Source organism: Caballeronia sp. RCC_10 (assembly GCF_041360715.1).
GTDB classification, from domain to species: Bacteria; Pseudomonadota; Gammaproteobacteria; order Burkholderiales; family Burkholderiaceae; genus Caballeronia; species Caballeronia grimmiae.
Window position 1 is genome coordinate 56,655 of the sequence record NZ_JBFUPT010000014.1, and the last position, 56,733, is coordinate 113,387.

Below are 56,733 nucleotides of genomic sequence, written 5' to 3' on the forward strand. Positions count from 1 at the left end.
CTTTTCACCGTGTTGCCGTCCATCTGCAACGCCGCCGCGACCGATACCAGCGCGAACGCATAGCTCGCCCGGTCGCGCACCTTCAGATACTTCGAGTGCGCGGCGAAGAGCGGCGGCGGCAGATCGACGGACGTGATCAGTTCGCCCGGCAAGAGCGTCGTGTCGAGATCGGGCCGGTCACCCGGCAGCCGATGAAACTCCGCGAACGGAATCGTGCGTTCGCCATCCCGGCCGCTGACGCGCACGACGGCATCGAGCGCCGCGAGCGCCACGTTCATGTCGGATGGATTCGTCGCGATGCATTGATCGCTTGCGCCGAGAATCGCGTGAATGCGCGTGTTGCCTTCGAGCGCCGCGCATCCGCTGCCGGGCTTGCGCTTGTTGCACTGAGGAAAGGCGGTGTCGTAGAAGTAGTAGCAGCGCGTGCGCTGCATCAGATTGCCGCCGACCGTCGCCATGTTGCGCAACTGCGCCGACGCTCCCGCGAGAAACGCCTGCGACAGCAGCGGATAACGCTCGCGCACCCAGGCGTGATTCGCGGCATCGCTGTTGCGCACGAGTGCGCCGATGCGCAAGCCGCCGTCGGGCAGCGCCGTGATCGTGTCGAGCCCGCCGATATGCGTGATATCGACGAGTCTCACGGGCCGCGCGACGCCGCCCTTCATCAGGTCGAGCAGATTCGTTCCGCCGCCGATGAACACCGTGCCCGGCTGGCTGGCCGCCTGAATCGCCGAGCCGATGTCGGCCGCGCGCTGATAGGAGATTGCGTCCATGTTCGTCTCCTCAGCTACGCGTCGAAGCGACGGTCTTCACCGCCGCCACGATGTTCGGATACGCACCGCAGCGGCAGATGTTGCCGCTCATGCGCTCGCGGATTTCATCGTCGGAGAGTTGCGGCGGGCGATAGCGCACGTCGGCGGTTGCGGCGCTGGCGTCGCCGGCGCGGTATTCGTCGATGAGCGCGGTCGCCGAGCACAACTGGCCCGGCGTGCAGTAGCCGCACTGGAACGCATCCTTCTCGATGAACGCCTGCTGAAGCGGGCTCAGGGTATCGGCGGCGGGCGCGAGGCCTTCGACCGTCGTCACCGATTCGCCTTCGTGCATCACGGCAAGCGTGAGGCACGAGTTGATGCGCCGCCCGCCCACGATCACCGTGCACGCGCCGCACTGGCCGCGATCGCAGCCTTTCTTCGTGCCGGTCAGGCCGGCGTATTCGCGCAGCGCGTCGAGCAGGGTCGTGCGCGCTTCGACGTGCAGTTCGTGCGGATGACCGTTGATGGTCAGCTTGACGGGCATCGTCGGTGCGACGGAAGGCGGCATCGGCGCTGATGCGTTGGCATTCGTATCGGCCTGCTGCGCATGGGCGAGCGGCGCGGCGGTCACGGCCGCCGCCGCTGCGGCCGATTGCAGAAAGCGCCTGCGCGCGGGCTTTTGAGCCGCGTCGTCGAGGCCGGGGGATGGCTTGTTGATAGGGGACATGGCGAAAGAAGGCTCCTCGCTCGTTCGGAAGGGCGCCGTGCGGCTCGAGTCTTCATGGGGCTGTCCGCTCGCGGCCGATGCGACGTCGGTCCGCCAAGCGCCAATGCCCGAGTCCATGGGGCGAAGTGGTCCGCGCAGGAAGGCATTGTCCGGAAACTGTCAGGTTACCGAACGTTCGCCCACTCGCGACCGGAGACGGCGAGCAACTTGGATGCCAGGGTGATACGTGATCAGCGAGGAACAGCCGTGCGCGTCGGTTGCATCGACGTGGCACGTAAAAGCTGCATGAATTCGTAAATTCGCGTTCTCGCCTGGCCTGGAAGGCTTTCGATCGCCTGTCGCCGTGCCGTCCGGAATTGGCGTGCGTTCTTCAGGCGCGCGTTCGAGCCGGCAGCAAATTTACGCAGACGCGCCGCGTCAGTGGGACGCCGCGCGTCACGCCTCGCTCTCCATGATCTTGTCGATCCACTGCGCGTTCTCACCCGCTGATCCGATGCCCGCGTGCCGCGCCATCGGCACGAAGAAATGCATCGCGATCGGCAGTTTCGAGCGTTCGAGCCAGTTCGTCAGATGCGCTTCGAGCCGCCTGCCCGGCGCTTTCAGTTCTTCGCGCAGCACGGGGGGCAGCTTCTCGAAGTGACGCATGTCGATCTGATACGGCTCGGGCGCGACGCACAGCGCATTCGGACGGCCATCGACATCGACGGGAAGGCGCTCCAGCGCCTGATGCAGCAGCGCGACGCCGAGTCCTTCGCCGCGCCACGGCTTGCGCACTTCCCACATGCTGATATAGATCACGCGATGCGTGCTGTAGACGTCGCACAGACGCGCCTGCCCCAGCGCTTCCGTCGATGCCAGCGCGAGCGACAGCATCTCGCCCGAATACGTGTCGAGCGTATAGACGAGATCGGCGCTGCTCGTGAGCGGCGGCACTTTCACGAGCTTCAGTTCCACCGCCGCCGCGACCGTGTCGCTGCCCGCCTCGTGAAACACGGCGAACGCGGTGCCGAGCCGCTCGTCGTCGACCTGGGGATACTCGTGGCGATACGTCATCGTGAACAGGAACGGGCCGATCTTCTCGCGATACGCGAGCGGCCGGTCCACGTCGTAATCGTCGGTGCCGACGAGACCGTAGGGATCGTAATCGCGCTTCTCGCGGCGCTCGCCGTTTTCCATCGCCGATGCGAGCGCGGCGAGCGGGCGGCGCGACTCCGGCACGAGATCCTCGGGCAAGCCTTCCCACGACAGACGCAGGAATTCGCGGCCGCCGCGATAGTGCGTTTCGAACAGCGACAGAAGCGGCTCGCCCGCGACGGGATCGAGAATGCGTTGCGCGCATTCGAGTGCGCGGTCGAGCAGTTGATCGGCTTCGGCGGGGTCCGGCGCGAGCGGCGGCTCGTCGGCGTCGGGCACGGCGGGCAGGCCGCGCGCCGCGCGTTCCTTGTGCGCGAGTTCCAGCCATTCGTCGGCGGCGCGCTCGGCGATGAATCCCGCCGCGATGCGATAGCCCGGCAGCACGATGGACTGCCCGGTGTCGCCCAGCGGAAACACGTACTCGTCGGACATGGCTTCGTCGACGGTCGTTCCGTGGAACGTTTCGCGCGGCAACGCAGCGCCCGCCGCCGAATCGAAACGTTGATGGGCGAGCACGTGCGCGGCGAGATCGGACGCCGCGGGACCGAACTCGGAACCCGGTCCGGGAAGAAGCTTCAGAAGGGATAACGTGCTGCTGCCTGCGATGCCCGATGTCGTCATGAGTGCCGCCTCCGATCGTGAAGGGCTATCGTAGCAAACCGTGCGGCGATGCAGGGACCTCGCAAGGCAGTGCAGCGGCGCGGCGGGCGGGCGCGTGATGTGCTTGCCGCGTGTGGACGTCGACTTCCACTTCGATTGCGGAGAGCGCATGAACAACGAGATCCATGAAGGCGGCTGTGCGTGCGGAGCGTTTCGTTTCCGGGCGGGCGGCAAGCCGCGACGCGTTTCGCTGTGTCACTGCATGACATGCCGCCGTGTGCATGGCTCGGCGTTCGGCGCCTATGCGATCTTCGCGCGCGATGACGTCGAGATGAGCGGGCGGCTCGACACCTGGCGCAGCTCCGAAGACGGGCGGCGGCATTTCTGCCCGGTGTGCGGATCGGTGGCGTATATGGAATATGCGAGCCACCCCGAAGTGGACCTGCCCCTCGGCGCGTTCGACCAAACCGGCATCTTCGAGCCTGCTTACGAACTGTGGTGCACGCACCGCGAGCCGTGGCTGCCCGCCGGCGTTCGCACCGAGTATCCGGAAGACCGGCCCAAATGAGCACGGCGGGCGGACGCATCCGCATCGGCATTTCCGGCTGGCGTTATGCGGGCTGGCGCGGCGTGTTCTATCCCAAGAAACTGGCGCAGGCGCTCGAACTCGAATTCGCGTCGCGGGCCGTGCAGACGGTCGAAATCAACGGCTCGCACTATTCGCTGCAGACGCTGTCGAGCTATCGCGCGTGGCATGACGCCACGCCTGCGGACTTCGTGTTCAGCGTGAAAGGGCCGCGCTATCTGACGCACATGCTGCGCTTTCGCGACGAGACGGCGATACCCGCGAGCGCAAACTTCTTCGCCTCGGGCGTGCTCGCGCTCGGCGACAAGCTCGGGCCGTTTCTTTGGCAGTTTCCGCCCAACTTCAGCTTCAAGCCGGAATCGTTCGAACGCTTTCTCCAGCTTCTTCCGAAAGACACGCACGCGGCCGCCGCGCTCGCGCAGCAGCACGACACGCGCGTCAAGGAACCGTGGTGCGAACCGGGCCGCAAGCGGGCGCTCCGGCACGCGGTCGAGATACGCCATCACAGCTTCTGCTCCGATGCCTTCATCCGGCTCCTGCGCAAATATGGCGCGGCGCTGGTCGTCTCCGATTCGGTCGCAGACTGGCCCTACGCCGAAGACCTGACTTCCGACTTCGTCTATATGCGTCTGCACGGCACCGAGACGCTCTACGGCGGCGCTTATTCCGACGAGGCGCTCGACGGCTGGGCGCGGCGCATCGGGCGCTGGGCGGCAGGCGGGCAGATCGAGGATGCGAAGCTCATCGCATCGGCTGCGCCGCGCCGCCGCGCATCGCGCGACGTGTACTGCTACTTCGACAACGACCAGAAAGTGCAGGCGCCTTTCGATGCCCGCCGCCTGATGGAGCGCCTCGGCATCACGCTGGAGAGCGGCGCGCCAGCGTGAATCGACCGGGACACGCATTGTCTCGAGACAGCGGCATGCTTCATCACACGGTCCCGGCGATTGCATTCGCGTCAGGAAAATAAGACGATAAGCAGCGTGCGTCGCGCAACGAAGAATGCGCGAAGCGCGCGCCGGATGCGCGACAAGCGACAGGATCGGGAACCTCTGAATAGCCTGCAAGGAGCATCGATACCATGGCGAAGCAACCGGTGAGCGGCACGGACAAAATCCATCCCGAAGGTGCGAAGTGCATCGGCGATTGCGATCCCGGCGAACAGATCGAAGTCGTCGTGATGCTGCGGCGTAAGGACGCCGAAGGCTTTCGCAAGATGATGGCGCGCATCGACGCGGGCGAGGCCCCCGCGCAATCCGTCTCGCGCGAGGATTTCGACAAGCGCTTCGGCGCATCGGATGAAGACGTGAAGAAGGTCACGCAGTTCGCCGCGCAATACGGCCTCTCGGTCGTGCGCGCGGACCCCAGCACGCGCAGCGTCGTGCTGAAGGGCAGCATCGAAGCGTTTCAGAAGGCTTTCGATGTGAAACTCGAACGCTTTCAGCATCACAACATCGGCGAGTATCGCGGGCGCGCGGGTCCGGTCAACGTGCCCGACGATATCCACGACGCCGTCACCGCCGTGCTCGGACTCGACAGCAAGCCGCAGGCGCGGCCGCATTTCCGCTTCCGTCCGCCGTTCACGCCGTTGCGCGCGGTGGCGCAGACGTCGTTTTCGCCGGTCGATCTCGCGCGTCTCTACGACTTCCCCGAAAGCGACGGCGCGGGCGAATGCATCGCGATCATCGAACTGGGCGGCGGCTATCGCGAGAGCGATCTTTCGGCGTACTTCTCGAAGCTCGGCGTCAAGGCGCCGACCGTCGTCGCAATCGGCGTGGACCGCGCGAAGAATGCGCCGACCGGCAATCCCAACGGTCCGGACGGCGAAGTCACGCTCGATATCGAAATCGCGGGCGCGGTTGCGCCGGGCGCGCGCATCGCCGTGTACTTCGCGCCGAACAGCGACGCCGGTTTCGTCGACGCCGTCAATCGCGCGATCCACGACAACACGAACAAGCCGTCGGTCGTGTCCATCAGTTGGGGCGGGGCGGAATCGAACTGGTCGTCGCAGTCGATGAGCGCGTTCAACGACGTGCTGCAAAGCGCGGCTGCGCTCGGCGTGACGGTGTGCGCGGCGTCGGGCGACAGCGGCTCGTCGGACGGCGTCGGCGATGACGCCGATCACGTCGACTTCCCGGCATCCAGCCCGTACGTGCTCGGCTGCGGCGGCACGAGCGTCGCCGCCACGGCGCACGGCATCACGCGCGAAGTCGTCTGGAACGACGGCGATCAGGGCGGCGCGGGCGGCGGTGGAGTGAGCGGCGCGTTCGCGCTGCCCGTGTGGCAGAAGGGCTTGCAGGTCGCGCGGGCCGGTGGCCGAAAGGTCGCGCTGAGCAAACGCGGCGTGCCCGATGTGGCCGGCGACGCATCGCCGCTCACCGGCTACGAAGTGCTGATCGATGGCGACGATACGGTCGTCGGCGGCACGAGCGCCGTCGCGCCGCTGTGGGCCGCGCTGATCGCGCGCATCAACGCGATTCACGGCTCGCCGTCGGGCTTCGTGAATCCGAAGCTCTACAAGGCGAAGGCCGTGTGCCGCGACATCACCGAAGGCAACAACGGCGGCTTTGCCGCGGCGCCGGGATGGGACGCCTGTACGGGGCTTGGCAGTCCGGACGGCGCGAAGATCGCCGCGGCGCTTGCGCCCGCCCGGCAAGCACAAGTTGAGGCAAGTCAGTGAACAACAACCACGACGACGATTCGGGAGCGACCACGATGAACTCCGATCCACTGGAAATGAAGCGCATTCCCGCCACGGGAACTGGCGTCGCGCCCGACCCGGGCGGCATCAAGGAGCCGCCTGCGGCTGAGGAGCATGCAGCGAAGGCCCCCGCGAAAAGCGCGGGAAAGAAGCATCGGCAGGACCAGCCGTATTTCGATTCCGTCGCATACGGCAACGGCCCCGACGATTCCATCGACCCGAGCGAAGCCGACGAAAACGCCGCGATCACCCATCACACGGTGACGGTCGGCGGCGAGAAGATCGCGTACACGGCGACCGTCGGCCATCTCGTGACGGTCGATCCGAGCAGTTCGAAGCCCGACGCGAAGATGTTCTATGTCGCGTTCACGAAGGACGGCGCGAAGGAGGAAGCGCGCCCGCTCACGTTCTTCTATAACGGCGGGCCGGGCTCGTCGTCGGTATTCGTGCTGCTCGGCTCGTTCGCGCCGCGCCGCATCAAGACCTCGATGCCGGGCTTCACGCCGCCCGCGCCCTATGAGATGGAGGACAACCCGGACAGCCTGCTCGACAAGAGCGATCTGATCTTCATCAATCCGGTCGGCACGGGTTATTCGGCTGCGATCGCGCCGAACAAGAATCGCGATTTCTGGGGCGTCGATCAGGACGCGGATTCCATCAAGCAGTTCATCAAGCGGTATCTGACGAAGAACAACCGCTGGAATTCGCCGAAGTTCCTGTTCGGGGAGTCCTATGGCACGGCGCGCAGTTGCGTGCTCGCGTACCGGCTGCACGAGGACGGCGTCGATCTGAACGGCATCACGCTGCAATCGTCGATTCTCGATTACGCGCAGGCGGGCAATCCCGTCGGCGCGCTGCCGACCGCCGCCGCCGATGCGTGGTATCACAAGAAGCTCGGCGTGCATCCGACGCCGCCGAATCTGCTCAACTTCATGGAGGAAGTGGCGGAATTCGCCGGCACGGATTACCTCAACGCGCTGCGCAAGTTTCCGCAGACGGACGATGAAGTGGTGGAGAAGCTCGCGGAGTTCACGGGCATCGACAAGGTGACGCTGCTTGCGTGGAGCCTAGATATCGCCGCTTACGACAGCCGGGGCAACTCCCTTTTCCTGACGACGCTGCTGAAGTCGAAGGGCGAGGCGCTCGGTTCCTACGATGGCCGCGTGACGGCCATATCGACGGGCATCGCGGGCAAGATCGACCCGAACTCGGGCGGCAACGACCCGACCATGACGGCGGTGAGCGGCGTCTACACGTCGATGTGGAACAGCTACCTCAACGAGCAGTTGAAGTTCACGTCGACCTCGTCGTTCACGGATCTCAACGATCAGGCGTTCGTCAACTGGGATTTCAAGCACACCGATCCGACCGGCGCGCAGAAGGGTGTCGATTCGAAGGGCGACATCGTGCTCTACACGGCCGGCGATCTGGCCGCCGTGATGGCGCTCAACGTCGATCTGAAGGTGCTCGCCGCGAACGGCATGTACGACTTCGTAACGCCGTTCTACCAGACGATCCTCGACCTTCAGCAGATGCCGCTCATCGACAAGACCGTGCGGCAGAACCTCTCGGCGACGTTCTATCCGTCGGGGCACATGGTCTATCTCGACGGCGGCTCGCGCACGCAACTGAAGGCGGACCTCGCGAAGATGTACCAGGAGGCGACGTCGAATCATGCCGCGATGAACCGCATCATCATGTTGCAGAAGACGACGGCGGACAAGATCGGCGCGGCGCTTTCGCCCGCGAACGCCGAGCAGTAGCGGCGCGCGTTTCGCTGCCTGCAATAAGCCGGTGGAGCGTGCCGTCGTGCCGGATTGGCGCGCCCGTCCGTTTCTGACACACTAGCTGCACCGCCCGAACGAGGGGTGCAGCGTTGTTCAATTCGGCAAAGCCCGGATGCGTCGGGCGTCTCTCTCGCTTACTGCGCTGCCTGTCGATGTTTGCCTGGCTCTTCGTCTGCTCTGCGGTCATGGCCGCGGGCACGCAGGCGCGCGCGTCGCAGCGTCTCGTGGTCGGCGCGGTTCCCGGCATGGTCCCGCCGTTCGACATGGTGGATACCGCGACCAACCCGAACGCGGAGCCGCGCGGAATTTCGGTCGAGTTCTCGCAGGCGGTCGCGGGTTCGCTCGGCATGCAGCTCCAATGGCGGTTCTATCGCGATCGCGCGGCGCTGATCGGTGCGCTCACACTCGGCGAAATCGACTTGGCCACCGGCGCGACCGGAGAGGACGCCGGCCCTGCGCTCGCGCTTTCGCGCCCCTATATGCCAACGCAAATGGTGCTCGTCGAGCCGCTTCGAAAACGCGCGCCGACGTATCGCATCGCGTACGTGGATGCACAGACCTCGCAGGCGCGGCTTCAGGCCGCGTATCCGTCGATGGCGCCTGCTGCGTATTCCGGCACCGTCGCGGCGCTGCTGGCGGTATCGCTCGGTGAAGCCGACCTCTTCGTCGGGGACATGACCGCCGTCGCATACGCGATCGGGCACCTCGATCTTCCGGGACTCGTCATCGCCGGCGCCGCGCCCTTCGAAGAAGGCGGCTACAGCTTCGTGTTCGCGTCGGGGCGGCCCGGCGCCGGCGCCCTGCGCCAGCGTGTCGATGCCGCGCTGGCCTCGCTCCCGCCGCGTGTGATGATCGTCGCGCGGGCGCGCTGGGATGCCGCGATGACCGCGATATCCGCCGAACATCCGGTTCAACTGTCGCCCGCGGAGAAGGCGTGGGTCGCGACGCATCCGATCGTCTATTACTCGATGTTCGCGCACGCGCCGCCGCTGATCTTTCGCGACGCCCAGGGCGAGCCCGCCGGCCTCGTGCCCGATCTGCTCGCGGCGATATCGGGCGTTTCGGGGCTGCGCTTCGAAGGACGAATGCGCAAGGACGGCGCGCAGATAGACCGCGACCTTCAAAGCGGCGCGTCGGTGCTGCTGCCGTTCGGCATGGCGCGCAGTTACGCCGACCGCAACCTCGTGCCGACGGTGCCGTTCGGCGATGGGCTCATCGCCATCGTCACGCGGGCGGACGCCCCGCCGCTGCACGGCGCCGCCGCGCTCGCGGGCAAGCGCCTCGCGTTGCCATCGGAGTACCCGGCGCGGCTGCTGATGCGTCAGCTCGCGCCGACGACGCGCGTCGTCCAGACGAGCCTGCTCGAGGGGCAGTTGCAAGCCGTCGCGAACGGCCAGGCCGACGCGACGATCATGGACATGAAGCTCGCGAGCTATGCGATCGGCAATCCATATCGCGGCAAGCTTGCAATCAGCGGCGTGCTGTCGGCGAGGCCGTCCCCGCATGTGCTGCTCGTCGCCCGCGATCAGCCCGTGCTGCTCGGCATCCTGAACCGCGCGATCGCCGCGCTGCCGCCCTACGAACTGGAAGCGATCCACGCGCGCTGGAAACTCGATGAGCATCCCGAAGCATTGTGGGAGCGCCGGCTGCCTCAGATCGAGCTCGCTGCGTCGCTTGGCGGGGCGCTCGTGATCCTGCTCGCGGGATGGGCGGTGTCGCTGCGCGTGCAGATCACGCGCCGGATAGCCGCCGAAAACGCGATGCGCGCCGCGAAGGAGGAAGCCGAAACGGCGAACCGCGCCAAGTCGACTTTTCTCGCGACGATGAGCCATGAAATCCGCACGCCGATGAATGCCGTGCTGGGCCTGCTGGAACTCGAACTGCGCGCGCCGGGCGAAGCCGCCACGACGAAGCGCTCGCTCCAGACCGCGCATCACGCCGCGTGCGATCTGCTCGGCATGATCGACGATCTGCTCGATGTCGCGAAGATCGAAGCCGAGCGGCTCGTGCTCGTGGCCGCGCCGATGGATATCGAGGCGTGGATCGCGAGCGTCGCGTCGATCTACGAGCCGGCTGCGCGCGCGAAGGGCATCGCGCTCGTCGCGCAGCGTGACGGCGACGCCGGTCCCGCGTGGATATTGGCCGATGGACAGCGCTTGCGGCAGGTCGTCGGCAATTTGCTGTCGAACGCGATCAAGTTCACGGACCGCGGCGCGGTGACGCTCACCTACGCCGTCGCCCCGCCGCGCGAGGGCATGCGCGCGTTGACGCTCGCGGTGGCGGATACGGGCATCGGCATTCCGCCGGAACGGCAGGCGTCGCTCTTCACGCCGTTCGTGCAGGCCCACGACGGCGGCGCGCGGCACTTCGGCGGCACGGGGCTCGGGCTGACCATTTGCAAGCGGCTCGTCGAGATGATGGGCGGCAACATCGAGCTGTCGAGCGAGCCGGGGAAGGGCACGCGGTTCACCGTGCGCGTCGCGTTTCCGGCGGCGCAAGCGGAGCACGCCGAAACTATCGCGCCGCGCGAGGCGGTAACCGATGTGCACCGGGCGCTGGCAGGCGTGCGCGTGCTGATCGTCGACGATCATCCGGCGAACCGCATCGTCCTCGATGGACAAATCAGGCTCCTGGGCGGCGCGACGCATTGCGAAGCCGACGGGCGCAGCGCGCTGGCACGCTGGCGCAGCGAGCCGGGCGCGTTCGACGTGATCGTCACCGATTGCTCGATGCCGGGCATGAGCGGCGAAGAACTTGCGCAGGCGATCCGCACGGAAGAAGCGTCGCTTGCGCCGGAAGCGCGGAGGATGCCGATCATCGGGCTGACGGCGAATGCGCTGCCGGAGGCGGCGTCGCGGGCCGTGGCGGCGGGGATGACGATGTGCCTCGTCAAGCCGATTGCGCTCGACGAGTTGAAGGATGCGGTGTTGTCGGTCGCGGACGCGGGGGCCGGGCATGCGGTGGGGGACAGGCAAGATACGCAAGACACGCCGACACCACCGTCAACACCCCCGCACCGCGACCCCGTCTTCGATGAGGCCACGCTGGGCGCTTTCGGCGATCAGGCCGCTACGTTGATCGATACCCTGCGATCCGCCAACGCTCAGGACATCGACGACGCCCGCGCCGCGATGGACGCCTGCGACTATGCACTGCTGCGCGATATCGCGCATCGGATGAAAGGCGCGGCGGCGGTCATCGGCGCAACGCCCTTCATGCAGGCCTGCGTCGTGCTTCAGCGCAACTGCGAACGCGCCATCGACGAGGACCGCAACGGCGAAGACGACGCGAACATCGACGTGTCATTCGCAGCGTTCGCCCGCGAGGCCCGCGCACTTGAAGCAGCGCTGGATGCCGCAGTCGCACGCTTGTCGGTCTGAAGCGGGTGGCTCGCGCCTGCGCGATCGTGTGTTCTAATTGAACCACCGTTCGTCTCAAGAACTCGCGGCCGTGCGATAGCCGCGCATCCGCATGACCAATTTCATCGAGGCATGAATCGAAGCGACACATCCGTCTTTCAGCGCGGCGTTGATCGCCGCCGCCGCGCCGGTCGAGCGGCATCGTCGGCGGTCATTGCGCTTGTCGCGGTGTTCGGCGGCGGCACGGCTCGCGCGCAGCGGGCCGACTGGCTCGATGCGCGCGTCACGCAATCCACCATCGTCGATACGATCTGCGTGCCGGGCTATGTCGATCGCGTGCTGCCATCCTTCGAGGTGCAGATGCGCCAGAAGGACCGGCTGTTGAAACAGCGTGGCATCGATGCATCGTTCGGTTCGGAATATGCGCTCGATCACCGAATGCCGGTGATTCTCGGCGGCTCGCCGAACGCGGCCGCCAATCTCGATCTGCGGCGTTGGGAAGGCCGCGCCGGCCAGCGTCGCAAGGAACGGCTCGCGGTGTATCTCAAGCGCTGCGTCTGCACGGGCGACATTACGCTCAAGGCCGCCCAATCCGCGATGGCCGGGGATTGGCCGAATGCGTACCCGAATCTCTCCAGCATGTCGTGCAACGGACTCTGAGCCGCCCGCACTGCGGCGGAACGAAGCTTGCTTGAATCAGCTTCCGGTGGACGCGGCCAATGTTCATCGTTCGAAGCGGACGATCTTCGCGGTAGTCCGTCATCTGAAGGTCAAGCGGATCAATCAATGCAGCACGCAGGAAACAACAAGACGCCATTCGGCGCACGAGAAATCGGGGTTGCGGCGCTCGTGGTCTTGTGTCTGGTGACGGCGCAGGCAAAGGCGCAACAAGCGGCGCCGGCGCCGGCGACGGTCGCGCAAGGGCGCGTCGCGATGCCGCCCGCGCCTCCGCTGCCGCATGGCGCCAGCACGCCGCACGCAGCAAGCGCGCCGGCGCGCGCGCTTCCCGCGATGCCCGTGCCGATAGCGCCGCAAGCGGCTCCGGCGGCGTCGGCGGCATCGGCTGCATCGGCGGCGGAAGCTGCATCTGCTGCATCTGCCGCATCTGCGGCTTCAGCAGCCGAAGCGGCGTCGGCTGCCAGCGCCGCATCCGAAGCCGCCGCGCCGGAAGTGCCGCTTCCGCCCGAAGCGCCGGAACCTAACGCCGCGCAGCGATCGAGCCTCGCGCCCAAAGGCGCTTACGCGATGCGACAAACGTTCGCGCAGGAAGTCGATCGCCGGCTCACCATCCCGGCCGCCGATCAACAGGCCTATGGCCGCGCGCTCCAGCATGCGCTCGACGGAAACGGTCACGGCGATCTCGCGAACGAGTTCGTCGTGCTCGTCGATCGCGCGGAGAACGCGCAGGCGCTGTTCGTCTACTTCCGCGCGAAGCCGGGCGATGCGTGGTCGATGATCGGCGCATCGCCGGTATCGACGGGACGCCCCGGCTCATACGATCATTTCCTGACGCCGCTCGGCGTGTTCCAGCACGTGCCGGGCAACATGGACTTTCGCGCGGAAGGCACGCTCAACGAGTTCAAGATTCGCGGCTACGGGGCGCGCGACATGCGCATCTACGACTTCGGCTGGGCCGAGGGCGAACGCGGCTGGGGCAAGGGCGGCGTCTCGCCGATGCGCTTCCAGATGCACGCCACCGATCCCGAGAAGCTCGAGCCGGTGCTCGGCATGCGTCATTCGAAGGGTTGCGTGCGCATTCCGTCGACGCTCAACGCGTTCTTCGATCATCACGGCATCCTGGATGCGCAGTACGAAGCGCGCGCCGCCGAAGGGCAATCCATCTGGGTGCTGAAGCCCAATCGTCAGACGACGTCGTGGGCCGGCCATTATCTGGTCGTCATCGATACGGCGCGAAAGACGAGGCCGGCGTGGTCGCCCGGGCCGGGGAAAACCGCGCGCCAGCAGGTTCCGGCCGCAGCGAACAACGTGGATTGATCACTTCGATCTCGCGAGTAGCACGCCCGCCAGCGCGACGCCGAAGCCCGCAATCTGGATTGCGCCGAGCGTTTCACCGAACGCGACATAGCTTTCGATCGCCGCGAGCGGCGGCGCGAGAAACAGCAGGGCCGTCGCCCGCGATGCGTCGCCGCGCCGGACCATCCACACGAGCAGCGTCGTCGCGACGCCCGAGAGCATGACGATGCCCCACGCGAGCGAGAGCCACGTCGTCATGGAGGAAATGAAGCGGTGCTCGCCCAGCGATACGGCCAGCACCGCGGCGACGATCGCCGCGCCCGCGTTCTGCAACGCGCTCGCGCTGCGGATGTCCGCGTTCGCCAACGATGTCTTCTGATAGAGCGTGCCGGCCGTGATCGCGAAGACGGCGAAGACCGCGACCGTGATCACGAGCCATTGCGGCGCGGTATCGGCCGTATGCGCGGCGGATGAGGCGCTTCCTGCGAGCTTCGGCGCGAGCACCAGTGCGACGCCGAGCAGCCCGAGCGCGAGGCCGCTCCAGGCGCGCGCCGACAGTTTTTCGCCGAAAAGACGCGCGGCGAAAGCGGCGGTCAGAAGCGGCTGCAACGCGCCGAGCAGCGCCATCACGCCCGCGCCGAGGCCACGCGCGACGGCCCAGTAGCTCGCGCCGAGGTACACGCCTTGCAGCAGCGCACCCGCGACCATCTGGCGAAGGGCGTCGCGGCCCGTCGGCCAGCGCACTCGCGCGATGAGCGCCAGCACGACGAACAGGATGGCCGTCCCGGTAAAGCGTGCGAGCAGGTAGAGATTGGGATCGACGTAAGGCGTGATCGCCCGGGCGACGATGAAGCCGGTCGACCAGAGGAACACGAACACAGGCGCGGTGAGCAACGAGAACATGAGCGGCACTGGCGGAAAGCGGCGACGGAAACCGCGCAGTATCCGCGCTAGAGGGTCCTTCGTCTTGTTCAACCGTGCACAGCGTGTGTGCTATTCGATCGAGAAGGTGTCGAGCGGCTGATTCGCGCGGGCGTCGCTTTCGCTGGCGAAGCGCCTTGCCAGTTGCGCATGAAGGCGGCGCGCTTCGTCCAATGTGAGATCGATCCAGTACGGATCGCCGGCGGCGTCGTTGAGACGCTCGGGCGGAAATTGGATTTCGATCACCACGCCTTTCTTGTACATCGTGAGCCTCGTTCCGGTGCATGATTGCGAACCTGCGAGTCTAACGGACACTGGCTCGCGTATTGCGCACCGGGCGGAAATAGTGCGTTGCCAGCATTCAAGGCTTCGAACTTTCACACGGCTGTCATTGACGGGACATCGAGAAAAATCTATTCGGATGACGAAATAATATTTACCGATGCGCATTTGTTGCGCGCCGGGGAACCATCGCGCGTCTCGTCGTACCAAAAAAAATAAAAGTGGCGTAACCTAAGATGCAAACACTGGAGGTATCGATGACATCCGTCGACCTGGAATTCGACCAGCTCAACAGCACCGTCGATGCGCTGCGGCGCTCCATCTCGAACCGCCTGATGTACGGCGTCGGCAAAGATGCGGCGACCGCGCAGCCGCGCGACTGGCTGCATGCTGCGGAACTCGCGGTGCGTGACCGTCTGGTCGCCCGCTGGATGCGCACCACGCGGCAGCAGTACGAACAGGACGTCAAGCGCGTCTATTACCTGTCGATGGAGTTTCTCATCGGCAGGACTTTCACGAATGCGCTCCTCGCGCTCGGCATTCACGACGAAGTGCGCGATGCGCTCGCGTCGCTCGGCGTCGATCTGGCCACGCTGGAGGAACTGGAGCCCGACGCCGCGCTCGGCAATGGTGGCCTCGGGCGGCTCGCGGCCTGTTTCCTGGATTCGATGGCGACGGTCGGCGTGCCCGGCTTCGGCTATGGCATCCGTTACGAATACGGCATGTTCCGGCAGACGATCGTCGAGGGCAATCAGGTCGAAATGCCCGATTACTGGCTGCGCGCGGGCAATCCGTGGGAGTTTCCGCGGCCGGAAGTGGTCTACACCGTGCACTTCGGCGGACGCACCGTGCAACATGGCGATCGCACCGACTGGATCGATACCGAGCACGTGAACGCGATGGCCTACGACACGGTCATCCCCGGCTACGCGACGACCGCGACGAACACGCTGCGCCTCTGGTCGGCGCGCGCCACCGACGAATTCGATCTCTCCGCGTTCAATCAGGGCGACTATCGTCGCGCAGTGGAAGCGAAGAACACGTCGGAGCATGTGTCGCGTCTGCTCTATCCGGACGATTCGACTCAGGCCGGCCGCGAACTGCGGCTGCGTCAGGAATATTTCTTCGTCTCCGCGACGATGCAGGACCTGATTCGCCGCTATCAGCGCACGCATACGCATTTCGGGCGGCTCGCGGAAAAGGTCTCGGTGCATCTGAACGATACGCACCCCGTGCTTGCGATTCCCGAACTGATGCGTCTGCTCGTGGATACGCATCATGTGCCGTGGGACAAGGCATGGAAGCTCGTGCAGCAGATGTTCTCGTACACGAACCACACGCTGATGCCCGAGGCGCTCGAAACGTGGGACGTCGAAATGCTCGCGCGTCTGTTGCCGCGTCATCTCGAGATCATCTTCGAGATCAACGCGCAATTCCTCAAGCAGGTGACGGAGAAGTTCGGACGCGACGTCGAACTGATCCGCCGCATTTCGCTCGTCGATGAATTCGGCCAGCGCCGCGTGCGGATGGCGCATCTTGCGATCGTCGCGAGCCAGAAGGTGAACGGCGTCTCGAAGCTGCATTCGCAATTGATGGTGCAGAACATCTTCTCGGACTTCGCGCGCATGTATCCCGAGCGCTTCACCAACGTGACGAACGGCATCACGCCGCGCCGCTGGCTCGCGCAGGCGAGTCCGTCGTTGTCCTCGCTGATCGACAAGCGGCTCGGCACGCGCTGGCGCACCGATCTCTTCGAACTCGGCCGGCTGCGCGAATGGCGCGACGATCCCGAGTTCCGCAAGGCATTTCACGAAGCGAAGTTCGCGAACAAGCTGCGTCTCGTCGAACGCGCGAAACGCGATGCCAACGCGATCATCAATCCCGAAGCGCTTTTCGATCTTCAGGTGAAGCGCATCCACGAATACAAGCGGCAGTTGCTCAACATCCTGTATGTGATCGTGCGCTACAACCGCATCCGCGAGAATCCGGAGCAGGACTGGACGCCGCGCGTGGTGATGTTCGCGGGCAAGGCGGCGTCGGCGTACAAGATGGCGAAGAACATCATTAAGCTCATCAACGATGTCGCCAAGCGCATCAACGCGGACCCGCTCGTCGGCGACCGGCTGAAGATCGGCTTCATTCCGAACTATGGCGTGAGCGTGGCGGAACTCATCATTCCGGCGGCCGATCTGTCACAGCAAATCTCGATGGCCGGCACCGAAGCGTCCGGTACCGGCAACATGAAGCTCGCGCTGAACGGGGCGCTGACCATTGGCACGCTGGATGGCGCCAACATCGAGATATGCGACGCCGTCGGGCGCGAGAACATCTTCATCTTCGGCAACACGACGGACGAGATCGAATCGCTGCGCGCGGCGGGGTATCGGCCGCGGCAGATTTACGAGGAGAACGCGGAACTCAAGCTCGCGCTGGATCAGATCCGGCTCGGGCACTTCTCGCCGGAAGAGCCGCACCGCTTCTACGACATCTTCCACACGCTCGTGGATTGGGGCGATCACTACATGGTGCTCGCCGACTTCGCCAGCTTCGACAAGACGCAAAGCGAAGTCGACCTCAAGTTCCGCGACAAGGAAGCGTGGACGAAGAGCGCGATCGAAAACGTCGCGGGCATGGGCATATTCTCGTCCGACCGCACGATTGCGGAGTATGCGCGCGAAATCTGGCATGTCGAGCCGTTGAACCTGCGCTGACACCCGCTCGCCGCGCGCCCTGCATCACGCCTGCGGGCGCGCGGCGGCCGTCTGCGCGTGTTTCGCGACCGCTTCGCCGACGAGCGCGGCCACGCGGTCCGCGAATTCCTGATCCTTCGTGATGAGAACCTCGCGTTCTCCATCGGATGTCGACACCATCAACTGATAGATGACGTCCTGCGTGATCCACGACAAATAACCGACCACGGCGATCATCACGCCAAGGACGAGCGCCGCGCCGGCGCCGGTCGCGATACCCGCGCCGAGCGCCACGACGCCGATCACCGCGAGGCCGACCGGCAGCGGTTTTTTGCGCTCGATCTTCACGACCCGCGCGGCGCGCAGTTCGCGCAGCGGAATCATCTGGCCCGAAGCCGACAGGCCGGCGCGCGACAGGGTGACGCCGCGTTCGTTGAAGGGTGTATCCATAAGCTGATCGTTCCGAATGACGGCAGGGAAAACGCGGAGATTACCAGACGGCCGTCTTCGAGCGAATCGTCCGTTCCTTGCATATCGGAAAATCCCGATATATACTTCGCATCAAGACGATTCGGTACGCGCAGCTTCGCGTGCCGGCCGTCAGACGCACGAGCAACGAAATGGACATCGACGCAATTCACAAAGCCCTCGCCAACCCCCTTCGCCGCGAGATTCTCGAATGGCTGAAGGAGCCGGAACGGCATTTCCCTAATCAGGAAATGCCGATGTCGCACGGCGTCTGCGCGGGTCAGATCGATGGGCGCTGCGGCATGTCGCAGTCCACCGTTTCGGCGCATCTCGCGACTCTTCACAAAGCAGGGCTCGTCACCACCAAGCGCGTAGGGCAATGGGTGTTCTTCAAGCGCGACGAGGCGGTCATTCAGGCGTTCCGCGATTCCATGGAGAATCTCTGAACATCTGAAGCGCCTTCGAGGTGACAGCATCCTTACAACTTAATTAGGACACCTTCCGTTATGCCGACTCTTTTCGATCCGCTGAAAGTGGGCGCGCTGTCGCTCAAGAACCGCATCGTCATGGCGCCGCTCACGCGCCAGCGCGCAGGCGTCGAACGCGTGCCGAACGCACTCATGGCGCAGTACTACGCAGACCGCGCATCGGCGGGCCTGATCATCAGCGAGGCTACGTCGGTCACGCCGCAGGGTCTCGGTTATGCCGATACCCCCGGCATCTGGTCCGACGAACAAGTCGAAGGCTGGAAGCTCGTGACGAAGGCAGTCCACGACGCAGGCGGCCTGATCGTGCTGCAACTGTGGCACGTGGGCCGCATTTCCGATCCGGTCTTCCTCAATGGCGAGTTGCCCGTCGCGCCGAGCGCGATCGCAGCCGAAGGTCATGTGAGCCTCGTGCGTCCGCAGCGTCCTTATGCCACGCCGCGCGCACTCGAACTGGATGAAATCCCGGGCATCGTGGCCGCGTATCGCAAGGGCGCGGAAAACGCGAAGCGCGCGGGCTTCGATGGCGTCGAAGTGCACGGCGCGAACGGCTATCTGCTCGACCAGTTCCTGCAGGACAGCACCAACAAGCGCACCGATGCGTACGGCGGCCCGATCGAAAACCGCGCACGCCTGATGCTCGAAGTGACCGATGCGTGTATCGAAGTGTGGGGCGCTGATCGCGTCGGCATGCACCTCGCACCGCGCGCCGATTCCCACACGATGGGCGACAGCGATCGCGCCGCGACCTTCGGTTATGTCGCCCGCGAGCTGGGCAAGCGCAAGATCGCGTTCATCGCGGCGCGTGAGGCGGAAGGTCCGGACAGCCTCGGACCACAGTTGAAGAAGGCATTCGGCGGCGTTTATATCGCCAACGAGAAGTTCACGAAGCAAAGCGCCGAAGCGATCATCGCACGCGGCGACGCCGACGCGGTGGCATGGGGCAAGCCGTTCGTCGCCAATGCGGATCTCGTGCGCCGCCTCGAACTGGATGCCCAATGGAATGATCCGGACACGTCCACGTTCTATGCGCCCGGACCGGAAGGTTATACAGATTACCCGCTGCTAGAAACGGCGGAGTAAGGAAAAACAGCGGCTTCGGCCGCTGTTTTGTTTTGCGCGCAATTCGTTCGTCATCCGAATCAAAACAAGACCGCATATCGCAACGATTCCGCCTATATAAACGCGTATTGAAATTATCGAATTTCGGCTCTACCGCGCCCTGAAAGTAGTGTATTGATGACTTCCAGTCTGCCGAATGCGTCGCATAAGAATATGCGAAGGCATCCGCGCCAATACGCTCAAACCTTGCATGCCGGGTTCGTTTCATGAACGATCCAACGCATCTTCGACAATTCCTTGACACGCCAAGCCCGTCGGCACCGATGGCATCGCGTCTGTCAGCCCGCTCGTTTCCTTCGTTTCTTTCGTGCTCACGAGGCACGTAACGGTCGCGAGGATTCTCGCGTAAAGGAGTGCATATGTCGTGGCTTACGCAAACGCTGCGCGCTTACCCGGAAATCGCCATCTTTCTGTCACTGGGCATCGGGTACTGGGTCGGCGGCAAGTCCTTCAAGGGATTCAGTCTGGGGGCTGTAACGGCTACGCTGCTCGCGGCCATCGCGATCGGGCAACTGGGTATCACCATCTCACCGAACGTCAAGGCGGTCTTCTTCCTGATGTTCCTTTTTGCCGTGGGCTACGGCGTCGGTCCGCAATTCGTGCGCGGCATTGCAAAAGATGGCTTGCCGCAGGCGCTATTCTCGGTCATTCAATGCGTGCTTTGTCTTGCCGCGCCGTATGCCGCCGCGAAAATGGCCGGCTATGACATCGGATCGGCGGCGGGACTCTTCGCCGGATCGCAGACCATTTCAGCCTCGATGGGGCTCGCCACCGACGCCATCAACCGGCTCGGCCTGCCGCCCGACGAAACCAAGGCGCTGCTCGACGCGATGCCCACTGCCTATGCCGTCACGTACATCTACGGAACGATCGGCTCGGCGGTCATCCTCGCGATGCTCGGACCGAAGCTCTTGAACATCGATCTCGTCGCGGCTTGCAAGGACTACGAGAAGCAACTCGGCGGCGGAACGGCGGAACTGGACGGCGCGGGTTCGGGCTGGCATCAGTTCTCGTTGCGTGCGTATCGCGTGGCGGATCACGGGCAGGCCGTCGGCCTGACGGTCGGACAAGCGGAAGCGATGCTTCCCGGCGGCGCGCGGCTCTTCATCGAGCGCATCCGCCGCAATGGCGCGATCCAGGAAGCGAAGCTCGACGACGTGTTGCAGCCGGGCGATGTCGTCGCGGTCGTCGGGCGGCGCGAGCAACTCGTCGATCTGCTGGGCGGCGCGGCCACCGAAGTGGACGATGCGGAACTGCTGTCCGTGCCGGTCGAAGGCGTCGATATTTATCTGACCAACAAGCAGATCGAAGGCAGGACGCTCGCTGAACTTGCGCAGACGCCGGGCGCGCGTGGCGTGTTCATCCGCAAGATCAAGCGCGGCGCGACCGAAACGCCCATTCCCGTGCTGCCGAGCACGAAGCTGTATCGCGGCGACACGGTGACGATCGTCGGCCGCACGCAGGATACGACCGCCGTGGCGAACGCGGTCGGCGTCATCGACCGGACGAGCGATGTGGCCGACATGGCATTCGTCGGCCTCGCCATCACGCTGGGCGCGCTGATCGGCGCTGTCGTCATCCGCTTCGGCGCGATTCCGATCACGCTGTCGACGGCGGGCGGCGCGTTGATCGCAGGCATCGTGTTCGGCTGGCTGCGGGCAATCCACCCGACTTTCGGCCGCATTCCGTCACCGACGATCTGGTTCATGAACTCGGTCGGGCTGAATGTGTTCATCGCGGTGGTCGGCATCTCGGCGGGGCCGGGCTTCGTCGCGGGGCTGCAAAAGCTCGGAGTGAGCCTGTTTTTATGGGGCATTTTCGCGTCGTCGGTGCCGCTCATCATCGGCATGTACATCGCCAAGTACGTGTTCAAGTTCCATCCCGCGATCCTGCTCGGCATTTGCGCGGGCGCGCGCACGACGACCGCCGCGCTCGGAATGATCTGCGATGCCGCCAAGAGCCAGGTGCCGGGCCTCGGTTACACCGTGACCTATGCAGTCGGCAATACGCTGCTGACGATCTGGGGGATGGTCATGGTGATGCTTCTGACCTGAGGGCGGAGGGCTTCCGCTTCTCGTGTTTTCTTCCCGTTTGATTGCTCAATTGTGGGGGTGTTGGATGTCAAAGTCCTCTAAGTCCGGTTCCGACAATCGCGCCGCGATGGCCTCGCTCAGCCCGTTCGAACTCAAGGACGAACTCATCAAGGCGGCAGGCGGCGGCGTCGTGGAACGCCCGGCCAATGTCGCCATGCTCAACGCGGGGCGCGGCAATCCGAATTTCCTCGCGACGATCCCGCGTCACGGTTTCTGGCAACTCGGCCTCTTCGCGATGCGCGAGTCCGAGCGCTCGTTCGCCTATATGCCCGAAGGCATCGGCGGTTTTCCGAAGCACGAAGGGCTGGAAGAGCGCTTCGAGATTTTTGCGCGCGAGAACAAGGGCACGCCGGGCATCGATTTCCTGTTCGGCGCCGTTTCGTATGTGCGCGATCAGCTCGGCCTGAACGCCGGCGACTTTCTCTATGAGATGTGCGAGGGCATCCTGGCATCGAATTATCCGGTGCCCGACCGGATGCTTAAGCTATCCGAAGTAATCGTCGGGCAGTATCTGCGGCGTGAGATGATCGGCAAGCATCCGTTCGTCGGCGATTTCGACATCTTCGCAGTCGAAGGCGGCACGGCGGCGATGACGTATATCTTCAACACGATGCGCGAAAACTTCCTCATCAAGCCGGGCGATACCATCGCGCTCGGCGTGCCCATCTTCACGCCGTACATCGAGATTCCGCGTCTGAACGACTACAAGCTGGAAGTGGTGAATATCAACGCAGTGGTCGAGGAAGGCTGGCAATACTCGAAAGAGGAACTCGACAAGCTGCGCGATCCGAAGATCAAGGCGTTCTTTCTGGTGAACCCGAGCAATCCTCCGTCCGTGAAAATGGACGACGAAAGCCTCGCGTATATCGCGGAGATCGTCAAGGAAAGGCCCGACCTCATTCTCCTGACCGACGACGTGTACGGCACCTTCGCCGATGACTTCGTCTCGCTCTTCGCGCTGTGCCCGAAGAACACCATTCTCGTGTATTCGTATTCCAAGTATTTCGGCGCGACCGGCTGGCGGCTCGGCACCATTGCGACGCATCAGGAGAATGTCTTCGACGAGCAACTCGCCGCGCTGCCCGACGAGCAGAAAGCGATTCTCCATGAACGCTATGAATCGATCACGACGGAGCCTGACAAGCTCAAGTTCATCGACCGTCTCGTGGCGGACAGCCGCACGGTCGCGCTGAATCACACGGCGGGCCTGTCGACGCCGCAGCAAGTGCAGATGGTGCTGTTCTCGCTTTTCGCGCTGATGGACACGCGCGACGCGTACAAGAACGCGTTGAAGCGTCTCATCCGCAACCGCAAGCAGGCGCTGTATCGTGAGCTTGGCATTCCGCTCGAAGACGACGACAAGAATCTCGTCGATTACTACACCATTCTCGATGCCGAATATATCGGCGAGCGCATGCATGGACGCGAGTATGTCGAGTGGTTGTTGAAGAATACTCAGCCATCCGAAATGCTGTTCACGCTCGCGAAGGATGCGCGCGTCGTGTTGCTGCCGGGGCGCGGCTTCGGTACGCAGCATCCGTCGGGGCGCGTGTCGCTCGCCAACCTCAACGAGAGCGATTACATGCAGATCGGCCGCGCGATTCGCAAGATGATGAACGAGCGCCTCGCGCAGTACAAGGCGGAAACCGGCGGCAAGAAGGGCAAGTGAAGCGTGCCTGAACGAGAACGGGCCGCATGCGCGGCCCGTTTTTCATGCGTGGTTCAACGCGCGATCAGAACTTGTGACGCACGCCGATGCGGAACGCGAGCTGGTTGTTTTCGCCCGCGCCCGACGTGCCGAAGTAGCTCGAAGCGGAGCCGATCTGCGCCTGATTCTCGACGCCGCGATTCGCACCCGACGCCTTCTGGTAGATCGCGAGCGCGTAGACATCGGTGCGCTTGCTGAGCGCGTAATCCGCGCTTGCATCGATCTGATGCCAGTGGCCCTGGAACGCATCCGACAGGTTCATGTACGTGTAACCGAGGCCCGCCGTGAACGCCGGCGTGACCGCATACTTGCCGCCGATTTCGTACGCGTTGAACTTCGAGCTGTTGCCCGCGACCGGTTCGAAGCGCGTGTTGGTCCACAGGCCGAACACCGTCGCTGCGCCGAAGGCATAGTTCGCGCCGACGCCGAACGTGCGCAGGTCCTTCGCGCCGCCCGTCGCGATGTTCGCGATCGTCGTGCTGAACGCGGGCGTCGACGCTCCGGGGAAGCGGATGTCCGTATAGGCCGCGCCGATGCCGAACGGGCCCGCCTTGTAGTTCAGCCCGAAGCTGTATGCACGCGACGAACCCGCGACCGTCGTGGTGCCGACCGTCGTGTTCGGCGCACCGGCGAATGCGCCCGCCTGATTCGAGAAGCCGTACATCGCGCCGAAGGTCACGCCGTAGAAGCTCGCGCTGCTGAACTTGACCGCATTGTTGATGCGGCTCGACGTGAGCTGATCGACGTCGTTGATGTGATACGCGTAGTTGCCCGCGACGGTCTGGCCGCCGATCGAATAGGCCGAGCCGAGATAATCGGTCGAGAACGAGTATTGACGGCCGAACGTGACCGAGCCGACATCGTTCTTCGAAATGCCGACATACGCCTGACGCCCGAATTCCGCGCCTCCCTGACCGAGCGCGCCGGTGCCGCTGTTGAAGCCGTTCTCCAGCACGAAGATCGCCTTCAGGCCGCCGCCCAGATCTTCCGCGCCGCGCAGGCCCCAGCGGCTGGCCTGGGCCACGCCGTCGTCGTACTTGAACAGATGATCGCTGCCGGTGCGCGTCGCGCTGTTGTTGACGTAGCTGATACCGGCGTCGATGATGCCGTACAGCGTTACGCTGCTTTGAGCATGAGCGGACGTCGCGATGCAGGCGAATGCGGCGAGCGCGGCGGCTGCCAAAAGATTCTTCTTCAAAACAAGCTCCGTGAGTTGGTTCGCGGTGGGTAGTCGCGCTGCGCAATGCTGCGGCAGCTACGAGAGCGGCGGCAGTGACGAAACAGCGCGCGTCGGCGGCGCGTCGCGCTCTGAATGGCGCGTGGCGGCGACGGGCGCAAATGTAGCGGCCGCTGAGGAAAGAAATGTGACAGCGCGATCGACGGCGTCGGCTGTATCGCGTGTGCAACGGGGCTGGCGAAGCGCACTCGACTGTGCGCACGCGCGCGCGGGTATGCTGGCGGTTCGATCACCGCGAGCGAGATCATGGACGAAAAAGGTGTCCGCGAACTGGAAGAGCAGCTCAGGCAGGCGATGTTGTCGTCGGACGTGAAGGCGCTCGATGCGCTATTGGCCGATGACCTCAGCTTCGTCGATGCGACCGGCAAGGTGTGGACCAAAGCCGATGACCTGAACGGCCATCGCTATGGCATGCAGCGCATCGACAGGCTCGATGTGGAGGAGCAGAGCATTCGCGTGTATGGCGCGTTCGCGGTGACGGTGACGCGCGTGGCGCTGTCCGGCACCTTCGCCGGTGCGCCGTTCGCGGGCAGCCTGCGCTACACGCGAACGTGGGGCGAGACCGCCGGCGGCTGGCGTGTCGCCGCCGCCCAGTGCGGTCTCGTCGGCTTCTGACGCCGCTTTACGCCGACAGCAGCGAGCCCGTGCGATAAGCCTTCGCCCCCGCGATGCGCGCGACTTCCAGCCCCGCCGACGCGAAACGCATGATCTGCCGGGCATACATCACGCCGGACGTCGTGCACTTGAGCGTGGTGACGGTGTCGGTGATCGGATCGATGACATCGGCGATGGCTTCGCCCGCATCGACGTATGCGCCCACTTGCGCGCGAAACACGAGCACGCCGGACACCGGCGCGACGATGGGCTCGGCGCCCGCAAGCGGCGTCGCCGGGTACGCGAGCGGCGGCGGCTCGACGGCGGGCGCATCGATCACGCCGCGGTGGATCATGTAGTTGACGATAGCCTGCGCGTCCTTGTCGCCGAGTTCGTGCGATACGTCGTGCTGGCTGCGCAGTTCGACCGTCACCGAAATGCCGCCGTTCGGGATCGGGAAGCGTTCGCCGTAACGCGCACGCAGGTCCGACCAGCAGAAGCTGTGGATCTCGTCGAACGGATTGCCGACCGAGTTCAGTGCAAGCAGCGACGCCTTCGCATCGAGATAGCGCGCGAGCGGCTCCACTTCGTCCCAGATGTCCGGGTTGGTGTACAGATGCAGCGCGGCGTCGAGGTCGCAGTGCAGATCGAGCACGACATCGGCGTCATACGAGAGCTTCTGCAGCGCGAGGCGTTGCGATTCCAGTTCGGTGCGCGGCGTTTGCTCGTCGAGCGCTTCCTTCATCGCGGCACGCACGGCGAGGCGGTTAGCGTCGGCGTCGTTCGACAGGCGCGCTTCGATGCGCGGGGCGATCAGCGCGGCGAGATCGTGGAAATTGCGATTGAAGTTGTGGCCGCTATTGCTCTCGAAGCGGCCGAGCAGATTGCCGTGCAGGAACTGGCTCAGGCCGATCGGATTCGGCACCGGCACGATCACCACTTCGCCGCGCAGCTTGCCGGCGGCTTCGAGTGCGGCAAGCTGGCGGCGCAGCTTCCACGCGACCAGCATGCCCGGCAGTTCATCGGCATGCAGCGACGACTGGATATAGATTTTTTGTCCGCCGCCCGGGCCGTAATGAAAACTCGTGATGCTGCGGGAGGTGCCGAGCGTCGGCGAGATCAGTTGATGAGTTCTTGTCTGCATAGTGTTCGCGCGCACGCGAGTGCGCGAGGTCTTGCCTCTGTGGGTTGCTGATGAACCGGACGAATCCCGCGCCGGGGTGTCTCTGTCCGCCGGCGCTGCTTCAGACGTTCGATCTTAGCCGAAATCGGCAGCACGGGAGGCGGGCGCTCGTGCGGCGTGCGCCGGCTTACAAAATGAAACGGGCTCCGCGCAGTGAAGCGCGGAGCCCGTCGACAAGCTGTGTAAGAAGCGATTAGCCGCCGTACACGTCGAAGTCGAAGTACTTCTTCTCGATCTTCTTGTACGTGCCGTCCTTGATGATGTCGGCGATGGCCTTGTCGATCTTCGCCTTCAGGTCGGTGTCTTCCTTGCGCAGACCGATGCCCGCGCCGTTGCCGAGGATCTTCGCATCGACGAGATCCTTGCCCGCGAAGTCATAGCCCGCGCCGCGCGGCGTCTTCAGGAAGCCGAGTTCGGCCTGCACCGCGTCTTGCAATGCGGCATCGAGACGGCCCGAGGTCAGGTCGGCGTAGACCTGATCCTGGTTCTGATACGGCGTGACGGTCACGCCCTTCGGCGCCCAGTAGGTCTTCGCGTAGGTTTCCTGGATGGTGCCCTGTTCGACGCCCACGTTCTTGCCCTTCAGGCTTTCAGCCGTCGGCAGGATGTTGCTGCCTTTCTTCGCGACAAGGCGCGTCGGCGTGTTGAAGAGCTTGCTCGAGAAGGCGATCTGCTCGGCGCGTTGCGGGGTCATCGACATCGACGAGAGGACGCCGTCGAACTTCTTCGCCTTCAGCGCGGGGATCATGCCGTCGAAGTCGTTCTCGACCCACACGCACTTCGCCTTCAGGCGCGTACAGATTTCATTGCCGAGATCGATGTCGAAACCGACCAGCTTGCCATCCGAACCCTTCGATTCAAACGGGGGATAGCTTGCATCGACGCCGAAGCGGATCGTCGAATAGTCCTTGGCGTGCGCCGTGACGGCGGTGAACGACGTGGCGGCGAGAAGGGACATCGACAAGGCGGCAAGCAGTTTCTTCACTTGTTAACTCCAAAGGATGGTCGGTTCAGCCCGAAAGGTCTCATTCCGGGTGCGGCCGGCGCCGGTGCGGATCGGTCTTGATCGCTCGGGAGCGCCGGACGGCGGGCATTCGGCGGATCGTGTCCGCGCAGAATCGGCAGAAGGTTACCAAGCCAAAATAGTACGGGACCTAGTGAAAGCACGGATAGCGGTGCTTTAGAACATTTCTTCGCTTAAACACAAGTGTTTTGTTCCTAATTTTTTCGCCGATCTTCAGCGGTGACGGGTCCGAGATGCACGCTTTTCGCTGATACGGAGCACGGGGTCGTTCGTTGTCATTGCGCATCGTCAATTAACCAGACGGTTAGAATGCGCCCCTGCGTTTCGCGCGCAAGAGGCCGAGAACTTGCGCCAGACGCCGGATGCGGCGGAAAGCAGCGCCATGTGACATTCACTTTGCACGGACCAGGACGGTGCGCGACAGCTCGCGCTCGCCGACAGGAGACGACACCGATGACTCAAACGACCGCGGCCGCCGCACGCCGCGCAACCGCCGATGCCGCGGCGCCCGCGCTTTCCGCCGGGCTGATTTCAGCGCGACTCGACCGCCTGCCCGCGACGCGCAGCATATGGAAGCTCATCGGCATGCTGAGTCTCGGCTTCTTTTTCGAGCTATACGACCTGCTGTATTCAGGTTACGTCGCGCCGGGCCTCGTGAGAAGCGGCATCCTGACGCCCGCGACGCCCGGCTTCTTCGGCATGACGGGCGTGGCGAGCTTTATCGCATCGCTATTTGCGGGGCTGTTCATCGGCACCGTCGCATGCGGGTTCCTCGCCGACCGATTCGGCCGGCGCGCGATCTTCACCTGGTCGCTGCTCTGGTACACCGCCGCGAATCTCGTGATGGCGTTCCAGGACACCGCCACGGGCCTCAACTTCTGGCGCTTCGTGGCGGGCATGGGCATCGGCGTGGAACTGGTGACGATCGGCACGTACATCTCCGAACTCGCGCCGAAGCACATCCGCGGGCGCGCGTTCGCGTGCGAGCAGGCAATCGGCTTCATGGCGGTGCCGGTGGTCGCGTTTCTCGCGTATCTGCTGGTGCCGCGTGCGCCGTTCGGCATCGACGGCTGGCGCTGGGTCGTCGTGATCGGCGCGCACGGGGCGCTCTTCGTCTGGTGGATTCGCCGCAATCTGCCGGAGAGTCCGCGCTGGCTCGCGCAAAAGGGCCGGCTCGATGAAGCCGACCGCGTGATGTCCGCGCTCGAAGCCAAAGTGCAGCGTGAGTACGGCAAGCCCTTGCCGTTGCCTGCCACGCCCGAGCCGGTGACCGGTGCGCGCGACGACGGCTCTTTCGCGGGCATGTGGCGGCCGCCCTACGGCAAGCGCGCCACGATGATGATCATTTTCAACGTGTTCCAGACTGTCGGCTTCTACGGCTTTGCAAACTGGGTGCCGACGCTGCTGGTCAAGCAGGGCGTGACGGTGACGTCGAGCCTGATGTATTCGAGCATCATCGCGATTGCCGCGCCGATCGGGCCGATCATTGGTCTCGCGATTGCCGACAGGATCGAGCGCAAGACGGCGATCGTCACGATGGCAGCGGCGAATATCGTGTGCGGGTTGCTGTTCAGCCAGTCGTCGGATGCGGCGTTTCTGATCGCGATGGGCGTGGGCCTCACGCTGTCGGCGAACATCATGTCCTACAGTTTTCACGCGTACCAGGCCGAGCTGTTCCCGACGAGCATCCGGGCGCGCGCCGTCGGCTTCGTCTATTCGTGGAGCCGGTTCTCGGCGATCTTCACGTCGTTCATCATCGCGGGCGTTTTGAAGGGCTTCGGCACGACCGGCGTGTTCGTGCTGATCGCGGGCGCGATGATGATCGTGATGGCGGCGATCGGCCTGATGGGACCGCGCACGCGCGACATCGCGCTGGAGAAGATTTCGCATTGAGGGCAGGCGTGCGTTTGCTGCGTTGAAGCGTCCTGTGTGCCAGAATTCGCAGGTCGTTCCCAATAGCCGCCTACTATTCGAACATGTCCGACACGCCCACTCCAGTCGAAGCAGATCATGCGATGCGCAACTGGACCTATCGGCCGGAAGGCGCGATACCGGTCGGGTCCGAGCAGCACAAGCGCATGTTCTGTGAAATGCTGCTGACGACGCACAATCCTTATAAGCCCGCCGTCATCGACTGGCCAAAACTGGAGCCCGCTGCGCTCAGGCGTGTGACGTCGCTGCCGATCTGGGACATCGCCGTGCAGACGGAAGGGCGTGCGTCGATTCGCGTCGCGACGTATGCGGCGAGCGTCGCCGATCCGCTTCTGCGCGAGGCTTTGCAGATGAACGGCGGCGAGGAGGCGCGGCACAAGGTCGTGCTGTCGAAGCTGGTGGAAGCGTATGGCATCGCGCTCGCGCCGGAGCCGCCGTATCCCGCTCCCGACGATGCCTTGCGTGCGTGGATGCTGACGGGATACAGCGAGTGCATCGACAGTTTCTTCGCGTTCGGCTTGTTCGAGGCGGCGCGCCGGTCGGGATACTTTCCGGAAGCGCTTGTCGAAACGTTCGAGCCGGTGATTCAGGAGGAAGCGCGGCACATTCTGTTCTTCGCTAACTGGGTGGCGTGGTATCGGCGCAGCTTGCCGTGGTATCGCAAGCCGGGGTTCATGCTGAAGACCGCGGGCGTGTGGCTTACGCTGATTCGCGACCGGATATCGCTTGCGCGCGGGTTCGACAAGAGCGGCGCGGCGCAGGATGCGAATTTTCCGGCGAACGTCGGGGATTCGGTGGCGGGGGATGTGTCGGTCGGGGCGCTGATCGATTTGTGTCTCGGCGAGAACGATCGGCGCATGAGCGGGTATGACGCGCGGTTGCTGCGGCCGACGACCGTGCCGAGGATCGCGCGGGTGATGAGGCGGTTTGTCAGTTAGTGGGGGGCTTCCGCCGCCCCTCGAACCGCCGCGACGCATCCTCCACATCCTGCCGGAACTGCACCAGCGCTGCCAGTTCCGCATCGGCAGGCTGCAACGCCGCCCATAGCACGTCGATGAGTTCATCCGCGGTCGTATCGATCTGAGCCTGACTCAGCCGGCGCTTCGCAAGCGTCGCATCCCACAGCACGTGTTCCATCGGCCCGAACACCAGCGAGCGCAACAGCCGCAGTGGCACGTCGCCGCGCACGTGGCCCAGCGATTGTCCGCGCGCCAGCACCTCCATCAGCGGCGCGGTGTAACGGCGCTGCAATTCCGTCAGCGTGTCCGACAGATCGTGCTGCTTCGTCCGCCCCTCCGACAACACCAGTGAGCACAGTCCCGTGCCGTTCACGAGCATCAGCCGCAAATGCGTCCTCACGATGAACGCGAACTGCTGCCGCACCGAGCCTTCGCGCGGCAAACCGCTTTCGAAAGCATCGATGATTTCGTCGTACCAGTCCGCAATCACGCGCGCGCACAGTTCGCGCTTGCCGCTGAAATAACTGAACACCGTCGCTTCCGATATGCCCGCGCGCTGCGCGATTTCAGCGGTCGTCGCAGCGTCGTAGCCTTTTTCGGCGAAAACGTCGCGCCCGGCTTGCAGGATGTCGCGCACACGCTGCTGTGATTTGACACCGGCGGGCGTGCGGCGGCCAGTGGCGGTCGAATGAGTGGACATGGACGTCGCTCGGAAGCAGAAAGCGGAGTAAATGTGAGCGTAGCTCAAAAACCTATTGACGGCTAGCCAATTTGAGCGTGAAATTGGCCCAATTCTCGGCTGAGCGGCCAGTGTGAGCCATACTCATTTATGGGCGCGCCGAAAACATTCGCATCTGGAGGAGACACCCCATGAGCACCGTACCCGGCCTCGACTTCGCGTTGGGCGAAGACATCGACATGTTGCGCGATTCGCTCGCCAATTTCGCCTCGAAGGAAATCGCGCCGCGCGCCGGCGAAATCGATCGCACCGATCAGTTCCCAATGGACCTGTGGAAAAAGTTCGGCGACCTCGGCGTGCTCGGCATGACTGTCTCCGAAGAATACGGCGGCGCGAACATGGGTTACACCGCACATATGATCGCGATGGAGGAAATTTCGCGGGCATCGGCGTCGGTCGGGCTGTCGTATGGCGCGCATTCGAATCTGTGCGTCAACCAGATTCATCGCAACGGAACCGAAGCGCAGAAGCGCAAGTATCTGCCGAAACTGGTGTCCGGCGAACACGTCGGCGCACTCGCGATGAGCGAGCCGAATGCGGGATCGGACGTCGTCAGCATGAAACTGCGCGCTGAAGAGAAGGGCGATCACTACGTGCTCAACGGCACGAAAATGTGGATCACCAACGGCCCCGACTGCGACACGCTCGTCGTCTATGCGAAGACCAATATCGAAGCGGGCGCGAAGGGCATTACCGCGTTCATCGTCGAGAAGGGCATGAAGGGCTTCTCCGTCGCGCAGAAGCTCGACAAGCTCGGCATGCGCGGATCGCATACCGGCGAGCTCGTGTTCGAGAACGTCGAAGTGCCGAAGGAAAACATCCTCGGCGCATTGAACGGCGGCGCGAAAGTGCTGATGAGCGGCCTCGACTACGAACGCGCCGTGCTCGCGGGCGGACCGACCGGCATCATGCTCGCGTGCATGGATGCAGTCGTGCCGTACATCCACGATCGCAAGCAGTTCGGGCAGTCGATCGGCGAGTTCCAGCTCATTCAGGGCAAGGTCGCCGACATGTACTCGACGCTGCAAGCATGCCGCGCATATCTCTACGCGGTCGGCCGCCAGCTGGATACGATCGGCAGCGACCACGTGCGTCGCGTGCGCAAGGACTGCGCGGGCGTCATTCTCTACACCGCCGAAAAAGCCACGTGGATGGCCGGCGAAGCGATTCAAATTCTCGGCGGCAACGGTTACATCAACGAATATCCGGTTGGCCGTCTGTGGCGCGATGCCAAACTCTATGAAATCGGCGCGGGCACGAGCGAAATTCGCCGCATGTTGATTGGCCGTGAATTGTTCGCCGAGACGGCTTGAGGCGCGACATGGCGATCATCGAATCGAAACTGAATCCGCGCAGCGAAGATTTCCGCACGAACGCGGCGGCGCTCGATGCGCTCGTCGCGGATCTGAAGGCGAAGGTCGCGAAGATCGCGGAAGGCGGCGGGCAAGCGGCGCGCGACAAGCATCTGTCGCGCAACAAGCTGTTGCCGCGCGATCGCATCGCGCAATTGCTCGATCCGGGCACGCCGTTCCTCGAACTGTCGCAGCTTGCTGCATACGGCATGTATAACGACGAAGCACCGGGCGCGGGCATCATCACCGGCATCGGGCGCATTGCGGGGCAGGAGTGCGTGATCGTCTGCAACGACGCCACCGTCAAGGGCGGCACGTACTATCCGGTCACGGTGAAGAAGCATCTGCGCGCGCAGGAAATCGCCGAGCAGAACCGCTTGCCATGCGTCTATCTCGTCGATTCCGGCGGCGCGAATCTGCCGAATCAGGACGATGTCTTCCCCGACCGCGATCACTTCGGCCGCATCTTCTATAACCAGGCGAACATGTCGGCGCAGGGCATCGCGCAGATCGCGGTAGTGATGGGATCGTGCACGGCGGGCGGCGCGTATGTGCCGGCCATGAGCGATGAATCGATCATCGTGAAGAATCAAGGCACGATTTTTTTGGGCGGCCCGCCGTTGGTGAAGGCCGCGACGGGCGAAGAAGTCAGCGCCGAAGACCTCGGCGGCGGCGATGTGCATACGCGCCTCTCGGGCGTCGTCGATCATCTCGCGCAGAACGACGCGCACGCGCTCGGAATCGCGCGCAGCATCGTCGGCAACCTGAATCGCGTGAAGCAGGCGCCGCTTGCATTGAAAGAGCCGCTGCCGCCGCGCTACGACTTGCAGAGCGTGTACGGCGTGATTCCCGTCGATACGCGCAAGCCCTTCGACGTGCGCGAAGTGATCGCGCGTATCGTCGACGACTCCGCCTTCGATGAATTCAAAGCGCGCTACGGCACCACGCTCGTTTGCGGCTTCGCGCATATCTGGGGGCATCCGGTCGGCATCGTCGCGAACAACGGCATCTTGTTCAGCGAGTCGGCGTTGAAGGGCGCGCACTTCATCGAACTTTGCGCGCAACGCAAGATTCCGCTCGTGTTTCTGCAGAACATCACGGGCTTCATGGTGGGCCGCAAATACGAGAACGAAGGCATCGCGCGCAATGGCGCAAAGATGGTCACCGCGGTGGCGACGGCCAAGGTGCCGAAGTTCACGGTCATCATCGGCGGGTCGTTCGGCGCGGGCAATTACGGCATGTGCGGCCGCGCGTATTCACCGCGCTTTCTGTGGATGTGGCCCAACGCGCGCATCTCGGTGATGGGCGGCGAACAGGCCGCATCCGTGCTCGCGACGGTGCGGCGCGATGGCATCGAGAAGAAAGGCGGCACGTGGTCGAAGGAAGACGAGGAAGCGTTCAAGGCGCCGATTCGCGATCAATACGAGGTACAGGGGCATCCCTACTATGCAAGCGCGCGCCTGTGGGACGACGGCGTGATCGATCCCGCGCAGACACGCGATGTCTTGGGCCTCGGGCTGGCAGCGACGATGAACGCGCCTATCGAGGAAACACGCTTCGGCGTCTTCAGGATGTAAGGCCATGTTCAACAAAATACTCATAGCGAACCGCGGCGAAATCGCATGCCGCGTGGCGGCGACCGCCAAACGCCTGAACGTCGGAAGCGTCGCCGTGTATTCGGACGCGGATGCGAAGTCGAAGCATGTCGATGTCTGCGACGAGGCGGTGCATGTCGGCGGATCGGCGGCGTCGGAAAGTTATCTGCGTATAGAACGCATCGTCGAGGCGGCGAAGAAGACCGGCGCGCAAGCCGTTCACCCCGGTTATGGATTTCTATCGGAGAACGAAGCATTCGCCAACGCATGTGAAGAGGCGGGGCTCGTGTTCATCGGGCCGCCCGTCGAAGCGATCCGGGCGATGGGTTCCAAGGCCGCGGCGAAGGCGCTGATGCAATCGGCATCGGTGCCGCTCGTGCCCGGCTATCACGGCGACGATCAGTCTCCCGATCTGCTTCAGCGCGAAGCGGACGCCATCGGCTATCCGGTGCTTTTGAAGGCGAGCGCGGGCGGCGGCGGAAAGGGCATGCGCGTCGTGGAAAAGAGCGAGGACTTCGCGCAGGCGCTGGCGTCATGCAAGCGCGAGGCGGCGTCGAGCTTCGGCAACGATCGCGTGTTGATCGAGAAGTATTTGCTGCGGCCGAGGCACGTCGAAGTGCAGGTGTTCGCGGACAAGCACGGTAACGCGGTCTATCTGTTCGATCGCGATTGCTCCGTGCAGCGCCGCCATCAGAAGGTGCTCGAAGAAGCGCCTGCACCGGGCCTTAGCGATGAAACGCGCCGCGCGATGGGCGAAGCCGCCGTTGCCGCCGCGCGTGCGGTGGATTACGTCGGCGCGGGCACGGTCGAATTCATCATGACGCAGGACGGCCAGTTCTACTTCATGGAGATGAACACGCGCCTGCAGGTCGAGCATCCTGTGACGGAAATGGTGACCGGGCTGGATCTGGTCGAATGGCAATTGCGCGTCGCGGCGGGCGAGCCTCTGCCTTTGCAACAGCACGAATTGCGTGTGGACGGCCACGCGATCGAAGCCCGCGTGTACGCCGAGAACCCATCGCGCGGCTTTTTGCCGTCGACGGGCACGCTCAAGCATCTGGCGTTGCCGCATGCAGTCGAATTCACGATCGAGGGTGACGTACGCATCGATAGCGGCGTGCGCGAAGGCGATGCGATTACGCCGTTCTACGATCCGATGATCGCGAAGCTGATCGTGCACGGACGCGATCGCCGCGATGCGCTCGCTCGCATGGCGCGCGCGCTCGCGCAATGCGAGATCGTCGGACTGCATACGAACGTGGAGTTCCTGCAGCGCATTGTTAAAAGCGAGCCGTTCTCGCAAGCCGATCTCGACACCGGCCTGATCGAGCGTCATCACGATGCGCTCTTCGCGCCTTCATCGGTGTCGCGCGAGAAGGCGCTGGCGCTTGCCTGCGCGGCCTTGCTCACGCGCGAGGGCGGCGAGGCGCATGGCCGTTCGCCGTGGGATGCGCTTTCCCACTGGCGCATGTCGGGCGGCTACAGCCAGGATCTGCACTGGCGTGCGCTCGACGCCGATAAGCCATTGAAGGCCGTCTTCACGAAGAACGGCGAGAAGCGTCTCCAACTGGACGGGCAAAGCGCGCGCTTCGACTGGTCACATCGGGGGGAAACGGCCTTCAGCGTTCAACTCGACGATGCGCTCGTCAAAGGCCACGTCTTCACCGACGGCGATATCTTTCACGTGTTTCTGGAAGGCGCCGCATTCGCGTTCGAATGGCAGAACCTGATGGCTCATGCGGGCGACGCCGAACACGAAGGGCGCCTGACCGCGCCGATGCCTGGCAAGGTCATCGCGGTGCTGGTGCAGCCGGGTGCATCGGTAGAAAAGGGCGCGCCGCTGATCGTGATGGAAGCGATGAAGATGGAGCACACGATCGTCGCGCCGGCCACGGGCAGGATCGGCGAAATTCTCTTCGACGTCGGTGATCAGGTCACCGACGGATCGCAATTGCTCGTGCTCGAAACGGAAGGCAGCTAGCGCTTCTTCTTCGGCGCGGGACCGAGCAGTGTGTCCGCACTTTCGGCGCGAACGAGGATCTCGACGCGCCGATTCGCCGCGCGTCCTTGCGGCGTGTCGTTGCTGGCGATCGGCCGCAGATAGCCCATGCCCTTCGTCGTCAGGCGCTCGGCCGGCACGCCGCGCGCAATCAACGCGCGCGCGACCGCTTCGGCGCGCGCCTCCGACAAGGCCTGGTTATAGGCGAGCGGGCCGTCGTTGTCCGTATGGCCTTCGATCAGCACTGGCCGCATGCTGCGTTTCAATACCGTCGCGGCGCGGTCAAGCGCGGGCAGGCTGCCTTTGCGGATGCTCGCGTCGTCGCTTTCAAAGAGCGCGACCTCGGGCAGGCGCATCTCCACGCCGCCTTTGACCGTCTGCATCGTAATGCCGTATTGCGCGTTCAGCGTCTCTTCGTCCGACCGGTTGAGTTTCGTCGAACAGCCTGCCAGCAGTACGATCGACGTGCATGCTCCAATTGCCACCATGCCTTTGCCCAACATTCGAGGATTCCTTGCGTTGATGCCCGACTCGCGATTATAGGGACGACCAACCGTCACGTTGTAAAGAACAGTGCAACGATGGCGAGTGCGAAGTGGAATGAATCGTGCGCTTACAATGCAGGCGGCTCTAACGCTTCGCTTTCAGTCGATTCCCTCAGAGGCTTCCTTTCATGGCGATTCCATCGCGCAACGAGGCCGCAACCGACGCGACCGATCGCTCCCGCAAGCTCCAGCGCGCGGCATCGGCGGCGCTTTATACGGTCCTCGTGTTCATCGCGCTTTATACGGCGCGCACGTTCATCCCGGCTGTCGTGTGGGCCGTGGTGATCGCCATCGCGCTGTGGCCCGCGTTTGGCTGGCTCGAGCGCCGGCCTGTCTTCAGGCAGCGGCATACGCTGCTCGCCGTCCTGCTCACGCTTGCAATTGGCTTGTTATTCGTCTTGCCGTTTGGCGTCGTCGCGGCTCAGACGCTCGATGAAGCGCACGACACCATGCGCTGGTTTCACGACGTGCTGAGAACCGGCATCCCGGTGCCCGCGTTCATCGATCATCTGCCGATGGGTTCGCAACAGGCCGCGCGCTGGTGGCACGACAATCTCGCGACGCCGCTCGAATCGTCGCCCGCCGTCAAGGGCCTGCATGGAGGCACGTTCGTCGCGATGACGCGGCATTTCGGCGGGCGCGTCGTGCATGGCTTCGTCACCTTCGGCTTCATGCTGATGACGCTTTTCTTCATTTTCCAGGCGGGCGCGAAGCTGGGCCGGCAGATGCTTGCAGGATCGAGTCGCGCGTTCGGCGCGGATGGCGCGGCGCTGCTGCAGCGCATGGCCGATGCCGTGCGCAGCACGGTCGTGGGGCTGGTGGTCGTGGGATTGGGGGAGGGCGCGCTGCTCGGCATCGCCTATGCAGTGACCGGCGTGCCGCACGCGACGCTGCTCGGCATGCTGACGGCGGTCGCGGCGATGCTGCCGTTCTGCGCGCCGATCGTCTTTCTTGGCTCCGCGCTATGGCTGCTCGCGAACGGCTCGATGGCGGCGGCCGCGGGCGTCGCGATCTTCGGATTGGTCGTGGCGTTCGTGGCCGAGCACTTCGTGCGGCCGGCGCTGATCGGCGGCTCGACGCGCCTGCCGTTTTTGCTCGTGTTGTTCGGGATTCTGGGCGGCGCGGAGACGTTCGGGCTGATCGGGCTTTTCATCGGCCCGGCGCTGATGACGATACTCGTCGTGCTGTGGACCGACTGGGTGCGCGCCTGATCGTGCTTTAGTTCGCGCTCGACGCGTTGCCGCGTTCCTGCACGCACACCCACGGCGATACCACGACCGCCCACAACTCCGGGTCGCGCGCCGCGAGATCGGCGGCGGTGTCCGCCTGCACGCGTTCGATGAGACCGGCGGACAGCCATTGCGTGACCTGTTTCGTATCGTCGCTGGCGACCGCTTCGGCCACGCTCACCAGATCGAGATCGCCCTTTACCCAGATCAGCACGCCCTTCGCGAAGAAACGCTCGAGTTCGGACCAGCTGATCTGCGCGGTTTCGGCAAGGAGCTTGACATAGAGCGGGCTGGGATTGACGGCGTCGGTCATAACGGGATTGCGATAAAAACGAAAGGCGTCCGACACTATAGCGCAGTGCCGGACGCCGACGTTCATCGCGATTAGGCGATCAGGCTCAGAGATCGAAGAACACGGTCTCGTTCGGCCCGCGCAGATGAATGTCGAAGCGATACACCGTCGCGCCGGTATGCGCCTCGCGCTTTGCGATCAGCGTGTCACGGCGTTCGGCGGGCACGCTTTGCAGTACGGTGTCGTTCGCGTTGGCTTCGGTTTCGTCGTCGAAATAAAGGCGCGTGTAGGCGTGCAGCAGCATGCCGCGCATCAGTACGATGATGTCCAGATGCGGCGCGGAATCGTCATCGGTCTTGCCGGGCTTCACCGTATCGACGACGAAGCGCAGCTTCGGATCGGTGCCGGTGCCCACGCGCGCAAAGCCGCGAAATCCCGTCTCGCGTGCTTCTTCGGGACTCTGCACGTAGCGGCCGCTCGCGTCGGCCTGCATGACTTCGATCAGCGCGTCGCCGACCGGCTTGCCTTCCGCGTCGTACACATTGCCGACGATGGAGATGTGCTCGCCCGGCACTTCGCGATCCGCCGCGGATGCCGTGAACAGGCTTTTCAGATCGAAGTTGTACTGCTCCGGCACGAGGCCGTAGGCGAAGTACGGGCCGACGGTCTGCGAGGGCGTTTGCTTGAGGGTCGTCATGTCTTCACTCCGTCGGGGTCTGGTCCGGGCCGCGCAGCACGATGTCGAATTCGTAGCCGAGCGCGTAGTTTTCCTGCGTCGTATCGATCGAGAAACGCGACACGAGCCGCTGGCGCGCGTGCTCGGGAATGCCCTGATAGATCGGATCGAGTTCGAGCAGCGGATCGCCGGGGAAGTACATCTGCGTCACGAGACGCGAGCCGAAGTATTCGCCAAACAGCGAGAAGTGGATATGGTTCGGACGCCACGCGTTCGGATGATTGCCCCACGGATACGCGCCCGGCTTGATCGTCATGAAGCGATAGCGGCCTTCGTTGTCCGTCAGACAGCGGCCCGCGCCGAGGAAGTTCGGATCGAGCGGCGCGTCGTGCTGATCGGCCTTGTGAACGTAGCGCCCGGCGGCGTTCGCCTGCCAGACTTCCACGAGCGTATTGCGCACCGGACGTCCGCCCTCGTCGAGCACGCGGCCCGTCACGATGATGCGCTCGCCGAGCGGCTCGCCGTTCTTCGCGGCGTTGCGCGTAAGGTCGTTGTCGAGCGCGCCGAGGTCGTCCGCGCCGTAGACGGGCACGCGGCGATTGCGCAGGTTTTCCTTCAGCGGGATCAGCGGCAGCGACGGGCTGCGCGAAACCGACGACCGGTAGCCCGGCGACAGATACGGCGGGTGGGAGGCCCAGTCGCGCGGCGTGAGGATGGGGGACGTCATGTCACTGTCTCCTGATGTTGTGACGTGAATAGGATATTTCTGGCGGCTACTTTATCGAACGCATCGAGTTATGGAAAATGATGTTTTGTGCGTCAATACATAACGGCTTGTCATGGATACCGACTTCACGAATACGCGCGTCAAGTTTCGTCATCTGCAGTGCTTTCTCGCGGTCACGCAGCTAGGCAGCGTGCAACGCGCGGCGGATAGCCTGTCGATCACGCAACCGGCGGTATCGAAGACGATCGGCGAGCTCGAATCCATTCTAGGCGTGCGCCTGTTCGAGCGTGGGCGGCGCGGCGCGGTTCCGACGCGAGAAGGACGGCTCTTCGCGCCGCATGCGAGCGCGTGCGTGGCGTCGCTGCGGGAAGGCGTCGACATGTTGCTGCGGGAGCGCGGCGACATGCCGGGCGCGGTATCCATCGGCGTGCTGCCGACCGTCGCTAACGCGCTGCTGCCGCCCGCGTTCGCTGCGTTCCGGCAGCAGTGGCCCGCGATTTCGCTGAGCGTCGCGACCGATTCGAACGCGTCGCTGCTGGAAAAGCTCAAGGCGGGCGACGTCGATCTGGTTGTCGGGCGGCTGTCCGAACCGGAGGCGATGCACGGACTTTCTTTCGAGCAGATTTATCGTGAGCCGCTTGCGGTCGTCGTGCGCCGCGACCACCCGCTCGCGTTCGAGACGCCGCTCACGCCTGCGCTGCTCGCGCGCTTCGCCATCGTCGTGCCGCCGTTCGGCACGCTGATCCGCCAGTCCGCCGAAAGCGTGCTGACCGCATTCGGCGCGCATGCGCTGTCGGCGCTGGTCGAAACGTTGTCGGTATCGCTCGGGCGCTCGCTTGCGCTTCATAACGACGCGGTCTGGTTCGTGCCCGCCGGCGCGGTCGAGCACGATATCGCGCTCGGGCTGCTGACCGCGCTGCCGATGCCCTTCGCCGGCACCGACGAGCCCATCGGCCTGATCCGGCGCAACGACGCGGCGCGCACGCCCGTCGAGGAATCGCTCGTCGATGCGATCCGCGAAGCGGGCCGCTCCCGTGCGGCGACCAAGTAAGCGCCCCGCACGCGCAATTGACCGACGCCCGTGCGCGGCCCGCCGCTTGCTCAAGCAGCATTTACCGCGCACGTTTGGCGCGAACACAATACTATGACGAAAGACAGCGAAAGGACGCGATTGGCAACGAAAGGAGCCGTTGGCCGTCACACCGCACGTTGCCGCCGAATTTGCCCGCTCCCAACCGCGCCCGCCCCGCTTGCATGATGAAGACCGTACTCCTCGTCGACGACGACCCCGCCACCATCGAAGCCTGGTCCCTCTGCATGCAAGGCGAGGATTGCACCGTCCTGAGCGCGGCGGACGGCAACGGAGCGTTATCGATACTGGGCGAGCAGCGGGTGGATATCGTCGTGTCGGACTGGGTGATGCCGGGGCTCGGCGGCGCGCTTCTTTGCCAGACGATGAAGAACGACGCGGCGCTCGCTCACATTCCTTTTCTGATGATCTCGGGGCATCCGAATCCGCCCGCGTTCGTCAGCTACGACGGCTACCTGCGCAAGCCGGTGGACTTCGAAACGCTGGTCGCGGCAGTCAACCGGCTGTGCGCGGCCAAGAAGCGGCCGTTGTACTGACGCGTGGCGTCAGCGCAATTCGGCGAGCGCGTCGTCCATCTGCGCCTGCGCAAGCCGGTTCAATTCCTGCGGGACATCGCATTCGAGCGGCAGCGCCGGGGTGACGATCACGCGGATATGCCCGCCGTGGTCCGGCCAGCCCTTCGCGGGCCATACCTTCCCCGCATCATGGACGACCGGCACCACCGGCACTTTCGTCGCGCAGGCGAGCCGCACGCCGCCCGACGCGAGCTTGAGCGGCGCATCGTGGGCGACGCGCGTGCCTTCGGGAAAGATGACGACGGCATCGCCCTTCTTGAGCCGCGCCGCGCATTCGCGCGTGACCGCCTGATGCGCCTGGCGGATCGAGCCGCGATCCAGATGCACCATGTCTAGCCCGCGCAGCACCCAGCCGAAGAACGGGATGTTCATCAACTCGCGCTTGAACACGAAGCTGATGCGGCGCGGAAACAGCGCCATGAACGCGAGCGTCTCCCACGTCGATTCGTGGCGGCTCAGGATGATGAACGGCCCGTCCGGCAGATGCTCCAGCCCCTCGACGGAGGTCGTCACGCCGGCGATGACGCGCATCATCGCGACCATCGCGCGGCACCAGAGCTTTGCGAGCCAGTAACGGCCCTTACGGCCGACGAACGGAAAGAGCGGCAGGATCAGGATCGACCAGACGGTGCCGCTCCCGAGCAGGTAGGTGGCGAACAGCCACTTGACGAGTGTGCGGCGCATCGGGCTTGGCGGAATGAGAGTCAAGGATGAGTGGCGGGCAAGCCGCAAGCATAACGTATCGGTCTTTCGGGAGCTTTCATGCGCCGGCCACCGCGCGATGCAACAATGGCGGCGAGCGACATTCAAGGAGAACACGCGCGATGGATCAACAGCCGGTGACATTCGACGAAGGCATGCTCGACGTAGGCGATGGACACTCGATCTACTGGCGCGCGCAAGGCCCGCGCGACGCGCCGGCGATGCTGGTCGTGCACGGCGGCCCCGGGGGCGCGATGAACGTGAAGTGGGCCGAAGCGCTCGAGCCCGAAGCGTGGCGCGTCGTTTTCTTCGATCAGCGCGGCTGCGGCAAATCGAAGCCTTTCGGCAAGCTGGAGCACAACGGCATCGACGCGCTCGTCGGCGACATGGAAAAGCTGCGCGTCGCGCTCGACATCGAACGATGGGCGATCTTCGGCGGCTCGTGGGGCACGACGCTCGGGCTCGCGTACGGCGTCGCGCATCCGGAGCGATGCACCGGCTTTCTGCTTCGCGGCGTGTTTCTCGCGCGCCGCGTGGACATCGACTGGTTCCTGTGGGACGTGCGCCGCGTGTTTCCGGAGGCGCATCGCGCGTTTCTCGATGCAATCGAGGCGGCGTGCGGCAAGCGCCCGGCCAGCGGGCAGGACATCCTGACGATGACCGAAGCGCCACTCGCGCGTTTCGACGAAGCCGGCGCGAAGCTGGCGCGCGCGTGGACGCTGTACGAGACGACGCTTTCCGTGGTCAACAAGCCGGCGACGGAACCCGCCGACCAGGAGAAGCGCCCGAGCGCCGAGGCGAACGCCGCCGCTGTCTCGATGGCGCTGCTCGAGCGTCACTACATGGCGAACGAGTTGCCGCCGGCGCCGCTGTTGCCGGGCGTCGCGCGCATCGCGCATCTGCCGTGCCGCCTCGTGCATGGCCGCTTCGACATGGTCTGCACGGCGGATCAGGCCGTGGAGCTGGCCGCGCATTGGCCGGGCGCGGAACTGGCCGTCGTCAGCGGGGCGGGGCACTGGACCTTCGAGCCGGGCAATCTGGCGGCGCTGCGGGCCGGCGCGCAGGCGCTTTCCGGCCTGATCGCGAAGGCGTGACGCGGCAGGGCGCTTAGAGCAGCAGCGCGCTCAGAACAGCAGCGTCGGCGCGGCGTCCGAAAGACGCCGCCAGTCGAGATCGGCGCCGACGACGATCGTGTGACCGCCGCGCTGGGTCGCGATGGTGAGCGTCGCGCACAGCGACGTGCCCGTCACCGACAGATACGGCGCGCTCGTGATGATCTGTTGGGGCCGCGCGCAGGCATCGACGAAATAGCCGCGATTGTCCCAGCGGCCGGTCGATGCATCCGCGATCGGCGCGAAGCGTTGGCTGCGCCGCCGCTCGCCCGCGCCCCGCAGCGTCGGATTGAACTGGCGGCCGGCTTCATCGAGGAAAAAGCAGCTTACGGTGGCCGGCAGCGCGAGTATTTCCGCGCAGGCCGCCTCCAGGCTTGCGCCGCCCGCAATCCGTCTTGCGGCCTGTGAAAGATTCGCGCGATACGGCATCAGCAGCAAATCCGCAGCGAGGCGTTCGTTGCGGCGCGCCTGCGCGAGCAGGTCGAATGCGTCTTCGAAGAGCGGCGTGGCCGTGCCATGCGGGGCGAGATCCTGGCACGGTTTGCCGAACAGAAAGCCCTGCACGAAATCGACGTTGGCGCGCGCCGCGAGCAGCAGGTCGTCGCTGGTCTCGATGCCTTCCGCGACCACGAACATGCCCGACTGATGCAAGAGTTCGACGAGCTTCGGCATCAGCGCATCGCGCAGATGGGCGTGCTTCTGGGCGCTCTGCGCGCGCACCAGACTGCGGTCGAGCTTGACGATGTCCGGCCGCAGCGTCAGCAAGCGGTCGATGTTGGAATGCCCCGCGCCGAAATCGTCGACGGCGACGAGAAAGCCCTGCGCGCGGAACGATCGCGTCGCGCTGGCGATGCGCTCCACGTCCGTGCCGCCCGACTCCAGCACTTCGATCACGAGTTGCTCGGGCGCGAGGCCGGTGTCGCGGGTGAGCGCCGCCAGTTCCTTTGCGTAGCCGGCGTGGGTGAACGTGGCCGGGTTCATGTTGACGAACAGCCAGTGCGCGGCAGGCAGGCGCGTCGCCGCGTTGCGCAGGTGCGTCAGATGGCTCATGCGGTCGAGTTCGCTGAGCGTGCCGGCGACGATCGCGCGGGCGAACAGATCGAACGGGCCGATCAGCGGGCTGTCGCCCATGCCGACCGGACGGCCGCGCAAGAGCGCCTCGTAGCCGATTGCGCGTTGGTGGGGAAGGCTGTAGATCGGCTGGAGATGCGTCGAGAGCGCGATCCCGTCGACGATTCCGTCGCCCGGCATCAGCACGTGCGCATCCGCTGGCGCTGCACACGGCGGGCGGGCGCGGGCCGAAGAAAGCAAGGGACAGCACACGGATCGATGAACGGCAGCACGGCAGTGACGCGAGCATGAGAGGGCGATGATCCCGTTATCGGCCTGTGGCTGGCGAACTTGAGCGGGTTAGGCGGTGCGCACCGTGCATCCTATTATTAGGTTGCGGTGATACGATCGCGCTGCACCCTGAGCCGCGCGTGGCTCGTCGAATCTGCGTTGAACTTCAAGAGAGACATCGATGGCGCAACAGAAAACCAATCCCAAACTCGAGCAGGCGCTGACGCGCGGCGACCTCGCGATCCGTCAGGCCAATTCGGGCCGCGCCACCGCAGTGCTACGGGCGCTCGGCAAGATGATCGTCGAGGCGTCGTCGACGATCGGCGTCGAAGCGCATGTCGTGATCCATGACGGCGACAAGATCTACGATCCGGCAGACGGCGTATGGCCGCAGCAACTGCTGATCTCGCTCGACGGGCCGGTGGAAGATAACGACCCGGACGAGATCCGCACGGTCACGCTGCTCGCCGACACGCCCGGCACGGTCTTCCGCTGCGAATGGCAGCGCGCGGACGGCAACCTCGGGCGGCAGGAAGGCCGACCGCTCGCGATGGTCGCGTTCATCACCGACGTCGACATTCCCTGGCTCGACGAGGAAGACTGAAATCGCCCGTTGTGACGGTGCACGGTCGTACTAGTCGACTGCCGTTACTCAACAACTTAATCGAAAAGTGTGCGGCTGCGCACTTTTCGGACGCCCCAGCGCAATCTCCAGATTTATCTTTTGGGCGGGAACCGGTAGGATGCCCTAAGGCACCGACGGTTGCGGTCGTCCATGACGCAACCGTGTCAGGCATGCAGCAACAAAGCGAATAGTAAAAGCAAATAAGCCGAAAGCAGCGATGACGGGGCACCTCGCCCATCGCTGCCGTCCTGCGCTGCTGCAACGTGATGCGCGGCGTGAACGGGGGTTGTCCAGGTATGGCGTCGGTGATTCCAGCTTCCTTATCGAGATTCAGGCAGTCCGGCTCGTGGATCGACGACGCCCTGTACGCGGTTGCCGTGTACGCCGTGCCGGTGCTGATCGCGCTGGGCACGCTCGCCACGCTCTATTTCCTGCCGCGCCAATACGACTCGCGCGGCGCCGTCCCGCTGCCGTTGCGCGTGATCGTCGATCGCAGCGGCCTGCTGCGTCCCGCCGACGCGCTTCAGGCATTGCGCGACGCGCCCTCCGTTTCCAGCTACAGCACCCGTCTCTCCGAAAAGCCCGTCTGGTTCGCTTTCACTGCGCCTCGCATGGGTGGCGATCTGTCGACCGCGATCGAATTACCGTCGCGTCACGCGCAAACGGTTGCGTGCTGGGATGCGGCGACGCTGAAGCCGATCGGCATCGCCGACCGCGACGGCGCGAGCGGCGCGATGCATCCGGTGAAGGCCGGTTTCTTCGTCCAGGCCGGACACCTCTCCGCGCCGCTAACCATGCTGTGCCGCGGCACCTACTCCGGTCCGGCGCAGGTCAGCGTGCTGGCGTGGGACGGTCAGGCATTGCGCCGATCGGCGCTCGACTTCCAGGAAAGCTCCGGCCTGATCGCCGGCGGCTTGCTGACGCTCGCAGTTTTCGTCTTCGTCACGGCGATGATCAACCGCGAGTGGACCTACGTGATCTTCGCGGCATGGCTCGTCGGCAATCTGCGCCTGTGCGCGAACGCGATGGGCTGGGACACCCAATGGCTCGGCCGCGTGCTGCCGGCGGAGTTCGTGCCGGCGATGCGGCAGATCACGTTCGCCGCGTATTACATTCTGACCGTCGCGCTCTTTGCGCAGCTATTCCGGCGCGAGTTGCGAATTGTCGGCTACCGGTGGCTGCTGCGCGTCATTCAGTACGTGGGCGTCGTACTGCTCGTAGCGGCGTTCGCGCTGCCTTATGCGTGGTTCATTCCGACGCTCTGGGTCAGCGGCGCGCTGGCCATCGGCGTGCTGCTGTTCTTTCTGGCGCGGCTGGTGTGGATGGCGCGGTCGCGCACGGTGCTCTGGTATGTCGGCTCGCTGGCCGTGGTGTTGTTCGCCACGTTTTCCGAGCTGCTGGGCGCGGTGCTTGGGCTCAAGGTGTTGCTCGGCGGCGTCAATACAGTGATGGCCGCACTGTCGTCGAGCATGATGGCCGCGTTCGCCATTGCCGAGCAGATGCGCGCCGAGCGCGACTTCCGGCGTCAGGCGCAAATGGAGTTGCGCAACACCTACGAAGTCACGCCGATCGGCCTCTTCACGCTCGATGAAAACGGTCACTTCGTGCGCGCCAATCCGGCCCTGCGCGCAATGCTCGATTTGCAGAAGTCCGACTACCGATCGCGCCACTGGCACGACTACTTCGAAGCGGGCGCGTGGGGCGCGTTGCAGGCGCTGGCCGCGAAGGGCAGTGACGGCGAACTGGAAATGGGCGGATCGGTGGAGCGCGGCACCGGCGAGCGGCGTTATCTGCTGAAGGCGATTCGCTGGAACGGATGGATCGAAGGCTCGTTGCAGGACACGACCGAGCGTTCGAAGGCGGTCGAGCGGCTGCGGTTTCTTGCCGAGCATGATCAGCTGACCGGCTCGCTGAACCGCCGAGGCGTCGAAAAGGCGATCGCCGCGCAAAGCGGGGAGCCGTTGCCGTACGCGCTCGCCTATGTGGACCTCGACCGTTTCAAGCTCGTCAACGACCTGTTCGGACACCGCGCCGGCGACGAAGTGCTGCGGCAAGTCGCGGCGCGCATGCGGGCGCACTTCGCGCGCAGCTATCCGGTCGGGCGTATCGGCGGGGACGAGTTCGTCTGCGTGATGAGCGACACGCCGATCGAGGACGCCATCGCGCAAGCGCGCGAACTGCTGTCCATTCTCAGCGATGCGCCGTATCAGGTCGGAAATCGCGCGTTCCAGGTGAAGGCGTCGATCGGGCTGGTCGAGTGCTCGCAGGGCGTGCGCGTCGCCGACGCGCTTTCACACGCCGATCGCGCTTGCCGCGAGGCGAAGAAGGTCGCGCATACGCGCCTCGTCACGTATCGCAAGGGCGCGGCGGCATTCGAGGAGCGCGCCGAAGAACTGAAGCTCGTCGAAACGCTCGGCGGCAACCGGCTGCCGGCCGGCCTCTTCCTCGTGATGCAGCCGATCATGTCGCTCAAGGCGCCGAACGAATCGCTCAATTTCGAAGTGCTGCTGCGCATGCGCGCGCCGGACGGCACGACGCTGCCGGCGGGCAAGGTGATCGTCGCGGCGGAGGAATCGGGCAACATAGCGGCGATCGACCGCTGGGTGATATCGACGCTGCTCGAATGGATCGAAACGCATCGCCATCAGTTGCGCAATACGCAATTCATCTGCGTGAACCTGTCGGGCGGCTCACTCAACGACGAGCAGTTCATGGAGGACATCTTCGCGCTGTTCGCGCGGCATCGGTCCGTCGTGCCGTATCTTTGCCTCGAAATCACCGAGAGCGTCGCGCTGCACGATCTCGAGAACACGCAGCGTTTCATCGCGCGCGTCCATGAGATGGGCGGCAAGATCGCGCTCGACGACTTCGGCGCGGGCTATACGTCGTTCAAGTATCTGAAGTCGCTTTCCGCCGATGCGCTGAAGATCGACGGCGAATTCGTGCGCTCGATGTGCGCGCATCCGGCGGATGTGGCGATCGTCGAGGCGATCGTCGCGCTTGCCCGCAACCTCGGCATACAGAGCGTGGCGGAATGGGTCGAGGACCTCGACACGCTGCGCGCGCTGCAGGAAATCGGTGTCGACTACGTGCAGGGCTTCCTGATCGCGCGCCCGCAGGACAGCTCGGCGATTCTCGCGGCGCACTCGGCGTCGAGCTTTATCAGCGATCCGGATGTGGTCGGCTTCGTCCAATGCCTGTCGGAACCGGGGCAGGCCATCGCCGTGGACTTCGAGCGGCGCGCCCGCGCCGTGACTGCCCGCTGAGCGCGCTGTAGTCTTGTCACATTGCAACGCGGCTCAGGCGGCGTTCATTCCGTTCAGTATCTTTCCAGCTGCAATGGGAATGCGCGTGTCGTCCCATTGCGCGAGCCATTGAATCTCCTTGCGCGTGAAGTAATCGGGATGGTTGCGCAGCGCGAACTGCAGTGCATCGACGACGTGATCGCGGATGATCTGCGGTGCATCGTCGTCGGTGACGATCGCGTGGAGGGCTTCGAGTGTGCTCATGTTTCGTCAACATCGGTAAAGGTCTGCGGGAAACATACACCGGCCAAAATTGCGGACAAAAAACTCATTGTCATAAGTCATGTCTAGACAAGCGGTGCTAGCGAAGCTTTAAGTTTCACGCGGCAAGGAGCGGATTTTCCCCAATACCACGCAGGTTGTATATACAAGAACATGGGCGCATTCCCAGAACCAATGCGCAGGAGTACCCATGGCGTCGTCTTCCCGTTTCCGCGATACCGAGATTCACGCGCCGCGCGGCACCCGTCTGAACGCAAAAAGCTGGCTTACCGAAGCCCCGCTGCGCATGCTGATGAACGACCTCAATCCCGACGTCGCTGAAAATCCGAACGAACTCGTGGTCTACGGCCGGTCAAGCTGCACGCCGAGCAGTTGTCGTCGTTGCATGGCTCTGCACTGGCGGCGCGGTATCACGCGCTGTCGGCGGATCATCTCGAGTACATGACCGAAGACGACGCAATGGCGATGGCGCAGGCCGGCACCGTCGCCGTGCTGCTGCCCGGCGCGTTCTACATGCTGCGCGAAACGCAGATGCCGCCTGTCGGGATGTTGCGCCGCCACGGTGTCGCGATGGCGCTCGCAAGCGATCTGAATCCGGGCACTTCGCCGGCGCTATCGCTGCGCATGATGCTCAATATGGGCTGCACGTTGTTTCGCCTGACGCCGGAAGAAGCGCTGGCGGGCGTCACGGTTCACGCGGCGAGCGCGCTCGGCTTGCGCGAGACGCACGGAACACTGGAGGCGGGAAAGGCGGCGGATTTCGTCGCATGGCGAATCAATCGCCCGGCGGAACTCACCTATTGGCTGGGCGGTGTGCTGCCCAACCGGATCGTGCGAAACGGCGAGGACGTCGCGTTGCCGTCATCGGAGCGATGACACGACGCCTCGCCGTCCAGCGCTGTGTTACGTGCGGCGTGCGCGGATCATTCCATAGATGACGAGCAGGATGATCGCGCCGATCACGGAAGCGATCCATCCCGCTGGCTGACCCGGCTGATACCAGCCGAGCGCCCGGCCGACGTAACCCGCGATCAGCGAGCCAGCAATGCCGAGCACGATGGTCATGATCCAGCCCATGCTGTCGTCGCCCGGCTTGATAGCGCGCGCGATGAGACCGACGACGAGTCCGACGATCAAAGTACCGATGAAGGCAAGCATGCAGTTGCTCCTTGACTAAGTTTGCTGCTTATTGGCGAAGTACTGCCGGGCTGTCCCCGGTAGCTTCAAATTAGCACGGGCAGCGGGCTTTAGATATGAAACCCGCCCGCCCCTGCGCGGGATAGGCCATTCGGCCAAGACTCCTAGCACGCCGAATGCCAAGGTGTTCAGCAAGGTAGAATGCGTTGCATTGCTTCACACCGCAAAACGGCACTGCAACGCTATGACCGACTCAGAATTTCCCTCCACCGACGACGCCATCCACGAAGACCGCCTGTGGCGCGACGACGGCTGGACCGCTCGCGTAATCAAGAACGAGGACGACGACGGCTGGGCCGTCGAGATGATCCAGGCAGGCGAAGCGGAACCCGCACTCGTCGGTCCCTGGACGATGGGTCGCGACAAGAAGAACCCCAAGCCGCTCGATTCCGCGGCATTTCGTACGCTGGTTAAGACGGCGTCGGAAGTGCTGCGACGCCACGAGCAGCAGCGGCACGCGATGCTGCACAAGAACGTGACCATCGACGTTGGCGGCGAGGACATCACCGTGGCGCTCGAGATCGTTCCCGACGAAGACGATCCTTACGCGAATCTCAAAGCGTTCGATTCATTGGGCGCGCAACTGGCGCACGTGCGCGTGTCGCCGGCGTTCAAGCTCACGAAGGCCAGCGCCGAACGATGGGCCGAAAACGGCTTCGAGAAGCCGAACTGAATTTTTCTCCGGCCGCTATGAAAAAAAATGCCGTCGCGCGTGAGCGCGACGGCATTTCTGTCTGACGAACGAATTACTCTCTTTACTTCACGACGAACTCGATTCGACGATTCGCGAAGCGTCCGCTGGCCGTTTCGTTGTCGGCGACAGGATTGGCGTCGCCATAGCCCATTGCCGTGAGCGACTGAGGCGGCACGCCGTTCTTCACGAGAAACGCCTGAACGGCTGCGGCGCGTTCCTTCGACATTTCCATCTTGGCCGGCGCGCTGCCGACGCCATCCGAATAACCCGCCACTTCGAGCTTCACCATCGAGCCTTTCGCTGCGCAGCTCTTCAACAGTTGCGCGGTTTCGCCGAGCGTCGCGACTGCGCCGTCGGGCAGGGCGGCACTGGATCGCGCAAAGTTGACGACCTGCAGATCCAGCACCTTGGCGAGCTTGTCGCCGGAGCAGGCGTCGTCGGTGGCGAGAAGGGACTTCATCGCGCCGCGAAACGACTGCGTCGCGGTTGCGACGGCGCTGTCCACATCGAACGAACTGACCTGGAACATGCCGCCCAGCGTCTTGTTCAGGCGATCGGTCCAGCCGAGCTTGGAGTCGGCGGCGGCGCCGCTCAACTCGACCTTCGAGCCGATCAGCTTTGCCTCGGCGCCCGGCACTTCCATCAGCGGCGCGAGCGCCTTCAGACGCGAAAGCCACGTGGCCGGGCGCGTCGTGGGAACCACGGAGATGTTCGCGCTATAGCCGTTGGAGAAACGGCGATTGAGCGTGTCGATCAATTGCTGTTTCTCCGCTTCCGTGCCGACCGTTGCCTGCACCGAAGGCACGCCCGCGTTGCTGACGCTGAACGCCAGTTGAGCGTCCTTCCAGTCTGCGGTCGATGCCGACGCGCTCGAAGCCGCAACCGGAGCGGCGGTGGATGCTGCGGTCGAAGCTGGAGCCGAGGCCGAGGCCGCGATCGGCGCCGACGCGCGGTCATCGGAGGCCGCGACTTGAGCGGGCGCTTCCGGTGCGGGCTGGGTGACCGTCGCGACAGGCGTGCCGGCGCTTTCATTCAGGTCGACGCTTTGCTTCTGCGTGAAGCCGCGGTAGTAGACGAGCGCAAGAATGCCGGCAAGCACCGCGAACAGCAGCCAGACCCAATTCTTCGAACTCTTCTCCGGACGCGCTTGCGCACGGCCGCGCACGGGAGCGGAGGCCGTCATCGGCGCAGGCGCCGGAGGGACCGGGGGCGGCGGCACCGCCGGAAGCGGCTTCGGTGCGCTCAGGGGCGCATAGCCGCCGGCAGCCCCGGTCGGAGCAGCGGGCATCGCCGCAGCTTCCTCGGGACCTTCCAGCGTCGCGCCGGCGGCGTCGAGCCGCGCTCCGATGCTGCTCACGAAGCCGTCGACGTTGCCGAGACCGAGCGCACCCGCGACGCCATGCGACAGCGACGCGCGCATCTCGCCGATCTGGTCGCGCAGCAAGCCCGGCAGGTTCGAGACGCTCGCCTGCGACAGCAGGAAATGATGCTTAAGAATGCCGAACAACACCGCGGAGAGCATGCCGGCGAGCGCCGAGGTCGCCTGAACGGGCACGCCGGTTTCCGCCGATACGGCATCGGTCAGTGCGTCGATGCGCTGGCCCGACGCGCGCGACGCGAGCAAATGGCCGGATGCTTCCAGGTGCTTGAGGCCGGTCGTCGTGGTGATTGCATTGCGCAACTGTTCGACGACGAATGCATTCGCCTCCGGCGACATGATCGCGGCATGCACCGCACGTGCACCGTCGCCGACCGCCGAGCGGTCCATGATCGACGCGACCAGACCCGGAGCGGTGCGTGCGGCGACTTGCTGCACGATCTGCGCAGGAATCCCGAACTTGTGCGAAAGCTGTTCGGCGATCTCGCTTGAGATCGCGGTATTGACCGCCTGAACCAGATTGATACTCATCGACTGCTATCCTTTTACTATGACGCCGAACGCGGGCGTAATGACGCGTGCATTCTATCCGTGCAGGTATCCTGAAAAGACGCGTGCATATTTCTTTACACAAGTGCCAGACGCGCGCCACTCGGTCCGGCATGACGGGGCTCCGCGCTTGACAGCGCGTGCTGGGTGCACTTTCGGTGCGCGCTCAAAGCGGGCGTGATGAAGAGCTTGAGAGGAGCCGGGCGAGGCGCCGGGCGGCCGCGGCAAGCCACGACTGGTCTGCCGGGCTTTCCGCGCTGCCGCCCGGTCGCGCACGGCGCACGGACAACACCGGGCCCGGCGGAACGAACCTTCGATACGATGCGTCGAGCGGCGAAGTCCAGGCGCACGTGCGGCAATCGTGCTTCGTGCACGAATTGCAGGGAGGTTGATTGCGGTACATGGAAGGGTCCGATTTGGAGTACCAGCGCATGATGTGCGATCTCGTCACGATTGACGATCGGACGGTTCTGAAGAACTCTTAGACTTGCGGAAAAAGGCGGCAAAAAACCTTCGGATAGCCAATCGGCCGATGAAACGGTGAACCAACCAGGAGACGAAGAAAATGCACTATTTATTGATCTATGAACTGGCGCCCGACTACCTGGAGCGCCGGGCGCAATTTCGCGATGAACATCTGAAACTGGCGTGGCAGGCGGTCGAGCGCGGCGATATCGTGCTGGCCGGTGCGCTCGACAGCCCCGCTGACCGCGCAATGCTGCTCTTCGAGGGCGAATCGCCGGCGGCCGCCGAGGCGTTCGCACAAAGCGATCCCTACGTTATCAACAAGCTCGTCGAACGCTGGGAAGTGCGCAAGTGGAACACGGTGGTCGGCGAAGAGGCGGCCACCCCCGTGCGCTAGGTTCGATCAGGCCTCGGCGGGTTCGTCGGAACGCCGCCGCGCCGCGCGATACAGGCTCGTGAGCGTATCGTCCACTTGCTGCGACCGCTCGAAAAGCGCCGCGAGCCAATCGACGAAAGCCGATACGCGCGGCGTCGCCTGGCGGCTCTTCAGAAACGCAACCGATATCTTCAGCGGCGGCGACTTCCATTGCGGCAGCACTTCCCTCAGTTGTCCGGAACGCAGATAGGGCTGCGCTGCGATCCGCAGCGGCTGGATCAGCCCGAGCCCTTGCAGGCCGCACGCCAGATACGCGTGCTCGTCGGCGACCTGCACGAAGCCGCGCATGCTCATCGAGTGCGGTTTGCCGTTCACGTCGAATTCGAAATCGGCGGGGCGGCCGCTCTTTTCCGGCATGCAGTTCACCGCGACATGCTGGGCGAGCTCGTCGAGACTCGCGGGCGTGCCGTGCTTTTCCAGATAGGCGGGGCTCGCGCACGTCACCTGTTCCAGCAATCCGAGCCGGCGCGCGACCAGCCCTGAATCCGGCAACTCGCCCAACTGCACGCTGCAGTCGACGCCTTCGCCGACCAGATCCACGTTACGCATTCCGATGCCGATCGACAGCTCGATCTGCGGATAGCGCGCATGGAACTCGGGCAGCGCGGGCACGACGATCGACGTCGCGACCGTATCCGGCATCTCGACGCGCAGGCGTCCGCGCAGCCGCTCTTCGCCTGCGGCAAAGCCGGAATCGAGCTCGTCGATGTCAGCGAGAATCCGGGCGCAGCGCTCGTAGTAGGCGGCGCCGTCGACGGTGAGGTTCAGGCGCCGGGTCGTGCGTGCGAGCAGTTGCACGCCGACCAGCGCTTCGAGTTGTTGCACGGTCGTCGAAACGCTCGCGCGCGGCATGCCGAGCGACTCGGCGGCGCGCGTGAAGCTGTTCGTATCGACGACACGCGTAAAGACACGCATGGCATGAACGCGATCGATCACAGTGAGTTTCCTTGTTCCCGATGAATGGCGATGCGCTAGGACGCACCGGCGATGACATCATCGTAAGGACCGTGACAGCGCGCGTGAATACACAAAAATCGACAATTCTTGCCTGATTCTTCCGGGGCGAAAGTCAAAGAGTCGGCATCTCGCCGCGCAGCCGTCCCGCCACGCCGGAGAAGTCCGTTCCCGACGGCGCCTGATACAGCCGCAGCCCCATCTCGGGAAGAATCGAGAGCAGATGGTCGAAGACATCCCCCTGAATGCGCTCGTATTGCGACCACGCGGTCGTTGCGGTGAAGCAGTAGACCTCGATCGGAATGCCTGCCGATTCCGGCTCCATCATGCGGACCATGATCGCCATGTCCTGCCGTATCTCCGGATGATGCTGCAGATACGCAACTCCATACGCGCGAAACGTGCCGATGTTCGTCAGCCGCCGGCGATTCGCAGGCTCCTCAGCCAGTTCCCCGAGATTGCGGTTCGCCTGCTCGACTTCCGTCTGCTTCTGTTGCAGATAATCGTGCAGCAGGCGAAAGCGCAGCATGCGCTCGGTTTCCTCATCGGTGAGAAAGCGCACGCATTGCGCGTCGATGCGCATCGTTCGTTTGATGCGCCTTCCGCCCGATTCGAACATGTGCCGATAGTTGCGATAGCTCTCCGAAAAGAGCTTGTAGGTCGGCACGGTGGTGATCGTGTTGTCCCAGTTCTGCACCTTGACCGTATGCAGCGCGATGTCCTTTACCGCGCCGTCCGCGAGGGCTTGCGGCATCTCGATCCAGTCGCCGATGCGCAGCATGTCGTTCGACGTGAGCTGCGTGCTTGCGACGAGCGACAGCAGCGTGTCCTTGAACACGAGCAGCAGCACGGCGGAAAGCGCGCCCAGGCCGGAGAGCATCCAGAGCGGCGAGCGGTCGATCAGAATCGACAGTACGAGCACACCGCACACTAGTGCCAGCGCGAGCTTGCCGATCTGGATATAGCCTTTGATCGAGCGCGTCTGCGCCTCCTTGCTCGCGGCATAGACGTCCTGCCACGCGGACAGCGCGCTGCCCGCCGCGAGGAACACGCAGACCCACGCGCAGCCGTGCGCGACGCGCTCGACCGGCGCGGCCCATCGCCCGATATGCGGCACTTCGCCGATGCCCAGCGCGACGACCGCGAACGGCGCCGCATACCACAGCCGCTGATACGCGCGATGCCGGATGAACGCGCGATCCCACGCCGCGTGTCCCGCGAGCACCAGCAGCCGATGCGCGATGCGCAGCAGCAGACGCGCGATGACCCATTGCACGAACTCCGCGATGACGAAGAGCGCGAACAATCCCACGATGAGCTGCGCCCAGGGTTGCGTCGGAAGGTGCTGCGAGAGGCTGTCCGGAAGGAAGTCGAAGTTCATGCGTCGATGTCGGCTCGTAAGCGATACGTCCCGTATTGTGCATGAACGTGCATGTGCGTTTGACGCATCGCGTGACGTCATCGAAAACCCGAGTTCGATGAAAATGAATTTTTTTCGGCGGCCGTTTTGGGTAAACATGCTTTCATCGCGACTACCCGACGAGCGTGCCGCCGCCTCATGTCCCGCCGTTTTCCGGTTTTACCGCCGATCAGCGCCGACGAACCGATCGCGACGCGCATCGCTGCCGCGATGCCGACGCTCACACCGGTTCATCGGCGCATGGGCGCGTTCGTGCTGGCGAACCTATTTCGCTCGGCGACCATGCGCATCGACGAATTCGCCGATGCCGTCGGTGCGTCCATCGCGACCGCGAACCGCTTCGCGCGGGCGCTCGGCTTCTCGGGCTATCCGGCGTTTCGCGATGCGCTCGTACGCGGCTTCGAAGCGACGATCGCACCGGTCGAACGTTTGCGCTCGTCGCTCGAAACACCGGCGAGCGGGGCCGAAGTGTTCGAGGCGTCGCTCGCGCAGGCGGCGTCGAATGTGCGGCTGGCGCAAGCATCGGTCGATGCGGCGAAGGCCGATGCGCTCGTCGACGCCGTGCTCCGCGCGAATCGCGTGTTCGTGCTCGGCTATGGCGCGAGCGCGTTTCTCGCCGGGCTGCTGGAGCACGGGCTGACGCCGTATTGCGCGAACGTGCAGTCGCTGGCGCTCGCCGGCGGGCCATCGCACGCGGCGCGCCGGTTGTACACGGCGTCGCGCGAAGACGTGCTCGTCGCAATCGCATTTCCCCGCTATGTGGACGACACCATCACGCTCGCGCGGCAGGCTCGCGAACATGGCGTGCGCGTCGTCGCACTGACCGATAGCGGCGCGTCGCCGCTCGCACGCGTCGCGGATCTCGTGCTCGCGATCCGCGCTGAACGCCGGCTCGCCGCGAATTGCGACACGGCCGTGCTGGCGGTCATCGAAGCGCTGTGCGACGCGGTCGCGCATCGCGCGAAACGATCCGTGGAAGCGGCGTCGGGACTCGCGGAATTCGTGCTGCCGTGGCTCGCGGCTGCATCCATCGAACAAATAACTCGAACGGAGCCGCGCGAACCATGAGCGCCATTCCAGTCATCGCGATACACGGCGGCGCGGGCACGATCCTTCGCTCGGCCATGAACGCCGACGCCGAAGCGCGCTATCACGCTGCGCTCGCCGGCGTGCTGCGCGCGGGCGAACGCATCCTC

At 64.4% G+C, this 56,733-nt stretch carries 49 protein-coding genes and 2 pseudogenes (2 of these 51 running past the window's edge); 30 read left to right on the plus strand and 21 right to left on the minus strand.

Annotation, left to right across the window (positions count from 1 at the left end; all coding sequences use genetic code 11):
• The 3 genes from AB6804_RS22270 to AB6804_RS22280 all read right to left on the minus strand — a co-directional run.
• Window positions 1–773 carry the 5' portion of a xanthine dehydrogenase family protein subunit M gene (locus tag AB6804_RS22270; RefSeq protein ID WP_370888316.1) on the minus strand. 217 nt of this gene lie to the left of the window's left edge, so 773 of the gene's 990 nt are visible here — the first part of the coding sequence; it begins with the start codon at window positions 771–773; the stop codon falls past the left edge of the window.
• A 10-nt stretch (window positions 774–783) separates the two neighbouring features.
• Complete coding sequence (locus AB6804_RS22275; protein WP_370888317.1) at window positions 784–1,479, minus strand: (2Fe-2S)-binding protein; 696 nt, start codon at window positions 1,477–1,479, stop codon at window positions 784–786.
• A 435-nt stretch (window positions 1,480–1,914) separates the two neighbouring features.
• Window positions 1,915–3,384: a GNAT family N-acetyltransferase gene (locus AB6804_RS22280; RefSeq protein ID WP_370888318.1), complete on the minus strand. Its 1,470-nt coding sequence runs from the start codon at window positions 3,382–3,384 to the stop codon at window positions 1,915–1,917.
• On the opposite strand from AB6804_RS22280, the gene AB6804_RS22285 reads away from it, so the two are divergent.
• The 7 genes from AB6804_RS22285 (at window position 3,383) to AB6804_RS22315 (ending at window position 13,641) form a co-directional block, all read left to right on the plus strand.
• Window positions 3,383–3,781 carry a GFA family protein gene (locus AB6804_RS22285; RefSeq protein WP_370888319.1) on the plus strand — a complete coding sequence of 133 codons (399 nt, stop codon included), beginning with the start codon at window positions 3,383–3,385 and terminating at the stop codon, window positions 3,779–3,781. The genes AB6804_RS22280 and AB6804_RS22285 overlap by 2 nt on opposite strands.
• A complete protein-coding gene (locus AB6804_RS22290) occupies window positions 3,778–4,686 on the plus strand; it encodes a DUF72 domain-containing protein (RefSeq protein ID WP_370888320.1) in 909 nt (302 codons plus the stop codon). Before AB6804_RS22285 ends, AB6804_RS22290 begins: the two co-directional genes overlap by 4 nt.
• Before the next feature lie 194 nt (window positions 4,687–4,880).
• Window positions 4,881–6,479, plus strand: coding sequence for a protease pro-enzyme activation domain-containing protein (locus AB6804_RS22295; RefSeq protein WP_370888321.1), 1,599 nt, complete (start codon window positions 4,881–4,883; stop codon window positions 6,477–6,479).
• A gap of 35 nt (window positions 6,480–6,514) precedes the next feature.
• A complete protein-coding gene (locus AB6804_RS22300; RefSeq protein ID WP_370888322.1) occupies window positions 6,515–8,263 on the plus strand; it encodes a S10 family peptidase in 1,749 nt (582 codons plus the stop codon).
• A gap of 176 nt (window positions 8,264–8,439) precedes the next feature.
• On the plus strand, window positions 8,440–11,667 hold the full coding sequence (locus tag AB6804_RS22305; protein WP_370888323.1) for an ATP-binding protein: 3,228 nt from the start codon (window positions 8,440–8,442) through the stop codon (window positions 11,665–11,667).
• Between the two features lie 111 nt (window positions 11,668–11,778).
• Window positions 11,779–12,306, plus strand: a complete 528-nt coding sequence (locus AB6804_RS22310) for a hypothetical protein (protein ID WP_370888324.1) — start codon at window positions 11,779–11,781, stop codon at window positions 12,304–12,306.
• A 126-nt stretch (window positions 12,307–12,432) separates the two neighbouring features.
• A complete protein-coding gene (locus AB6804_RS22315; RefSeq protein WP_370888325.1) occupies window positions 12,433–13,641 on the plus strand; it encodes a L,D-transpeptidase in 1,209 nt (402 codons plus the stop codon).
• Here AB6804_RS22315 and AB6804_RS22320 read toward each other — a convergent pair whose 3' ends face one another.
• A complete protein-coding gene (locus tag AB6804_RS22320) occupies window positions 13,642–14,523 on the minus strand; it encodes a DMT family transporter (protein ID WP_370888326.1) in 882 nt (293 codons plus the stop codon). It abuts the gene before it with no gap.
• 90 nt (window positions 14,524–14,613) lie between these two features.
• Window positions 14,614–14,805 carry a hypothetical protein gene (locus AB6804_RS22325; protein ID WP_035968909.1) on the minus strand — a complete coding sequence of 64 codons (192 nt, stop codon included), beginning with the start codon at window positions 14,803–14,805 and terminating at the stop codon, window positions 14,614–14,616.
• A 275-nt stretch (window positions 14,806–15,080) separates the two neighbouring features.
• Between AB6804_RS22325 and AB6804_RS22330 the strand changes: the two genes are divergently transcribed.
• On the plus strand, window positions 15,081–17,534 hold the full coding sequence (locus tag AB6804_RS22330; protein WP_244795137.1) for a glycogen/starch/alpha-glucan phosphorylase: 2,454 nt from the start codon (window positions 15,081–15,083) through the stop codon (window positions 17,532–17,534).
• Between the two features lie 24 nt (window positions 17,535–17,558).
• Here the strand turns inward: AB6804_RS22330 and AB6804_RS22335 are convergent, their stop codons facing one another.
• The gene (locus AB6804_RS22335) at window positions 17,559–17,963 is read right to left on the minus strand and encodes a DUF6232 family protein (protein ID WP_035968910.1); all 405 of its coding nucleotides are present in this window, start codon (window positions 17,961–17,963) and stop codon (window positions 17,559–17,561) included.
• Between the two features lie 170 nt (window positions 17,964–18,133).
• On the opposite strand from AB6804_RS22335, the gene AB6804_RS22340 reads away from it, so the two are divergent.
• The 4 genes from AB6804_RS22340 (at window position 18,134) to AB6804_RS22355 (ending at window position 23,350) form a co-directional block, all read left to right on the plus strand.
• Window positions 18,134–18,427: a helix-turn-helix transcriptional regulator gene (locus tag AB6804_RS22340; protein ID WP_244795135.1), complete on the plus strand. Its 294-nt coding sequence runs from the start codon at window positions 18,134–18,136 to the stop codon at window positions 18,425–18,427.
• A 60-nt stretch (window positions 18,428–18,487) separates the two neighbouring features.
• Complete coding sequence (locus AB6804_RS22345) at window positions 18,488–19,549, plus strand: alkene reductase (protein WP_370888327.1); 1,062 nt, start codon at window positions 18,488–18,490, stop codon at window positions 19,547–19,549.
• A gap of 398 nt (window positions 19,550–19,947) precedes the next feature.
• A complete protein-coding gene (aspT, locus tag AB6804_RS22350) occupies window positions 19,948–21,642 on the plus strand; it encodes an aspartate-alanine antiporter (protein WP_370888328.1) in 1,695 nt (564 codons plus the stop codon).
• Between the two features lie 64 nt (window positions 21,643–21,706).
• Complete coding sequence (locus tag AB6804_RS22355; protein WP_370888329.1) at window positions 21,707–23,350, plus strand: bifunctional aspartate transaminase/aspartate 4-decarboxylase; 1,644 nt, start codon at window positions 21,707–21,709, stop codon at window positions 23,348–23,350.
• A gap of 64 nt (window positions 23,351–23,414) precedes the next feature.
• On the opposite strand, the gene AB6804_RS22360 is transcribed toward AB6804_RS22355, so the two are convergent.
• Window positions 23,415–24,587: a porin gene (locus tag AB6804_RS22360; RefSeq protein WP_370888330.1), complete on the minus strand. Its 1,173-nt coding sequence runs from the start codon at window positions 24,585–24,587 to the stop codon at window positions 23,415–23,417.
• Between the two features lie 285 nt (window positions 24,588–24,872).
• Between AB6804_RS22360 and AB6804_RS22365 the strand changes: the two genes are divergently transcribed.
• Window positions 24,873–25,241, plus strand: a complete 369-nt coding sequence (locus tag AB6804_RS22365; RefSeq protein ID WP_370888331.1) for a nuclear transport factor 2 family protein — start codon at window positions 24,873–24,875, stop codon at window positions 25,239–25,241.
• Window positions 25,242–25,248: 7 nt separating this feature from the next.
• Here AB6804_RS22365 and AB6804_RS22370 read toward each other — a convergent pair whose 3' ends face one another.
• Together AB6804_RS22370 and AB6804_RS22375 are read right to left on the minus strand one after the other, a co-directional pair.
• On the minus strand, window positions 25,249–26,364 hold the full coding sequence (locus AB6804_RS22370) for a succinylglutamate desuccinylase/aspartoacylase family protein (protein ID WP_035968922.1): 1,116 nt from the start codon (window positions 26,362–26,364) through the stop codon (window positions 25,249–25,251).
• Window positions 26,365–26,596: 232 nt separating this feature from the next.
• Complete coding sequence (locus AB6804_RS22375) at window positions 26,597–27,388, minus strand: ABC transporter substrate-binding protein (protein ID WP_244795129.1); 792 nt, start codon at window positions 27,386–27,388, stop codon at window positions 26,597–26,599.
• A gap of 492 nt (window positions 27,389–27,880) precedes the next feature.
• Between AB6804_RS22375 and AB6804_RS22380 the strand changes: the two genes are divergently transcribed.
• Both AB6804_RS22380 and AB6804_RS22385 read left to right on the plus strand, forming a co-directional pair.
• Window positions 27,881–29,320 carry an MFS transporter gene (locus tag AB6804_RS22380; RefSeq protein WP_370888332.1) on the plus strand — a complete coding sequence of 480 codons (1,440 nt, stop codon included), beginning with the start codon at window positions 27,881–27,883 and terminating at the stop codon, window positions 29,318–29,320.
• Between the two features lie 83 nt (window positions 29,321–29,403).
• The gene (locus tag AB6804_RS22385; protein ID WP_370888333.1) at window positions 29,404–30,297 is read left to right on the plus strand and encodes a ferritin-like domain-containing protein; all 894 of its coding nucleotides are present in this window, start codon (window positions 29,404–29,406) and stop codon (window positions 30,295–30,297) included.
• On the opposite strand, the gene AB6804_RS22390 is transcribed toward AB6804_RS22385, so the two are convergent.
• On the minus strand, window positions 30,290–31,018 hold the full coding sequence (locus AB6804_RS22390; protein ID WP_370888334.1) for a TetR/AcrR family transcriptional regulator: 729 nt from the start codon (window positions 31,016–31,018) through the stop codon (window positions 30,290–30,292). The genes AB6804_RS22385 and AB6804_RS22390 overlap by 8 nt on opposite strands.
• Window positions 31,019–31,188: 170 nt before the next feature.
• On the opposite strand from AB6804_RS22390, the gene AB6804_RS22395 reads away from it, so the two are divergent.
• The 3 genes from AB6804_RS22395 to AB6804_RS22405 are packed head-to-tail and all read left to right on the plus strand — an operon-like array spanning window position 31,189 to window position 35,985.
• Window positions 31,189–32,370 (plus strand): isovaleryl-CoA dehydrogenase, encoded by a 1,182-nt coding sequence (locus AB6804_RS22395; protein WP_244795125.1) that lies wholly within the window; start codon window positions 31,189–31,191, stop codon window positions 32,368–32,370.
• Between the two features lie 8 nt (window positions 32,371–32,378).
• Entirely contained in the window at window positions 32,379–33,986 is a 1,608-nt protein-coding gene (locus AB6804_RS22400) for a carboxyl transferase domain-containing protein (RefSeq protein ID WP_370888335.1), read from the plus strand.
• Window positions 33,987–33,990: 4 nt separating this feature from the next.
• Complete coding sequence (locus tag AB6804_RS22405; protein ID WP_370888336.1) at window positions 33,991–35,985, plus strand: acetyl-CoA carboxylase biotin carboxylase subunit; 1,995 nt, start codon at window positions 33,991–33,993, stop codon at window positions 35,983–35,985.
• Here the strand turns inward: AB6804_RS22405 and AB6804_RS22410 are convergent.
• Window positions 35,982–36,506: an OmpA family protein gene (locus AB6804_RS22410; protein WP_370888337.1), complete on the minus strand. Its 525-nt coding sequence runs from the start codon at window positions 36,504–36,506 to the stop codon at window positions 35,982–35,984. The two genes, AB6804_RS22405 and AB6804_RS22410, sit on opposite strands and share 4 nt — an antisense overlap.
• 170 nt (window positions 36,507–36,676) lie before the next feature.
• Between AB6804_RS22410 and AB6804_RS22415 the strand changes: the two genes are divergently transcribed.
• On the plus strand, window positions 36,677–37,759 hold the full coding sequence (locus AB6804_RS22415; RefSeq protein ID WP_370888338.1) for an AI-2E family transporter: 1,083 nt from the start codon (window positions 36,677–36,679) through the stop codon (window positions 37,757–37,759).
• 7 nt (window positions 37,760–37,766) lie between these two features.
• On the opposite strand, the gene AB6804_RS22420 is transcribed toward AB6804_RS22415, so the two are convergent.
• From AB6804_RS22420 to pcaH, 3 genes are all read right to left on the minus strand, one after another.
• On the minus strand, window positions 37,767–38,090 hold the full coding sequence (locus AB6804_RS22420) for a DUF2288 domain-containing protein (RefSeq protein ID WP_370888339.1): 324 nt from the start codon (window positions 38,088–38,090) through the stop codon (window positions 37,767–37,769).
• An 85-nt stretch (window positions 38,091–38,175) separates the two neighbouring features.
• Window positions 38,176–38,766: a protocatechuate 3,4-dioxygenase subunit alpha gene (pcaG, locus tag AB6804_RS22425; protein WP_370888340.1), complete on the minus strand. Its 591-nt coding sequence runs from the start codon at window positions 38,764–38,766 to the stop codon at window positions 38,176–38,178.
• A 4-nt stretch (window positions 38,767–38,770) separates the two neighbouring features.
• Window positions 38,771–39,472: a protocatechuate 3,4-dioxygenase subunit beta gene (gene pcaH, locus AB6804_RS22430; protein WP_244795118.1), complete on the minus strand. Its 702-nt coding sequence runs from the start codon at window positions 39,470–39,472 to the stop codon at window positions 38,771–38,773.
• A 112-nt stretch (window positions 39,473–39,584) separates the two neighbouring features.
• Between pcaH and pcaQ the strand changes: the two genes are divergently transcribed.
• Both pcaQ and AB6804_RS22440 read left to right on the plus strand, forming a co-directional pair.
• Entirely contained in the window at window positions 39,585–40,523 is a 939-nt protein-coding gene (gene pcaQ, locus AB6804_RS22435; protein WP_035968943.1) for a pca operon transcription factor PcaQ, read from the plus strand.
• Between the two features lie 203 nt (window positions 40,524–40,726).
• Window positions 40,727–41,098, plus strand: a complete 372-nt coding sequence (locus tag AB6804_RS22440; RefSeq protein WP_152562683.1) for a response regulator — start codon at window positions 40,727–40,729, stop codon at window positions 41,096–41,098.
• Between the two features lie 9 nt (window positions 41,099–41,107).
• On the opposite strand, the gene AB6804_RS22445 is transcribed toward AB6804_RS22440, so the two are convergent.
• Entirely contained in the window at window positions 41,108–41,821 is a 714-nt protein-coding gene (locus tag AB6804_RS22445; protein WP_370888341.1) for a lysophospholipid acyltransferase family protein, read from the minus strand.
• 140 nt (window positions 41,822–41,961) lie between these two features.
• Between AB6804_RS22445 and pip the strand changes: the two genes are divergently transcribed.
• The gene (pip, locus tag AB6804_RS22450; protein WP_370888342.1) at window positions 41,962–42,933 is read left to right on the plus strand and encodes a prolyl aminopeptidase; all 972 of its coding nucleotides are present in this window, start codon (window positions 41,962–41,964) and stop codon (window positions 42,931–42,933) included.
• Between the two features lie 30 nt (window positions 42,934–42,963).
• On the opposite strand, the gene AB6804_RS22455 is transcribed toward pip, so the two are convergent.
• Complete coding sequence (locus AB6804_RS22455; RefSeq protein WP_370888377.1) at window positions 42,964–44,202, minus strand: EAL domain-containing protein; 1,239 nt, start codon at window positions 44,200–44,202, stop codon at window positions 42,964–42,966.
• Between the two features lie 271 nt (window positions 44,203–44,473).
• On the opposite strand from AB6804_RS22455, the gene AB6804_RS22460 reads away from it, so the two are divergent.
• Window positions 44,474–44,896: a hypothetical protein gene (locus tag AB6804_RS22460; RefSeq protein WP_035968948.1), complete on the plus strand. Its 423-nt coding sequence runs from the start codon at window positions 44,474–44,476 to the stop codon at window positions 44,894–44,896.
• Window positions 44,897–45,213: 317 nt separating this feature from the next.
• Complete coding sequence (locus AB6804_RS22465) at window positions 45,214–48,183, plus strand: putative bifunctional diguanylate cyclase/phosphodiesterase (protein WP_370888343.1); 2,970 nt, start codon at window positions 45,214–45,216, stop codon at window positions 48,181–48,183.
• A 33-nt stretch (window positions 48,184–48,216) separates the two neighbouring features.
• Here the strand turns inward: AB6804_RS22465 and AB6804_RS22470 are convergent, their stop codons facing one another.
• Window positions 48,217–48,426, minus strand: coding sequence for a hypothetical protein (locus tag AB6804_RS22470; RefSeq protein WP_035968952.1), 210 nt, complete (start codon window positions 48,424–48,426; stop codon window positions 48,217–48,219).
• Between the two features lie 208 nt (window positions 48,427–48,634).
• Here AB6804_RS22470 and AB6804_RS22475 point away from each other — a divergent pair.
• A pseudogene (locus AB6804_RS22475) lies at window positions 48,635–48,793 on the plus strand (hypothetical protein); the annotation flags it as partial.
• Window positions 48,793–49,320: pseudogene (locus AB6804_RS22480) on the plus strand (amidohydrolase family protein); the annotation flags it as partial. The pseudogenes AB6804_RS22475 and AB6804_RS22480, both read left to right, overlap by 1 nt.
• Before the next feature lie 27 nt (window positions 49,321–49,347).
• On the opposite strand, the gene AB6804_RS22485 reads toward AB6804_RS22480, so the two are convergent.
• Window positions 49,348–49,602 (minus strand): GlsB/YeaQ/YmgE family stress response membrane protein, encoded by a 255-nt coding sequence (locus AB6804_RS22485; protein ID WP_370888344.1) that lies wholly within the window; start codon window positions 49,600–49,602, stop codon window positions 49,348–49,350.
• Window positions 49,603–49,825: 223 nt separating this feature from the next.
• Here AB6804_RS22485 and AB6804_RS22490 point away from each other — a divergent pair, with 223 nt between their 5' ends.
• A complete protein-coding gene (locus tag AB6804_RS22490; protein WP_035968960.1) occupies window positions 49,826–50,314 on the plus strand; it encodes a hypothetical protein in 489 nt (162 codons plus the stop codon).
• Window positions 50,315–50,396: 82 nt separating this feature from the next.
• Here AB6804_RS22490 and AB6804_RS22495 read toward each other — a convergent pair whose 3' ends face one another.
• Window positions 50,397–52,244, minus strand: coding sequence for an OmpA family protein (locus AB6804_RS22495; protein ID WP_370888345.1), 1,848 nt, complete (start codon window positions 52,242–52,244; stop codon window positions 50,397–50,399).
• Between the two features lie 583 nt (window positions 52,245–52,827).
• On the opposite strand from AB6804_RS22495, the gene AB6804_RS22500 reads away from it, so the two are divergent.
• Window positions 52,828–53,124, plus strand: a complete 297-nt coding sequence (locus tag AB6804_RS22500; RefSeq protein WP_370888346.1) for a YciI-like protein — start codon at window positions 52,828–52,830, stop codon at window positions 53,122–53,124.
• A 6-nt stretch (window positions 53,125–53,130) separates the two neighbouring features.
• Here AB6804_RS22500 and AB6804_RS22505 read toward each other — a convergent pair whose 3' ends face one another.
• Together AB6804_RS22505 and AB6804_RS22510 are read right to left on the minus strand one after the other, a co-directional pair.
• Entirely contained in the window at window positions 53,131–54,096 is a 966-nt protein-coding gene (locus AB6804_RS22505; RefSeq protein WP_370888378.1) for a LysR substrate-binding domain-containing protein, read from the minus strand.
• A 136-nt stretch (window positions 54,097–54,232) separates the two neighbouring features.
• On the minus strand, window positions 54,233–55,498 hold the full coding sequence (locus tag AB6804_RS22510; RefSeq protein ID WP_370888347.1) for a mechanosensitive ion channel family protein: 1,266 nt from the start codon (window positions 55,496–55,498) through the stop codon (window positions 54,233–54,235).
• A gap of 177 nt (window positions 55,499–55,675) precedes the next feature.
• Between AB6804_RS22510 and AB6804_RS22515 the strand changes: the two genes are divergently transcribed.
• On the plus strand, window positions 55,676–56,605 hold the full coding sequence (locus AB6804_RS22515; RefSeq protein WP_370888348.1) for a MurR/RpiR family transcriptional regulator: 930 nt from the start codon (window positions 55,676–55,678) through the stop codon (window positions 56,603–56,605).
• On the plus strand, window positions 56,602–56,733 hold the beginning of the coding sequence (locus AB6804_RS22520; protein WP_370888349.1) for an isoaspartyl peptidase/L-asparaginase family protein. 837 nt of this gene lie beyond the right edge of the window; 132 of the gene's 969 nt are visible here — the first part of the coding sequence; its start codon is at window positions 56,602–56,604; the stop codon falls past the right edge of the window. The genes AB6804_RS22515 and AB6804_RS22520 overlap by 4 nt, the downstream gene beginning before the upstream one ends.

Excerpts from the sequence above, each read along its gene's own strand:
- AB6804_RS22355 (WP_370888329.1), top strand. The coding sequence starts at position 21,707 with ATGTCAAAGTCCTCTAAGTCCGGTTCCGACAATCGCGCCGCGATGGCC.
- AB6804_RS22390 (WP_370888334.1), bottom strand. The coding sequence starts at position 31,018 with ATGTCCACTCATTCGACCGCCACTGGCCGCCGCACGCCCGCCGGTGTC.
- AB6804_RS22510 (WP_370888347.1), bottom strand. The coding sequence starts at position 55,498 with ATGAACTTCGACTTCCTTCCGGACAGCCTCTCGCAGCACCTTCCGACG.
- AB6804_RS22490 (WP_035968960.1), top strand. The coding sequence starts at position 49,826 with ATGACCGACTCAGAATTTCCCTCCACCGACGACGCCATCCACGAAGAC.
- AB6804_RS22320 (WP_370888326.1), bottom strand. The coding sequence starts at position 14,523 with ATGTTCTCGTTGCTCACCGCGCCTGTGTTCGTGTTCCTCTGGTCGACC.
- AB6804_RS22335 (WP_035968910.1), bottom strand. The coding sequence starts at position 17,963 with ATGGATACACCCTTCAACGAACGCGGCGTCACCCTGTCGCGCGCCGGC.
- AB6804_RS22280 (WP_370888318.1), bottom strand. The coding sequence starts at position 3,384 with ATGCGCTCTCCGCAATCGAAGTGGAAGTCGACGTCCACACGCGGCAAG.
- AB6804_RS22305 (WP_370888323.1), top strand. The coding sequence starts at position 8,440 with ATGTTTGCCTGGCTCTTCGTCTGCTCTGCGGTCATGGCCGCGGGCACG.
- AB6804_RS22500 (WP_370888346.1), top strand. The coding sequence starts at position 52,828 with ATGCACTATTTATTGATCTATGAACTGGCGCCCGACTACCTGGAGCGC.
- AB6804_RS22315 (WP_370888325.1), top strand. The coding sequence starts at position 12,433 with ATGCAGCACGCAGGAAACAACAAGACGCCATTCGGCGCACGAGAAATC.
- pcaQ (WP_035968943.1), top strand. The coding sequence starts at position 39,585 with ATGGATACCGACTTCACGAATACGCGCGTCAAGTTTCGTCATCTGCAG.
- AB6804_RS22385 (WP_370888333.1), top strand. The coding sequence starts at position 29,404 with ATGTCCGACACGCCCACTCCAGTCGAAGCAGATCATGCGATGCGCAAC.
- AB6804_RS22345 (WP_370888327.1), top strand. The coding sequence starts at position 18,488 with ATGCCGACTCTTTTCGATCCGCTGAAAGTGGGCGCGCTGTCGCTCAAG.
- pcaG (WP_370888340.1), bottom strand. The coding sequence starts at position 38,766 with ATGACGACCCTCAAGCAAACGCCCTCGCAGACCGTCGGCCCGTACTTC.
- pcaH (WP_244795118.1), bottom strand. The coding sequence starts at position 39,472 with ATGACGTCCCCCATCCTCACGCCGCGCGACTGGGCCTCCCACCCGCCG.
- AB6804_RS22400 (WP_370888335.1), top strand. The coding sequence starts at position 32,379 with ATGGCGATCATCGAATCGAAACTGAATCCGCGCAGCGAAGATTTCCGC.
- AB6804_RS22415 (WP_370888338.1), top strand. The coding sequence starts at position 36,677 with ATGGCGATTCCATCGCGCAACGAGGCCGCAACCGACGCGACCGATCGC.
- AB6804_RS22300 (WP_370888322.1), top strand. The coding sequence starts at position 6,515 with ATGAACTCCGATCCACTGGAAATGAAGCGCATTCCCGCCACGGGAACT.
- AB6804_RS22495 (WP_370888345.1), bottom strand. The coding sequence starts at position 52,244 with ATGAGTATCAATCTGGTTCAGGCGGTCAATACCGCGATCTCAAGCGAG.
- AB6804_RS22470 (WP_035968952.1), bottom strand. The coding sequence starts at position 48,426 with ATGAGCACACTCGAAGCCCTCCACGCGATCGTCACCGACGACGATGCA.
- AB6804_RS22445 (WP_370888341.1), bottom strand. The coding sequence starts at position 41,821 with ATGCGCCGCACACTCGTCAAGTGGCTGTTCGCCACCTACCTGCTCGGG.
- AB6804_RS22465 (WP_370888343.1), top strand. The coding sequence starts at position 45,214 with ATGGCGTCGGTGATTCCAGCTTCCTTATCGAGATTCAGGCAGTCCGGC.
- AB6804_RS22485 (WP_370888344.1), bottom strand. The coding sequence starts at position 49,602 with ATGCTTGCCTTCATCGGTACTTTGATCGTCGGACTCGTCGTCGGTCTC.
- AB6804_RS22460 (WP_035968948.1), top strand. The coding sequence starts at position 44,474 with ATGGCGCAACAGAAAACCAATCCCAAACTCGAGCAGGCGCTGACGCGC.
- AB6804_RS22395 (WP_244795125.1), top strand. The coding sequence starts at position 31,189 with ATGAGCACCGTACCCGGCCTCGACTTCGCGTTGGGCGAAGACATCGAC.
- AB6804_RS22370 (WP_035968922.1), bottom strand. The coding sequence starts at position 26,364 with ATGCAGACAAGAACTCATCAACTGATCTCGCCGACGCTCGGCACCTCC.
- AB6804_RS22325 (WP_035968909.1), bottom strand. The coding sequence starts at position 14,805 with ATGTACAAGAAAGGCGTGGTGATCGAAATCCAATTTCCGCCCGAGCGT.
- AB6804_RS22330 (WP_244795137.1), top strand. The coding sequence starts at position 15,081 with ATGACATCCGTCGACCTGGAATTCGACCAGCTCAACAGCACCGTCGAT.
- AB6804_RS22515 (WP_370888348.1), top strand. The coding sequence starts at position 55,676 with ATGTCCCGCCGTTTTCCGGTTTTACCGCCGATCAGCGCCGACGAACCG.
- AB6804_RS22290 (WP_370888320.1), top strand. The coding sequence starts at position 3,778 with ATGAGCACGGCGGGCGGACGCATCCGCATCGGCATTTCCGGCTGGCGT.
- AB6804_RS22440 (WP_152562683.1), top strand. The coding sequence starts at position 40,727 with ATGATGAAGACCGTACTCCTCGTCGACGACGACCCCGCCACCATCGAA.
- AB6804_RS22405 (WP_370888336.1), top strand. The coding sequence starts at position 33,991 with ATGTTCAACAAAATACTCATAGCGAACCGCGGCGAAATCGCATGCCGC.
- pip (WP_370888342.1), top strand. The coding sequence starts at position 41,962 with ATGGATCAACAGCCGGTGACATTCGACGAAGGCATGCTCGACGTAGGC.
- AB6804_RS22420 (WP_370888339.1), bottom strand. The coding sequence starts at position 38,090 with ATGACCGACGCCGTCAATCCCAGCCCGCTCTATGTCAAGCTCCTTGCC.
- AB6804_RS22295 (WP_370888321.1), top strand. The coding sequence starts at position 4,881 with ATGGCGAAGCAACCGGTGAGCGGCACGGACAAAATCCATCCCGAAGGT.
- AB6804_RS22340 (WP_244795135.1), top strand. The coding sequence starts at position 18,134 with ATGGACATCGACGCAATTCACAAAGCCCTCGCCAACCCCCTTCGCCGC.
- AB6804_RS22275 (WP_370888317.1), bottom strand. The coding sequence starts at position 1,479 with ATGTCCCCTATCAACAAGCCATCCCCCGGCCTCGACGACGCGGCTCAA.
- AB6804_RS22365 (WP_370888331.1), top strand. The coding sequence starts at position 24,873 with ATGGACGAAAAAGGTGTCCGCGAACTGGAAGAGCAGCTCAGGCAGGCG.
- aspT (WP_370888328.1), top strand. The coding sequence starts at position 19,948 with ATGTCGTGGCTTACGCAAACGCTGCGCGCTTACCCGGAAATCGCCATC.
- AB6804_RS22455 (WP_370888377.1), bottom strand. The coding sequence starts at position 44,202 with ATGCCGGGCGACGGAATCGTCGACGGGATCGCGCTCTCGACGCATCTC.
- AB6804_RS22410 (WP_370888337.1), bottom strand. The coding sequence starts at position 36,506 with ATGTTGGGCAAAGGCATGGTGGCAATTGGAGCATGCACGTCGATCGTA.
- AB6804_RS22310 (WP_370888324.1), top strand. The coding sequence starts at position 11,779 with ATGAATCGAAGCGACACATCCGTCTTTCAGCGCGGCGTTGATCGCCGC.
- AB6804_RS22285 (WP_370888319.1), top strand. The coding sequence starts at position 3,383 with ATGAACAACGAGATCCATGAAGGCGGCTGTGCGTGCGGAGCGTTTCGT.
- AB6804_RS22380 (WP_370888332.1), top strand. The coding sequence starts at position 27,881 with ATGACTCAAACGACCGCGGCCGCCGCACGCCGCGCAACCGCCGATGCC.